This is a genomic window from Bacillus sp. FJAT-49736, from assembly GCF_018343615.1.
Classification (GTDB): Bacteria; Bacillota; Bacilli; order Bacillales; family Bacillaceae_C; genus Margalitia.
Map to the genome: position 1 here is coordinate 346030 of NZ_JAGYPI010000003.1, position 57671 is coordinate 403700.

60 protein-coding genes, 1 riboswitch and 3 other annotated features (2 of these 64 only partly in view) are annotated in these 57671 nt (G+C 37.8%); of the genes, 37 read left to right on the plus strand and 23 right to left on the minus strand.

From position 1 onward, the window contains the following. The 5 genes from KHA87_RS17740 to uvsE form a co-directional block, all read left to right on the plus strand. Positions 1–252 carry the 3' portion of a hypothetical protein gene (locus KHA87_RS17740; RefSeq protein WP_213095507.1) on the plus strand. 450 nt of this gene lie to the left of the window's left edge, so the window shows 252 of its 702 coding nt (coding positions 451–702); the start codon falls outside the window, past its left edge; its stop codon occupies positions 250–252. A gap of 2 nt (positions 253–254) precedes the next feature. Beyond that, on the plus strand, positions 255–998 hold the full coding sequence (locus KHA87_RS17745; protein ID WP_213095508.1) for a hypothetical protein: 744 nt from the start codon (positions 255–257) through the stop codon (positions 996–998). Positions 999–1063: 65 nt separating this feature from the next. Next, positions 1064–1300: a hypothetical protein gene (locus tag KHA87_RS17750; RefSeq protein WP_213095509.1), complete on the plus strand. Its 237-nt coding sequence runs from the start codon at positions 1064–1066 to the stop codon at positions 1298–1300. Between the two features lie 393 nt (positions 1301–1693). After that, positions 1694–2545, plus strand: coding sequence for a DUF6612 family protein (locus tag KHA87_RS17755; RefSeq protein WP_213095510.1), 852 nt, complete (start codon positions 1694–1696; stop codon positions 2543–2545). Positions 2546–2700: 155 nt separating this feature from the next. After that, positions 2701–3654 carry a UV DNA damage repair endonuclease UvsE gene (uvsE, locus tag KHA87_RS17760; protein WP_213095511.1) on the plus strand — a complete coding sequence of 318 codons (954 nt, stop codon included), beginning with the start codon at positions 2701–2703 and terminating at the stop codon, positions 3652–3654. Positions 3655–3714: 60 nt separating this feature from the next. Here uvsE and splB read toward each other — a convergent pair whose 3' ends face one another. Together splB and KHA87_RS17770 are read right to left on the minus strand one after the other, a co-directional pair. Next, the gene (splB, locus tag KHA87_RS17765; protein WP_213095512.1) at positions 3715–4743 is read right to left on the minus strand and encodes a spore photoproduct lyase; all 1029 of its coding nucleotides are present in this window, start codon (positions 4741–4743) and stop codon (positions 3715–3717) included. After that, positions 4736–4987 (minus strand): transcriptional regulator SplA domain-containing protein, encoded by a 252-nt coding sequence (locus KHA87_RS17770; RefSeq protein ID WP_213095513.1) that lies wholly within the window; start codon positions 4985–4987, stop codon positions 4736–4738. The genes splB and KHA87_RS17770 overlap by 8 nt, the downstream gene beginning before the upstream one ends. Before the next feature lie 136 nt (positions 4988–5123). On the opposite strand from KHA87_RS17770, the gene KHA87_RS17775 reads away from it, so the two are divergent. The 9 genes from KHA87_RS17775 to KHA87_RS22465 all read left to right on the plus strand — a co-directional run bounded on the left by KHA87_RS17775 (position 5124) and on the right by KHA87_RS22465 (position 12042). Next, entirely contained in the window at positions 5124–5276 is a 153-nt protein-coding gene (locus tag KHA87_RS17775) for a hypothetical protein (RefSeq protein ID WP_213095514.1), read from the plus strand. 226 nt (positions 5277–5502) lie between these two features. Beyond that, complete coding sequence (locus KHA87_RS17780; protein ID WP_213095515.1) at positions 5503–6234, plus strand: polysaccharide deacetylase family protein; 732 nt, start codon at positions 5503–5505, stop codon at positions 6232–6234. Positions 6235–6343: 109 nt separating this feature from the next. After that, on the plus strand, positions 6344–7705 hold the full coding sequence (locus KHA87_RS17785) for an MATE family efflux transporter (RefSeq protein ID WP_213095516.1): 1362 nt from the start codon (positions 6344–6346) through the stop codon (positions 7703–7705). A gap of 140 nt (positions 7706–7845) precedes the next feature. Next, on the plus strand, positions 7846–8670 hold the full coding sequence (locus tag KHA87_RS17790) for a GNAT family N-acetyltransferase (protein ID WP_213095517.1): 825 nt from the start codon (positions 7846–7848) through the stop codon (positions 8668–8670). Between the two features lie 221 nt (positions 8671–8891). Beyond that, positions 8892–9419 (plus strand): CBO0543 family protein, encoded by a 528-nt coding sequence (locus KHA87_RS17795; RefSeq protein WP_213095518.1) that lies wholly within the window; start codon positions 8892–8894, stop codon positions 9417–9419. Between the two features lie 142 nt (positions 9420–9561). After that, positions 9562–9822, plus strand: a complete 261-nt coding sequence (locus KHA87_RS17800) for a globin domain-containing protein (protein WP_349305598.1) — start codon at positions 9562–9564, stop codon at positions 9820–9822. A gap of 163 nt (positions 9823–9985) precedes the next feature. After that, on the plus strand, positions 9986–10444 hold the full coding sequence (locus tag KHA87_RS17805) for a DUF2269 family protein (RefSeq protein WP_213095519.1): 459 nt from the start codon (positions 9986–9988) through the stop codon (positions 10442–10444). Between the two features lie 789 nt (positions 10445–11233). Beyond that, positions 11234–11872: a methyl-accepting chemotaxis protein gene (locus KHA87_RS22705; RefSeq protein WP_481748380.1), complete on the plus strand. Its 639-nt coding sequence runs from the start codon at positions 11234–11236 to the stop codon at positions 11870–11872. 68 nt (positions 11873–11940) lie between these two features. Continuing rightward, positions 11941–12042 carry an alpha/beta hydrolase gene (locus KHA87_RS22465; RefSeq protein ID WP_213095521.1) on the plus strand — a complete coding sequence of 34 codons (102 nt, stop codon included), beginning with the start codon at positions 11941–11943 and terminating at the stop codon, positions 12040–12042. A 293-nt stretch (positions 12043–12335) separates the two neighbouring features. Here the strand turns inward: KHA87_RS22465 and KHA87_RS17820 are convergent, their stop codons facing one another. The 3 genes from KHA87_RS17820 to KHA87_RS17830 form a co-directional block, all read right to left on the minus strand. After that, positions 12336–12626, minus strand: a complete 291-nt coding sequence (locus tag KHA87_RS17820) for a putative quinol monooxygenase (protein WP_213095522.1) — start codon at positions 12624–12626, stop codon at positions 12336–12338. Positions 12627–12819: 193 nt separating this feature from the next. After that, positions 12820–13371 carry a cysteine hydrolase family protein gene (locus tag KHA87_RS17825; RefSeq protein ID WP_213095523.1) on the minus strand — a complete coding sequence of 184 codons (552 nt, stop codon included), beginning with the start codon at positions 13369–13371 and terminating at the stop codon, positions 12820–12822. Between the two features lie 530 nt (positions 13372–13901). After that, positions 13902–14441 (minus strand): hypothetical protein, encoded by a 540-nt coding sequence (locus KHA87_RS17830; protein ID WP_213095524.1) that lies wholly within the window; start codon positions 14439–14441, stop codon positions 13902–13904. A 329-nt stretch (positions 14442–14770) separates the two neighbouring features. After that, positions 14771–14880, plus strand: a riboswitch (TPP riboswitch). Between the two features lie 90 nt (positions 14881–14970). Here KHA87_RS17830 and thiM point away from each other — a divergent pair. From thiM to KHA87_RS17850, 4 genes are all read left to right on the plus strand, one after another. Continuing rightward, complete coding sequence (gene thiM / locus KHA87_RS17835; RefSeq protein ID WP_213095525.1) at positions 14971–15777, plus strand: hydroxyethylthiazole kinase; 807 nt, start codon at positions 14971–14973, stop codon at positions 15775–15777. A 14-nt stretch (positions 15778–15791) separates the two neighbouring features. Further along, positions 15792–16601 carry a bifunctional hydroxymethylpyrimidine kinase/phosphomethylpyrimidine kinase gene (gene thiD, locus KHA87_RS17840; protein WP_213095526.1) on the plus strand — a complete coding sequence of 270 codons (810 nt, stop codon included), beginning with the start codon at positions 15792–15794 and terminating at the stop codon, positions 16599–16601. A 2-nt stretch (positions 16602–16603) separates the two neighbouring features. Then, positions 16604–17263 carry a thiamine phosphate synthase gene (gene thiE / locus KHA87_RS17845; RefSeq protein ID WP_213095527.1) on the plus strand — a complete coding sequence of 220 codons (660 nt, stop codon included), beginning with the start codon at positions 16604–16606 and terminating at the stop codon, positions 17261–17263. A gap of 67 nt (positions 17264–17330) precedes the next feature. Then, positions 17331–17819: an NUDIX hydrolase gene (locus KHA87_RS17850; RefSeq protein ID WP_213095528.1), complete on the plus strand. Its 489-nt coding sequence runs from the start codon at positions 17331–17333 to the stop codon at positions 17817–17819. An 18-nt stretch (positions 17820–17837) separates the two neighbouring features. On the opposite strand, the gene KHA87_RS17855 is transcribed toward KHA87_RS17850, so the two are convergent. Continuing rightward, on the minus strand, positions 17838–19226 hold the full coding sequence (locus KHA87_RS17855; RefSeq protein WP_213095529.1) for a protoporphyrinogen oxidase: 1389 nt from the start codon (positions 19224–19226) through the stop codon (positions 17838–17840). 396 nt (positions 19227–19622) lie between these two features. Between KHA87_RS17855 and KHA87_RS17860 the strand changes: the two genes are divergently transcribed. Further along, positions 19623–21839, plus strand: a complete 2217-nt coding sequence (locus KHA87_RS17860; RefSeq protein ID WP_213095530.1) for an alpha-galactosidase — start codon at positions 19623–19625, stop codon at positions 21837–21839. Between the two features lie 20 nt (positions 21840–21859). Here the strand turns inward: KHA87_RS17860 and KHA87_RS17865 are convergent, their stop codons facing one another. Genes KHA87_RS17865 through KHA87_RS17875 form a run of 3 tightly spaced genes read right to left on the minus strand, consistent with a single transcriptional unit; the run spans position 21860 to position 24232 of the window. Next, positions 21860–22420 (minus strand): hypothetical protein, encoded by a 561-nt coding sequence (locus KHA87_RS17865; RefSeq protein ID WP_213095531.1) that lies wholly within the window; start codon positions 22418–22420, stop codon positions 21860–21862. Positions 22421–22434: 14 nt separating this feature from the next. Then, positions 22435–23730 (minus strand): TolB family protein, encoded by a 1296-nt coding sequence (locus tag KHA87_RS17870; protein WP_213095532.1) that lies wholly within the window; start codon positions 23728–23730, stop codon positions 22435–22437. A gap of 1 nt (position 23731) precedes the next feature. Further along, on the minus strand, positions 23732–24232 hold the full coding sequence (locus tag KHA87_RS17875; RefSeq protein ID WP_213095533.1) for an RNA polymerase sigma factor: 501 nt from the start codon (positions 24230–24232) through the stop codon (positions 23732–23734). A gap of 389 nt (positions 24233–24621) precedes the next feature. Here KHA87_RS17875 and bcaP point away from each other — a divergent pair, with 389 nt between their 5' ends. Both bcaP and KHA87_RS17885 read left to right on the plus strand, forming a co-directional pair. Next, the gene (gene bcaP, locus KHA87_RS17880) at positions 24622–26025 is read left to right on the plus strand and encodes a branched-chain amino acid transporter BcaP (RefSeq protein ID WP_213095534.1); all 1404 of its coding nucleotides are present in this window, start codon (positions 24622–24624) and stop codon (positions 26023–26025) included. A 155-nt stretch (positions 26026–26180) separates the two neighbouring features. Then, positions 26181–27326, plus strand: coding sequence for an HAD family hydrolase (locus tag KHA87_RS17885; RefSeq protein ID WP_213095535.1), 1146 nt, complete (start codon positions 26181–26183; stop codon positions 27324–27326). Positions 27327–27357: 31 nt separating this feature from the next. Here KHA87_RS17885 and serA read toward each other — a convergent pair whose 3' ends face one another. Further along, positions 27358–28956 (minus strand): phosphoglycerate dehydrogenase, encoded by a 1599-nt coding sequence (gene serA, locus KHA87_RS17890; RefSeq protein ID WP_213095536.1) that lies wholly within the window; start codon positions 28954–28956, stop codon positions 27358–27360. Further along, positions 28949–30106 (minus strand): pyridoxal-phosphate-dependent aminotransferase family protein, encoded by a 1158-nt coding sequence (locus tag KHA87_RS17895; RefSeq protein WP_213095537.1) that lies wholly within the window; start codon positions 30104–30106, stop codon positions 28949–28951. The genes serA and KHA87_RS17895 overlap by 8 nt, the downstream gene beginning before the upstream one ends. A gap of 160 nt (positions 30107–30266) precedes the next feature. Further along, positions 30267–30477: a binding site (T-box leader), on the minus strand. 154 nt (positions 30478–30631) lie between these two features. Between KHA87_RS17895 and KHA87_RS17900 the strand changes: the two genes are divergently transcribed. Beyond that, the gene (locus tag KHA87_RS17900; RefSeq protein WP_213095538.1) at positions 30632–30967 is read left to right on the plus strand and encodes a PadR family transcriptional regulator; all 336 of its coding nucleotides are present in this window, start codon (positions 30632–30634) and stop codon (positions 30965–30967) included. Between the two features lie 4 nt (positions 30968–30971). Beyond that, complete coding sequence (locus tag KHA87_RS17905; protein WP_213095539.1) at positions 30972–31493, plus strand: DUF2812 domain-containing protein; 522 nt, start codon at positions 30972–30974, stop codon at positions 31491–31493. Between the two features lie 36 nt (positions 31494–31529). Here the strand turns inward: KHA87_RS17905 and KHA87_RS17910 are convergent, their stop codons facing one another. Then, positions 31530–32687 (minus strand): MFS transporter, encoded by a 1158-nt coding sequence (locus KHA87_RS17910; RefSeq protein ID WP_213095540.1) that lies wholly within the window; start codon positions 32685–32687, stop codon positions 31530–31532. Positions 32688–32845: 158 nt separating this feature from the next. Here KHA87_RS17910 and KHA87_RS17915 point away from each other — a divergent pair, with 158 nt between their 5' ends. From KHA87_RS17915 to KHA87_RS17925, 3 genes are read left to right on the plus strand one after another with little or no spacing between them, the layout of a single operon-like run. Then, entirely contained in the window at positions 32846–34177 is a 1332-nt protein-coding gene (locus KHA87_RS17915; RefSeq protein WP_213095541.1) for a spore germination protein, read from the plus strand. Between the two features lie 14 nt (positions 34178–34191). Continuing rightward, a complete protein-coding gene (locus KHA87_RS17920) occupies positions 34192–35280 on the plus strand; it encodes a GerAB/ArcD/ProY family transporter (RefSeq protein WP_213095542.1) in 1089 nt (362 codons plus the stop codon). Then, complete coding sequence (locus tag KHA87_RS17925; protein ID WP_213095543.1) at positions 35273–36367, plus strand: Ger(x)C family spore germination protein; 1095 nt, start codon at positions 35273–35275, stop codon at positions 36365–36367. Before KHA87_RS17920 ends, KHA87_RS17925 begins: the two co-directional genes overlap by 8 nt. A gap of 72 nt (positions 36368–36439) precedes the next feature. Here KHA87_RS17925 and KHA87_RS17930 read toward each other — a convergent pair whose 3' ends face one another. Continuing rightward, positions 36440–37102 carry a DNA alkylation repair protein gene (locus KHA87_RS17930; protein ID WP_213095544.1) on the minus strand — a complete coding sequence of 221 codons (663 nt, stop codon included), beginning with the start codon at positions 37100–37102 and terminating at the stop codon, positions 36440–36442. Positions 37103–37673: 571 nt separating this feature from the next. Here KHA87_RS17930 and KHA87_RS17935 point away from each other — a divergent pair. Continuing rightward, positions 37674–38099, plus strand: coding sequence for a hypothetical protein (locus KHA87_RS17935; protein WP_213095545.1), 426 nt, complete (start codon positions 37674–37676; stop codon positions 38097–38099). A 231-nt stretch (positions 38100–38330) separates the two neighbouring features. On the opposite strand, the gene KHA87_RS17940 is transcribed toward KHA87_RS17935, so the two are convergent. Beyond that, the gene (locus KHA87_RS17940) at positions 38331–39926 is read right to left on the minus strand and encodes an acetolactate synthase large subunit (RefSeq protein ID WP_213095546.1); all 1596 of its coding nucleotides are present in this window, start codon (positions 39924–39926) and stop codon (positions 38331–38333) included. Between the two features lie 132 nt (positions 39927–40058). Further along, entirely contained in the window at positions 40059–40979 is a 921-nt protein-coding gene (gene murB, locus KHA87_RS17945; protein ID WP_213095547.1) for a UDP-N-acetylmuramate dehydrogenase, read from the minus strand. A 302-nt stretch (positions 40980–41281) separates the two neighbouring features. After that, positions 41282–41542: a binding site (T-box leader), on the plus strand. A gap of 156 nt (positions 41543–41698) precedes the next feature. Continuing rightward, positions 41699–41953, plus strand: a binding site (T-box leader). 73 nt (positions 41954–42026) lie between these two features. Here murB and trpE point away from each other — a divergent pair. Genes trpE through trpA form a run of 7 tightly spaced genes read left to right on the plus strand, consistent with a single transcriptional unit; the run spans position 42027 to position 48399 of the window. Then, positions 42027–43421: an anthranilate synthase component I gene (gene trpE, locus KHA87_RS17950; protein WP_249310571.1), complete on the plus strand. Its 1395-nt coding sequence runs from the start codon at positions 42027–42029 to the stop codon at positions 43419–43421. Beyond that, complete coding sequence (locus KHA87_RS17955; RefSeq protein ID WP_213095549.1) at positions 43402–43998, plus strand: anthranilate synthase component II; 597 nt, start codon at positions 43402–43404, stop codon at positions 43996–43998. Before trpE ends, KHA87_RS17955 begins: the two co-directional genes overlap by 20 nt. Further along, positions 43982–45007: an anthranilate phosphoribosyltransferase gene (trpD, locus tag KHA87_RS17960; RefSeq protein ID WP_213095550.1), complete on the plus strand. Its 1026-nt coding sequence runs from the start codon at positions 43982–43984 to the stop codon at positions 45005–45007. Before KHA87_RS17955 ends, trpD begins: the two co-directional genes overlap by 17 nt. Position 45008: 1 nt before the next feature. Beyond that, on the plus strand, positions 45009–45782 hold the full coding sequence (gene trpC, locus KHA87_RS17965; protein WP_213095551.1) for an indole-3-glycerol phosphate synthase TrpC: 774 nt from the start codon (positions 45009–45011) through the stop codon (positions 45780–45782). A gap of 13 nt (positions 45783–45795) precedes the next feature. Further along, positions 45796–46404, plus strand: coding sequence for a phosphoribosylanthranilate isomerase (locus KHA87_RS17970; protein WP_213095552.1), 609 nt, complete (start codon positions 45796–45798; stop codon positions 46402–46404). Then, positions 46404–47600 carry a tryptophan synthase subunit beta gene (gene trpB / locus KHA87_RS17975; RefSeq protein ID WP_213095553.1) on the plus strand — a complete coding sequence of 399 codons (1197 nt, stop codon included), beginning with the start codon at positions 46404–46406 and terminating at the stop codon, positions 47598–47600. The genes KHA87_RS17970 and trpB overlap by 1 nt, the downstream gene beginning before the upstream one ends. Before the next feature lies 1 nt (position 47601). Then, positions 47602–48399 (plus strand): tryptophan synthase subunit alpha, encoded by a 798-nt coding sequence (trpA, locus tag KHA87_RS17980; RefSeq protein ID WP_213095554.1) that lies wholly within the window; start codon positions 47602–47604, stop codon positions 48397–48399. Between the two features lie 39 nt (positions 48400–48438). On the opposite strand, the gene KHA87_RS17985 is transcribed toward trpA, so the two are convergent. From KHA87_RS17985 to KHA87_RS18000, 4 genes are all read right to left on the minus strand, one after another. Next, complete coding sequence (locus tag KHA87_RS17985; RefSeq protein ID WP_213095555.1) at positions 48439–48699, minus strand: hypothetical protein; 261 nt, start codon at positions 48697–48699, stop codon at positions 48439–48441. Between the two features lie 11 nt (positions 48700–48710). After that, complete coding sequence (locus KHA87_RS17990; protein WP_213095556.1) at positions 48711–49985, minus strand: helix-turn-helix transcriptional regulator; 1275 nt, start codon at positions 49983–49985, stop codon at positions 48711–48713. A 493-nt stretch (positions 49986–50478) separates the two neighbouring features. Next, on the minus strand, positions 50479–50673 hold the full coding sequence (locus tag KHA87_RS17995; protein WP_213095557.1) for a YfhD family protein: 195 nt from the start codon (positions 50671–50673) through the stop codon (positions 50479–50481). A gap of 90 nt (positions 50674–50763) precedes the next feature. Then, positions 50764–50883, minus strand: coding sequence for a YfhE family protein (locus KHA87_RS18000; RefSeq protein WP_213095558.1), 120 nt, complete (start codon positions 50881–50883; stop codon positions 50764–50766). Positions 50884–51005: 122 nt separating this feature from the next. Between KHA87_RS18000 and recX the strand changes: the two genes are divergently transcribed. Together recX and KHA87_RS18010 are read left to right on the plus strand one after the other, a co-directional pair. Next, on the plus strand, positions 51006–51800 hold the full coding sequence (recX, locus tag KHA87_RS18005; RefSeq protein WP_213095599.1) for a recombination regulator RecX: 795 nt from the start codon (positions 51006–51008) through the stop codon (positions 51798–51800). A 41-nt stretch (positions 51801–51841) separates the two neighbouring features. Then, positions 51842–52165 carry a YfhH family protein gene (locus KHA87_RS18010; protein ID WP_213095559.1) on the plus strand — a complete coding sequence of 108 codons (324 nt, stop codon included), beginning with the start codon at positions 51842–51844 and terminating at the stop codon, positions 52163–52165. A 24-nt stretch (positions 52166–52189) separates the two neighbouring features. On the opposite strand, the gene KHA87_RS18015 is transcribed toward KHA87_RS18010, so the two are convergent. Continuing rightward, positions 52190–52351 carry a small, acid-soluble spore protein K gene (locus KHA87_RS18015; RefSeq protein WP_213095560.1) on the minus strand — a complete coding sequence of 54 codons (162 nt, stop codon included), beginning with the start codon at positions 52349–52351 and terminating at the stop codon, positions 52190–52192. A gap of 110 nt (positions 52352–52461) precedes the next feature. Further along, positions 52462–53445 (minus strand): metal-dependent hydrolase, encoded by a 984-nt coding sequence (locus KHA87_RS18020; protein WP_213095561.1) that lies wholly within the window; start codon positions 53443–53445, stop codon positions 52462–52464. Between the two features lie 246 nt (positions 53446–53691). Between KHA87_RS18020 and mutY the strand changes: the two genes are divergently transcribed. Further along, on the plus strand, positions 53692–54792 hold the full coding sequence (gene mutY / locus KHA87_RS18025; RefSeq protein ID WP_213095562.1) for an A/G-specific adenine glycosylase: 1101 nt from the start codon (positions 53692–53694) through the stop codon (positions 54790–54792). A 23-nt stretch (positions 54793–54815) separates the two neighbouring features. On the opposite strand, the gene KHA87_RS18030 is transcribed toward mutY, so the two are convergent. Together KHA87_RS18030 and gltB are read right to left on the minus strand one after the other, a co-directional pair. Continuing rightward, entirely contained in the window at positions 54816–56243 is a 1428-nt protein-coding gene (locus KHA87_RS18030; RefSeq protein WP_213095563.1) for a glutamate synthase subunit beta, read from the minus strand. A gap of 218 nt (positions 56244–56461) precedes the next feature. Next, positions 56462–57671, minus strand: the 3' portion of a protein-coding gene (gene gltB, locus KHA87_RS18035) for a glutamate synthase large subunit (protein ID WP_213095564.1). Its footprint extends 3332 nt past the window's final position; 1210 of the gene's 4542 nt are visible here — the last part of the coding sequence; its start codon lies off the right edge, out of view; its stop codon occupies positions 56462–56464.

Sequence of the window (57671 nt, forward strand, 5' to 3'; positions counted from 1 at the left end):
TTGCTAAAACAATTACCAACTGCAAACGAACATAGATTTTTTAGTCAAGAATGGTATGACGAGACATATATTCATGAAAGCCGAAAAGAAAGGTTTCCTTATCAATTAATTGGAGTGAAATCGAAATGGGGGAGTGGCATCTCCTCTGACATTTATATTGAAAAGAATGGAAAAGGTATTTTAATAGATACTGCCAAAAGACAATATTATTACCGATTTAATGAATCGATTTTAAAGCAGGGAGGTCAATAAGGATGAGAAAAAGAGGCATCATCACTTTGGGAATTGGATCTGCTATCATTATTTCCTGCTTTATTACATATTGGTTCCATTTTGCTAAACCATCATCCTTTCTGTCCGATACCGAAATATATAAAAGAATAAATCATTCCTTTCCAAATGCTGCAATCGATATGGTTCAAGGATCGGTGGAATTGGATAGTCGTCATGTTTTTGTTCCATTCAAAACACGGGAGAATAAATACGGGTTTAGCTGCTGGACTTGGAGTAAGCATAAATGGGAACTAACTGCTATTAACACAATAGGTGATCCATATTTATGGAAAATGGACAAAGACGATCCTGCCACCTATCGATTTATTTGGAATATTAACACATATGATAAAGTAAAATCGATTCATTTTTATTTTGCAAGAGACAAGAACTACCATGTAAATATGGGAGTGGAATACTATGATCCCAAAATACAAATGCAAAAAGAAGTATTAGTTAAAGATCAGTCATATGGATTTATGAAGCTGCCCAAAGATTGGATTCAGGTTATGGAATCTCAATATAAAGTAGAATCCGAAAAACAGCCAGATTTGCCTTTCTTCAGCTTTATGCCTCTGACATCCATATACTTTGGCTGGATTCCCTATGATGAGATGGGGAAGGAAGTAAATCTCAATAATTTTGTGGATAGAACTGGTTTTGGATCGTTCGGTAATGAATTGGAAGATGTCCGGCTATTATCCAAGAAAGATGTTGATTTTTAGTGGATAAAACTATAATAAAGGATTTTTTTTGACATGTACGTAAGTATAGTCGAGGAGGGATATGGATGAAAAAATATATCTTATTTTTAAGTGTATTTATTGCCGGATTTATTGCATTGCAAATCATTTCTGGCATGGTGCTGACAATAATGTATACTCCTACTTGGACAGAAACGTCCGCATTGTCTTCGAATGTGGTGGAATTCGGTAATACTAGTGCTATTTCATCTCTCATCATTGCATTGTTAGCTTTGGGAATTGCATTTTTTAGTACTAAATTAGTAAAGAAAAAGAATTCGTGAAATAATATTTCATTTCCTATCTAAAAGATTTTAGGACATTTAATCATTTACCTCCATTGGAGGTTTTTTTTATAGGGATATGTTATTTATAAAAAAATGTAGTTTAATAGATACTGGTATTGGTCGATATAATGAATGGTACATTATTGGTATCTGTTTGGGGACTTTAGAGAAAGTAGGATTTGAGATACAGCATAAATGTACGTTGATAGTAAAAAAGCTGGTTAGAGGAAACAGGATTTATATAGGAGAGTTTCATGAATTGGACGCAATCCAATTTCTTTTTTATTCCATAAAATAGGAAGGGCTTTCTTCCTATTTTATAAAATACTGAAACCAATTCTTACTGTAAGCGTACATATAAGAGATAACCAAAAGGGGGATTTACATCTAATGAAAAAATGGCTAGTTAGTTTTGTTTCTATTTTGCTGCTACTAAGCTTGGCGGCTTGTGGCCAGACAGCTGATCCGGTCGATTCCAAAACCAAAAAGAAGGATAGCATAACACTTTCCGAGGTGTTTGCAAAAACAAATGAAGCGTCGAAAAAATTAGAAAGTGTTCATTCTGATATGGAGCTTAATCAAATAGTGAATGTACCTGGGCAAGAAACACCGATGGAACTTCATTCAACTATATCTGCAGATATGGTTTTAAATCCAATGGCTTTGCATCAAAAAATGAAAATGAATGTTAAAGGCGGAGAAGAAGCTATCCAAAATCAAACAATGGATATCGAAGCATATTTAGCAAAAGAAGGCTTTTTTATGTATGAACCGACTTCCAAACAATGGATGCAAATGCCGGAGGAGTTTTCCAATCAGATTTTACAAATGCCTGAACAGCAAGCCAATCCAGTGGAGCAACTCAAACAATTGCAACAATTTGCCAAAGACTTTTCATTCAAGCAGAATGATACTCAATATATTTTGAACCTAAAAGCATCAGGAGAAAAATTCGATCAATTTTTAAAGGAAAATGCAAAAAAATTAATGCCGGATGCTCTAAAAGAAGATATGGAAGCATTGGATAATCTTAAGTTCAAAAATGTGAACTTTGAAATTTTCATCGATAAAAAGACCTTTAACATCACATCCTTAAATACAAATCAAGAAGTAGAAGTGATATCGGATGGCGAAAAGATGAATATGAAACAAGAGATAAAGTCCACATACACTAATTACAATAAATTGAAGGAAATAAAAGTGCCGAAGGAAGTGTTAGATACAGCTCAAGAATTACAATAATGTAGAAGGAAATCCAGCAAACCGATTTGTTTGCTGGATTATTCTATTTATATGTCGGCTGCAAGGAATGAAGGGTTTCATAATAGTCTCCGAACGAGATGGGCATACTGAACTCTGTTTACAAGAATATATAAGGAAAGCAAACGGAGGAATATATGAAAATTCGATTCGGATATGTGGCAAACGCTCTAGGACTATGGAATGCCAGCCCATCCAAAGCATTAACATTTGCACGCTACTCTGCATTACCTAAGACGGAGAGAATGGATAAGTTGAAAGAGGTTACCGCACAGAACTTACATCATACAAAAAGAATCCTTTATTATAATATTGCTCATGAAGTGGAATTGTATCGGTTCTCGAGCTCCCTAGTTCCATTAGCTACCCATCCGGAAGTAATGTGGGATTATATTTCTCCTTTTAAAGCTGAGTGGGAAGAGCTTGGGAAATTAATTTCCCAATTTAATCTTCGTCCCAGCTTTCATCCCAATCAATTTACACTTTTTACGAGCGGTAATATAGCAATAACTGAAAATGCAGTAAAGGATATGAAATATCATTATTCCATGCTGCAGGCAATGAATGCTGTGGAAAGGGGATTAATAAACATCCATATTGGCGGAGCCTATGGAGATAAACCAACAACATTAGAACGTTTTCATCATAATCTGAAGCAACTGCCACTGGAGATAAAACAAATAGTTACTTTAGAAAACGATGATAAGACGTATAATGTAGAGGAAACTCTCCTAACCTGTGAACAGGAAAGGATTCCAATGATTCTAGATTATCATCATTACATGGCAAATAAAGACGGAATAGAATTAGAGGATTATTTATCACGCATATTTAAAACTTGGGAAATGCGTAATATGGTGCCGAAGGTCCATCTGTCGTCACCAAAAGCTGAAAATGAATATCGCTCACATGCAGATTTTGTATCTTTACCATTTGTGCTCCCTTTCTTCAAAATGGCAAAGGAATTAAATCAGGATTTTGACGTGATGATTGAAGCGAAACAAAAGGATTTGGCCATGCAAAAGCTGGTAGAGGAAATAGCAGCTATCCGGGGAGTAAAGCGGATAACCAGTTCTGTTGTTGAATGGTGAATAGAGTTAGTATGGGACCTCCACTTTTTTAATGGGCTGTCCCATTTTTATTTTTTTTTGTTAGGTAAAATATTCGATCTTAGCATCTGGAAAATACTGATGAATATAGCCGCCTAATGTATCCTTTATATCTTCTTGTTCCTCGTTTGTGTAGACATATTTTCCAATACCGTATTTACCCCATTTCCATTTTCTCTTTGATTCATCGAGTTCAAGCTTCGTCATCGGATAATTTTCTTGAATTACCCGCTTTGCCGGTTTGGTAAAGCGATGCTGGATCATCTCAAAGGTTAAATCCTTTCGTGCTCCTGCTGGCAATACAGCTTCAAGCTTCTCAAATAATTCTCGATAACCGGATTTCCAGCCTTCATGCAGATAAATAGGGGCAACGATAAATCCTAAAGGGTAGCCTGCATTCGCTACTTTGACGGCAGCCTCTAAGCGATCATCGAGTCTGGATGTTCCCGGTTCAAAATATTTAATTATATAATCATCATTAACACTAAAGCGAAATCGTGTCTTGCCGTTATGCTTAGCATCTAAAAGGTGGTCGACATGGGCAAATTTTGTAACAAAGCGCAAGCTTCCATACTCGGATTCTCCGAAAAACTCAATCGCTCTTTTTAATGAGTGTGTCAAGTGATCTAATCCGACTATATCGGAGGTACAAGAAGCTTCGAAGCGTGTTATTACAGGAGCTCTTTCCTTCATATACTCTTCAGCAGCGTCAAATATTTCATCAACATTTACATATGTCCGGATATATGGCTTACTTCCCATTGTTGTTTGTAAATAGCAATAATGGCAATGCCCCATGCACCCCGTTGCTAAAGGAATGGCATATTCAGCGGACGGCTTAGAAGTATCAAATTTTAATGTTTTTCTCAGACCGATAACAAGGGTGGATTTCGCAATCCGATATTTTTGAAAGTGATTTTCTCCCGGTAGGTTGCGAATCTGATTATGGGAGGTAGTTTGGCGAATTTCTATTCCCATCGATTCGAATTTAGATACCAATTCTTTTCCGAGAGGATATTCTAGTGCCTGTGGTTCTACATATACAAGCTGGGGTACAAATGGCTTAACCATAGTATTCCTCCGAGTACCCGAATGCATCTTGATAAGCTTGCTCCGCATCCTCCTCAGATGCAAATACGGCAAATTCTTCTGAAAGTGGATAATATGTTTCGTGCAAAAATAAAGCTAATTGACCAGGGGCATCCGGATTTTGTACTACAGCCGCCTGCTGTACATTGGCTACATCCTGGGCATGTGGATTCCGGATTATTACATAAACAATTTCACCGGGTCTGTACGTCTGATTATGATCCATTTCATCACCTATTTTTCAATATAGTTCAATGAAAGTATTCCTTATTCGAGTAAATTTATGTGATAGGTTTTACATCTATATTTGGATATTTTACATTATTATGCACATTATATTGTTGATAAGGTGGTGAATGTTTATGCCAAATAAAAATCAGCAAAATAAACCTAACTTCAATCAAGACGGAGCAGGATCGGAATATCATAAAAATCATGCAGGAACATTACCGGATTACGGTAACAATGATATAGATCCTAATGCAAATGAGGCTAATCAGAAGAGAAAATCTTAGTGGGAAAACGCCGAATGGCGTTTTTTTTAAATAAGGCTGTTTTCGGATAGATTGTTGTTTTTCATATTTTGTAATAAATCCCAATATAGTCATTGCTCGGGGCATCTTTTCTTAAGAAGTTTATTCCTTCACCAAAAACCGGGTGATAACTAAGATTTTCTTTCGAAAAAGCAAAAATCCTTAAATAAAAATAAGGGAACTAACAAAATAGGAAATGGGGTTAAATATGAAATGGACTGCGAGGTTTTTCTTGTGTTTTCTAATATTATTTTTACCAAAGCAAGCTTTTGCAGCAAGCCAAGTGCCAATTTTGGTGTATCATTCTATAGATGAATACACGGGCCATGGTTCTAAGGAGTTGTATGTGACTCCGCAAAATTTTGAAAAACAAATCACTTTTTTACGAGATCATGGCTATACCTTATTAACTTTTGAACGTTGGAAGGATATGCATCGATACAGCAAGCCAATATTCATTACATTGGATGATGGCTACAAGAATAATCTTAATGCCTTTAAGACATTTCAAAAGCTTAAAACAGAACAATTTCGGCCAACTGCAACCTTTTTTGTCATTTCTGATTTTATCGGGAGATCCAATCGCTTGTCCAAATCGGATTTAAAAATGCTAGCAGATACAGGTATTGTTTCCGTGCAGTCTCATACGGCAACTCACCCTGATTTAACGAAAGTTTCCGATTATCATGACGAGCTTGCTGGCTCTAAAGAAAAAATAGAAGGAATCACTGGAAAAGAGGTCATCGCTCTTTCCTATCCATACGGAAGCTATAATGTAAAAGTTATTGAGGAGACGAAAAAGTATTATAAATTTGGAATTACTACGATACCGGAGAAGTATTCGGAGAAAGGCTTGAAGAATGAACTATATTTTTTACCAAGAATTTATATTAAGTATTCCACAACATTAGATGAGTTTGCAGACATTGTGGGAAAATAGTCGAATATTTGCTGAAATAGGATGTTTTCTTAATCATAAAAGAATAATATCATTTTGAAGTAAATAGTATATAATGGTTTTAGTGAAAAATAGTACAGGAGTATCATCTATGAATCAAGCATATACAAATAAGGAAAAAGTAAAGCAAATATTCATCTTATTAATCCCTATCTTAATCACACAGCTCGGTATGTTTTCTATGGTGTTTTTCAATAATATAATGTCTGGGAAGTACAATTCAACTGATTTAGCGGGAGTAGCTATCGGCTCCTCTATTTGGAATCCAGTTTTTACTGGATTAAGCGGAATTTTGCTGGCGGTTTCTCCGATTGCTGCACAACAACTGGGGGAGAAGAAAAATAAAGAAGTGTCCTCCGTTGTTGCAAATGGAATTTATCTTTCCTTTATAATTGGATTATTGGTTATATTACTGGGCTTTTTATTATTAGATCCCATTTTGAATAATATGAACTTAGCACAGAACGTACAAGATACGGCACACCAATATCTAGTTGGACTAGGTTTTGGGGTTATCCCATTATTCATTTTTAATGTTCTAAGGTCGTTTATTTATGCTTTAGGGAAAACACGTGTCGTAATGGTGATTTTATTAGTATCTTTGCCGGTTAACTTCTTTTTTAATTATGTTCTTATTTTTGGAAAGTGGGGATTTCCGGAGCTCGGAGGGGCTGGAGCGGGATATGCGACATCCATCACGTATTGGGTTATTGCCGGGATTACAGCATTCATTATCAAAACACAAACGCCTTTCTCCACATATAAAGTGTTTCCAAAAGTAAAGATGTTCTCTACGAAAATGTGCAAGGAAATTTTAAAAATTGGAGTTCCGATGGGCCTGTCTACTTTTTTTGAGACAAGTATGTTTGCAGTGGTGACGATATTAATTAGTAAGTTCAGCATCACTACTATAGCTGCTTATCAATCAGCACTTAATATAGTATCCTTTCTTTATATGATACCTGTAAGCATTTCCTTGGCGATTACGGTTTTAGTAGGTTATGAGGTAGGGGCGAAAAGATATCGTGATGCCAAGTCTTACAGCTGGCTTGGAGTAGGTTTGTCGATAGTGATGGCGGCAGTTACAGGGATCTTAGTCATTGTTTTCCGTTATCAAGTAGCTGGATTTTACTCAAACGAACCAGCTGTCATTAATTTAACTGCACACTTTTTAATTTTCGCATTGTTTTTCCAAATTTCTGATGCGATCCAAGCTACTGCACAAGCGGCTTTAAGAGGTTATAAGGACGTAAATATATCGTTCATCATGACGCTAATTGCATATTGGTTAATATGCCTGCCAGCCGGATATCTCTTAGCCAATTTTACAAGCCTCGAAGTAAGGGGATTTTGGATAGGGTTAACGTTAGGATTACTTGCCGCAGGCATTTGCTTGTCTGTAAGGCTTCTTTACATTCAAAAAAGAAGATTTGCCGGATCTATAGAGATATAGTGGTTTTAAAAATGGTTGGTCCATTTACTAGTTAGTAGATTGGACCAACCATTTTCTCTATGTTTACCAATAATCTTATGCTACCAGAAGGAATGCAAAATGATTAAGTAGAATTACTTTAGAGTTTGGAGGGATGAATAATGTTAAGCAGTAAACAATTAAGTGATATAAAAAAGCTTCAGCTGGCTTGTGAAAAGGAAGAAAATATTTATCTCAAGCTTAACTGGGAAATGCTCGAGTCTCGTAATGACAAGGAACAAACGGATTTTCTTCATTATGAAAAGGAAGAATTAATTGGCTTTCTAGGTCTTTATGGATTCGGAAACACAATGGAGGTTTGCGGAATGGTTCACCCGCAGCACCGCCGCCAAGGAGTATTTACCAAGCTTTTAGATGAAGCACTGGGAGAGATGAAAAAAGATAAGGTAGAAGAAATATTATTAAATGCTCCTGCCAGCTCCAATTCTGCAAAAGCTTTTCTGAAAAAAGTTCCTTGTCAATTAGCATTTTCTGAATATCAAATGAAATGGTCCGAAATAGAACTTGGGGAGGAGGAGCCAATCCGGATTCGAAAGTCAACGGATGCTGATTTAGAAACGGAGATCCAATTGGATGTAGAATGCTTCGGTATTTCAGAAGAATCGGCTCGCAAAAGACATAATGAACGTGTTAATAAGGAAAATACAGAAGGCTATTATGTAATTGAAACGGAACAAGAAACAGTGGGTAAAATTCGTGTACAACATATGGACGGGGAAGCGTGGATCTATGGCTTTGCTATTTTTCCAAAATATCAGGGGAAAGGACTTGGCAGAAGAGCATTGAAAAGAGTCATTCGTGAGCAGCATGCACTAGGTTATCCTATATTTTTGGAAGTTGATACGAAGAATGGAAATGCTTTAAAGTTATATGAAGCATGCGGATTTAAATCCGTTCTAGCGCAGGATTATTACCGGATGCTTTAAAAAAATTTGTTTGGAATGAAGGGATGATCAAGAACAGTATTTTTTTACTGTTCTTTTTTCTGCAACCCAAAATGATTGTAAATGAAGTTTGGCTATGGAAAAAGAAAGATAGATCATACATTGCACCATAATTTGTAAAAATATTAATGTAGAAATTCAGTTTAGGGTCATACTATTGTTGGGTGTTTATGAATGCATTTTTTACATAATGAGGTGGTGCAATGACTGCCCTATATGGTCTTATCTGGCTGGCGGCAGGGTGGAAATGGGGGGATTGGAGAAATTGGAGGAAGTATTATTCCACGATTCTCTTTTTTATTTTGGGCGACTTTATATATCAATATTTTCTCTCCGATCTATATCCAATGTGGACCTATAATCCCCAGGGGGTGGATGAAAAGGCTGGATTAACACATGTCCATATTTTTTTGACTATCATGATTATTAAATATCCTGCGACAACCCTTATTTATTTATCTAAGTTTCCTGATGGGAAGCGCTTGAAGCAAATACTGTATATTGTATTCTGGGTCATCATCTATGGTATTAATGAACTGATAGATATTCGCAATCATCTTATTCAATATCATAATGGCTGGAGCTTTTGGTGGTCAGTCATGTTTAATGTGGTCATGTTTATCATTTTACGCATGCATTATCGCAGACCACTTACAGCTTGGGCTCTTTCGATGTTATTCATTGTTTTTCTGTGGCAAGTATTCGATGTTCCGTCTACCGTGTTTGGGTAAGGGGTGGGTGCTGGCCCCAAAAATTCTTTCATTTGTGATTTATAGTACAGAAAGCGTCTTTTAATTAGGTATATAATAATATCAGATCCATTAATGGGGGGAATAAATATGGAGCCTCGTTTACAGACGCTTTTATGAGCAAATAGGCAAAGAGACAATGGAGGAGCTAGTAAATGCATTTTATCCTAAAGTATATGCTGATCCAGATTTAAGTCCAATATTTCAAGGGGATATGAGTGAAATTATGCGAAAGCAAAGGATGTTTCTGACTCAGTTTCTTGGCGGACCTGCATTATTTTCCCAAGAATTTGGCCCTCCTGCAATGCGTTACAGACATTTGATGCATGAAATTACACCTAAGCGTGCAGAATGTTGGTTAAGATGTATGTGGGGGGCTTTTTAGGAAGTTGGATTGGATAAACATCCAGCCGGAGAATTTTTCTTCAGCAGATTAAAACAGGTTGCTGCGATTATGGTTAATTCTTCGGATAATGAAAATCTCTAAAAGAGACGGATAAATGCTTTAAAAGATTATTAAAAAGATAGAGTGGAAAGGATGCAACCCTTTGTATACAGTATATAAAATATTAGTTTTTATTCATATTTTATCAGCCATTGTTGGCATGGGACCGGGATTTGTTTTAAGCAGAATTGTAAAATCCGCCAAAAATATGACTGAATTGCGACATGCATATGCCATTAAGCATAATTTTCATATTTTTGTAATGATTGGTGGTACCTCATTGCTTGTAACCGGCTTGATGATGGGGCTGATAAATACAGCTCTCTTTCATAGTGGCTGGTATTGGACAAGTCTTACTCTCTTTTTCATTGCTTTGGCTATGGGCCCAATTGTATTATCACCAAGATCAAAACCTATTAAAAGTCTAATAGAAAATAATAAAGAGAAGGAAGAAATTCCAAAGGAATATTATGGACTGGCAAAAATTCTGTTTCGCCTTGAAGCAGTAATTAATTTCATATTTTTGGTGATCATTGCTTTAATGATACTCAAACCATTTTAAGAACTTTCGACAAGACCGACATTAGGGCGGTCTTTTTTAGTTGGTCTCAATAGACTGAACTGAATAGTTAGAATAGTTGAATTCTTATGAGCGATAGTCTATAGTAATAGTAAAATAGTACCATATTTAATGGAAGCGCTCACAACTAACATCGTATAAGGGGAGAAATAAATGTCACTGGGGAAATATATTATTCGAACATTAATCGTCGTAATACCGGGTGTTTTCTTGATTACTCTTGGAGTATGTATTGGAAATAAATTATCTTTCCGTGCGAGCCTCCTAACTATTGTACTTACTATGCTATGTGGGATATGTATAGGGATACTGTCTGCCTATCTAAATCATAAAAAATTTATTGCTCCAATCAAAGGGATTGTAAACCATATCCATTCTCTCCAAGAAGGTAACCTCCATACAAGAACAGATATTGCAAAATCAGGAATGTTAAAAGGAATCGCTATTTCATTAAATGAAATGTCAGATGCTTGGCAAATTATTATAAACAAGGTAGATGAATCAGCACAACAGGTTGCTGCACTATCGGAGGAGCTTTCAGCGGAGGCAAATCAAGTAGCAGAATCCTCCAATCAAGTAACGAATACAATCCATAAGGTTGCAAGTGAAACGGAAAGGCAGCTGCAAAGCATGGAGGAGAGCTTTGAAATCGTCTCATTGTTATCATCTGGTTCCAATCAAATTGCAGAAAATGCTCAAAGTGTTTCGACATCTTCTTCTAATTCCCTTCATATTGCATCGGAAGGAAACGAAAAGATTCAAAAAGCAGTTATGCAAATGAATTCAATTCAGCAAACAGTTAATAAATCAGCAGCCATTATTACAGAATTGGGAGAACGTTCGAAGGAAATTGGACAAATTGTGAAGGTCATCACGGAAATTGCCGATCAGACCAATCTTCTTGCTTTGAATGCTGCTATCGAAGCTGCACGTGCTGGCGACCATGGCAAGGGATTTGCTGTAGTTGCGGACGAAGTCAGGAAGCTTGCAGAACAATCTGCACTTTCCTCTGAGCAAATTACAAGACTTATCCAAGCTACACAATTGGAGACATCTAATGCTGTACAATCAATGGGGCAAGCAACGAGGGAAGTATCGGAAGGAATCGCTGCTGTTCATTTTGCTGGTGCTGCCTTTGAAAGCATCCAGGAATCAATTGCTCAAGTAACGAAGCAATTACAGGAGGTATCCTCTGCCTCCGACCAAATGTCTTCAGGAGTTTCGCAGATTGTCATCTCTATGCAGGAAATGACAGAGGTGTCAGAAAACAATGTTGCTGGAACACAAACCGTATCAGCGGTAGCGGAGCAACAGTTAATTTCAATAGAGGAGATAACCAAATCGACAGCGCTTTTAGCTACTATGTCTGAGGAGTTGCGACAGCTTACTATGAGGTTCAATAATAAATAATTTATGAAGAGAAAATTATGATTCTAAGAAAAAGTCAAGCAAAGTAAATAGGGGCTAGGTGGAATTACATGATTGTTTCAATGAAGGAAACGGGTCATTTAGTTCATTGGGATAAACCTGAGGAAGTTGCGGATGCAATAAACAAATGGGCTACCAGATTCATTTGTTAAATAATCCAGTTTGGTTTATTACAATTCTAAAAGAAGATAATGAAACGGCTCAGGAGACTGAGCCATATTGTTATGGATAGTGACTATTTTCGTATAGATTTGTGTTTTTCGTATATTGTTATGTATCTAAATTTCGTCTTAGCTCGGGGCATCTTTTCTTAAGAAGGTTATTCTCATTACGAAGAGTTAGGTCCTTACTAGAATTTTCGTCTGAAAAAAGCAACAAAGGTTAAGAAAAGTGCCTTAATAATAGACTATCTATTCATGTACGAATGACTTTACACATGAGATATCTATTTATCCTCCAATGTATGTATATCTATTTCAATAGGCGCAGTCAAAAATTCATGTGAAGCTTTTATATAATGAATAAAATGAGGGTTATTTTTGTGGTTCTCCACCGCCTCAGCATCTCTCCACTTTTCTAAAGTCAGAAATGTATTTGGTTCGTCGACTGCCTCGAATAACCGGTATTCCAGATTACCGTCTTCGGCTTTGGATTCCTCTACAGCACGTCCTGCCGCCTCTAAAAAGGCCGCTCTATATTCTGGTGAAACTTTCAGCACACCGTGAACAATAATCATATGGTACCTCCTCTATGAATGAGAATAAATGTGGCATTTTTCATTACATTTTCCTTCTTGCATTGATTATATACAAGGAACTTATTATTAAAGAGAAGGCTTTCTTAATTAATATCGATGATAAACCGGCAAAAAGAACTTACTATATTGAAATCCTTTTTGCTGGTTTGCTTTTTTTAACTAAAACTACCATTTAGTCTGCAAACATTTCGAATAGACTTAAGGAGTCCATGGCAATTATCCCGTTATTATCCATCTCATTTAAAGATTTTATTTTCTTTTTATCACTTGCACTTCCTACAGCATCTTTAACTACTGATACAGAAAAGTTTTTACGGATCGCACTATTGGCTGTTGCTTTTACACAGCCTTCGGCAAATACTCCAACAATAATAATATGTTTAATATCATTTACGTGTAAATATGAAACAAGTTCTGAATTGCTTAACGCATCCCCTGTTTTTTTGGAAAAGTAAATATTATTCACTATTGTTAATCGTTCATCTAGATTAGCACCTTGACTTCCTTTTAATGCTGAATTATTTCGAAACCAGTTCAAAATAAATTGTTTGGGCTCAAATTCATTACCTATGTATATAATTGGAATTCCTGAATTATTGGCTTTCTCGATTATGGTATTAATGCATTTTAGCATTGGTTCAATCTGATGTTTTGCTATAGGCATGCGGGCTTGGTCACCGATAAAATCTTTCTGAATATCAAGTACAAATAAAGCTGTTTTCATATTCTGCCTCCTTTTCTCTTGTTAATCAAACTTTTTATTTTCCTACATTGTTTTGTTAAAATGTACCTTTATTTGAACAATAGCAGTCATAAAATTTAAACGATCTTTATAAGGAGTTAGTTTCATATATTAGGAATAGATAACTTTGGAGGAACATTTTACTTATAGATGATTATCACTTTGACATTTAACAATATCCAAGAATTGAAACCAACACCTTAATCGTCCAGATATTTTGTTGCCATATTACTAGACTTTTGCAAACAACCATTTAAGCGGTTGTGATAGTTAAGGAATATTGGGAATATGAAGCAAACCATTTACACGTTCTATCTGATTTAAACGATAAAACTTCAAACTATTTTAATTCTAGCAATGTCATTGTAAATCCTTTAATCATAAGTTCCCGTTAATGATATAGAACTTAAGATTGCTTTTCACGAATATCTGAAGAAAAAATCTGAATAAATTGGTAGTGACTTTATAAGTGAGTAATTAAAAATTCCGCACAATTTCTTTGTGCGGAATTTTTAATTAAAATAGTATTCTGGCACTAGACCGCCTTCCGGAAGACCGTCTACGAGATGAACGTCTAGAACTAGTACGCCTTCTGGAGGACCGTCTACGAGATGAACGTCTAGAACTAGACTGCCTTCTGGAGGACCGTCTACGAGAAGTACGTCTGGAACTAGACTGCCTTCTGGAGGACCGTCTACGAGATGAACGTCTAGAACTAGTACGCCTTCTGGAGGACCGTCTACGAGAAGTACGTCTGGAACTAGACTGCCTTCTGGAGGACCGTCTACGAGAAGTACGCCTAGAACTAGTACTTCTTCTGGAGGACCGTCTACGAGAAGTACGTCTAGAACTAGACCGCCTTCTGGTAGACCGTCTGGAGGAAGAACGTCTTTGAGATGAGCTACTGCTACTAGACCGTCTGGAACTAGACCGTCTTCTAGTTGAGCTACTACTGCTGGAGGAACTTCTTCTGCTTGATCGTTTTGAACTAGACCGACGGTTACTGGATCTCCTAGAGCTGTTTCTTTTGCTGCTACTGGATTGGCCAGCACCCATTTCCTTGCTCTCTACAGGAAATTGTGTCATGAACCTTGTTAACTCTGGATCAAGGCCATCATATACATCTTGAATTTCCGCTTGTGATAGCAATTCCATTTCCAATACCCCTTTCCATTATATTCCATCCTTCTTAAAGTACTAAGAAGAAACTTGTATATTTTCAATCAATTAATGTATTCAAATGAACAATATATGTTATGCATATGTTATTCCCTTTGTTTTAGGCAATCGCTGTTTGTCTTGAAAATTCCACTAGTGCCAGGCACCGAATTACTTTACTTATTTCTTATGGGGGGCTATGATAAAGAAAATGAATAGATTTTTAGACTACTAGGGGTGCCCTGTTTTGGGCTGAGAGAAGAACGGAAAGTTTTTTAACCCTTTGGACCTGATCTGGTTAATACCAGCGTAGGAAAGTAGCAGGGTACAGATTATTTCTTATACTTACGTTGTTACTAATAAAGCCAGGTCCATTTTTGGATCTGGCTTTTTTATATTAGGAAATTAAAGGAGGAAAAATAAATGGATAAAACAATAATCAACAAAGTCCTGCAAAAAGTGAGGGCTGAAAATCCACTTGTTCATAATATTACGAATGTCGTCGTTACGAATTTCACGGCAAATGGGTTGCTAGCATTAGGTGCGTCACCTGTAATGGCATATGCACCGGAAGAAGTAGGGGATATGGCGAAAATTGCTGACGCATTAGTCCTCAATATGGGTACTGTAACTTCCGCAACAGTTGAGGCTATGATTATTGCGGGTAAATCAGCTAATGCTCACGATGTCCCTGTAATATTTGACCCGGTCGGTGTTGGAGCAACCCCATATCGCAGTGAAATGGCCAACAGGATCGTTAGCGAAATAAAAATATCTCTTATAAGAGGGAATGTTGCAGAGATTGCTAGTCTTGCCGGAATTCAAGCAGAGGTGAAGGGAGTAGATGCTGTAGGAATTCAGGGAAGTCCAATGGATATTGCTATACAGGCTGCCCAAAAGCTCCAAACATTCATTGTTATAACCGGAAAAGAGGATTTTATTACGGATGGACATACGACCTATGTTATTCAAAACGGAGATGCAATATTAACGAAGGTGACTGGTACCGGTTGTTTGTTAACGTCCGTCATCGGTGCTTTTACTGCTGTGGAGGAGGACTTAATGATGGCTGCAGTGTCAGCGGTCGCTGCATATGGGATTGCTGCCGAATTGGCTGTTGCAAAAATCCTTACGAAGGTTCCAGGAAACTTTCAAATAGAGCTTCTGAATCAGCTTTCGGCGATTTCCGAACAGGACATCATAGAGAAGGCATTAGTGGAAAAAAGATAAAGGAAGGTGCCAATATGAAAAAAGCATTAACTATAGCCGGATCTGACAGTGGCGGAGGTGCTGGTATTCAAGCAGATATAAAAACTTTCCAAGAGCTTGGTGTATATGGAATGTCTGCCATAACAGCCATCACTGCGCAAAACACATTAGGTGTTCAAGCGGTCTATCCTATGACAGAAGAAACAGTTGCAGCACAGATACAAGCAATTGCAGAAGATATAGGTGCAGATGCTGTAAAAACAGGTATGCTGTTTAACGCAACGATTATCCAAGCGGTTTCTGATGAAATTAGAAAAAATCAATGGAAAAATATCGTGGTGGACCCGGTAATGATTGCGAAAGGTGGGGCGTCTCTTTTGCAGAAGCAAGCAATACATGCATTAAAGGAGGAACTGCTTCCACTTTCCCTTATTATCACACCTAATATACCGGAAGCTGAGGTATTGCTCGATATGACAATCAAAACGATAGGGGATAAAGAAACTGCGGCCAAAAAAATGCTGGAATTAGGTGTAAAGAATGTTGTTATCAAGGGTGGTCATGATACGGATCCTCATGAAACAGTGGATCTTTTTTATGATGGAAAAGATTTTGCATTTTTAAAGTCGAAAAGAATCTATACGCAAAATACACATGGAACTGGATGTACATTTTCGGCCGCTATAACAGCGGAACTTGCTAATGGAAAAAGTGTATATGAAGCAGTTGTAATTGCAAAGGACTTTATTCAAGCGGCTATTGAAGACAATATCCCGATTGGCAGAGGGCATGGACCAACGAATCATTGGGCTTATGGAAGAAGAAAAACAGAGAAGGTGAAATGAAAATGACGAGAATGAATGAAAATAAATTAAGAGATTTATTAAAATTGTATTTTATTATGGGAACCGAGAATTGCAGTAAAAGCCCGTCTAGTGTTCTTGAAGAAGCCATCGAAGGCGGGATTACTCTTTTCCAATTTCGTGAAAAAGGCAAAAATGCTCTGATTGGGGAGGAAAAAATTGCATTAGCGAAAGAGCTTCAAATCATCTGCAAGGAGAGAAACATCCCTTTCATTGTGAATGATGACATTGAGCTTGCCATATCGTTAGATGCAGACGGGGTTCATATTGGCCAAGAGGATGAGCCTGTTGAGAAAGTCAGGGATAGAATCGGAGATAAAATTTTTGGGGTTTCCGTTCACACAATCGAGGAGGCAAATGCAGCGATTGCTGCCGGTGCTGATTACTTTGGGGTCGGACCGATTTTTCCAACAAAGACAAAGGAAGATGCTAAGCCAGTCCAAGGTACAGAACATATAAAAAAATTTCGGGAACAGGGCTTCACTATTCCGCTGGTCGGCATTGGCGGGATAAATGCGGAGAATACACGTGCAGTTATTGCTGCAGGTGCAGACGGAGTATCGGTAATAACAGCAATCAGCAACGCTAGTGATATTATCGTTGCAGCGGAAGCGTTGTGGAATCAAGTGAATACAACATACTAGAGTGCAGCAAGCCCTTCGCTATTTGTTATAATTATAAGCAAGGTAGTTTTGGGAAGGGGGAAATGCTGTGGAGTATCAATATACTATTTGCTTTATAAAAAGAGGGGAGCAAATATTATTGCTTAACCGGGAAAAATCACCGTGGATGGGAATATGGAATGGTGTTGGCGGAAAGATTGAAGAGAATGAGTATCCTATGGAAAGTGCTTTGCGTGAAGTAAAAGAAGAAACAGGCATGGAATTGCAAAGCATCGATTATAAAGGGGTAGTCTCTTGGTTTGTGGACGGGAAGTGCGTGGGTGGAATGCATGCCTTTATAGCCGAAATTCCAGACACATATGAATACTATACACCGATCAAAGCGGAAGAGGGAATACTTGACTGGAAGGATCTGTCATGGATTTTGCACCCTGACAACGCAGGGTTGGCGAATTTATCATACTTTTTGCCTAAAATGCTAGAGGACTCCGGCCAATATAATTATCAATTAGAATATCAAGATGATGATGTTGTCGATTTTAAAATAAAAGCAATGGAGGAAATGGCATTCCTATAAAAAATCAGAAGCGGAGACTCACTCCGCTTCTGCAATTTTTCTGGCAGTATTTTTTCCATTTACAATACAATCTGCTATTCCAACACCATAGTAAGAGCACCCTGCAAGAATGATGTTTGGATATTCGACCTCTAATTCATTATTCAAGGCTTCTATTATTTTGCCGTGGTTTAAATGATATTTTGGCATTTTATCCTGCCATTTGGTGACCTCTACACTATTTGGATGACCTGTAATTCCTAAACTTTTTTCCACGTCCTTTAATGCTACCTGCACTAATTCCTCTTCACTCATGCTATTTAACTTATTAAATTGGTCCGCATCTGTGTTTTTATAAAACAGTCTTAATAATAGGTTATGGCTTTTAGATGTATGTTCCCATTTGCGACTTGTCCATGTGCATGCATTACATATTAAATCACTATTATCCGGAGCAATAAAACCAGTCCCGTCAGCAGGCAGGCGCTCGTCAGGAATATCAAATCCAAGATAGATGCTGATAAGAGAAGAATTAACCAGTTCATCAAAAATAGGAGTTAGTTTTTCATCTTTTAAAAGCGATTTTGCCACAGTATTTGGGACGCTTAGAACAACATAATCCGCATCCCTACTTTCATGATTGGTAAATTCAATTGCATATTGGTTTTGTTTTTTCACAATAGCAGTCGCCATAATACCTTTTAAAATTTCAACATCGGTCAATTCTGCTTCCATATGATCAATCAATGTTGATAAACCATTTTCAAAGGATACGAATTTTTTATTACCACCTGATTGGAATTGTTTTTTGTGCTCCGATAATCCACGAATAATGCTGCCGTATTCATTTTTATAATCGAGTAGATAAGGCATCGTTGTCCCTAAAGTTAAATCGTTCAATTTGCTGGAATATACACCGGATAAGACAGGGGCAATTTGGTTTTCCACGATCTCTTTTCCCAGGAAGGTTTCTAGGAATACTCCAACAGAGCTATCCTTAGTAAAGGTTGTATTTTCGGTAGTAAAATCCTTCAGTGCCTCGTTTTTTCCTTCCTCTGAAATAAGCTCACTGCTGAATAATGCTTCTTTGCTCATAGGAATTCCAAAGATGGTATCATCCGGAATAGGTTTTAGTTCATTGTGATGATATATATAGGATTTGCCCGTAGAATTATGCACGATTTCATTATGTAAGTTCAGTTGATCTAATAGTTCGGCAACTCCTTCCTTGCGAGCAACAATCGAATCTGCTCCAGTCTCCATAATAAATTCGCCGCTCTTCACGGAACATATTTTTCCGCCTAAGTAGGGATTTGCTTCAATCAAAGTTAATTTCATATCTAATTGTAAGGATCTTTTTAATTGCTGAAGATAGTACATGGTAGAGAGGCCTGTAATACCTCCGCCAATGACTACGACCTTTTTCAATTTTGCTCACTCCTCTAATCCGTAAAACCTCTATGTTTAAGGCTCATTCTTAAACCTTGCTGCTTTCAGACAAAAATCTTAATAACAATTATAATCCACTTTTTCTCCATTTCCTAAATGTGAATTTGTACACAATGTGAAACATCTAATATTAAAGTGTCTTTTCTTAAACCTTGTTGCTTTTACGAACGAAAATCTTAGTAATCGCCAGGTTTTTGGTAAAGGAAAAAACTACTTAAGAAAGAATGTATCGAGCAAAGACTAGGTTAGAATTTATTACATAATACGAAAAACAACAATTGATACGAAAACATTCATTTTTAAGCATATAAATTATCGAGGGTAAAAAATTTTCGGTTCGAGGTAAGGATAACAAGTAGAGCAAGGAGGGAAATAATGCCCATTTATTTTAATCCAAATACGAAGGAATTTCATCTGCAAGGTGGAGATATAAGTTATATTTTCACTGTTCTAAAGAATAATCAGCTTGGTCACTTATATTTTGGTAAAAAAATTCGGCAGCGTGATTCCTTTCAGCATCTGTTAACAATGGAGAGCAGAGGGATGACGGCATGTGTTTTTGAAGGAGATTCCAGCTTTTCCTTAGATACGATTAAGCAGGAGTATCCCTGCTATGGAACGACGGATTTCCGAGAGCCAGCATATCATATTCTTCAGGAAGACGGCAGCAGAATAACAAATTTCGAATATATCTCCCATAAAATTTTTACAGGCAAGCCAAAACTTGATGGACTGCCGGCGACATATGTAAATAGCCAAGACGAAGCTACTACATTGGAAATTAAGTTATACGATGAGTTGATTCAAGTGGAAATTACATTATTGTACACAGTGTTTGAAAAGATGAATGTGATAACAAGAAGTGCGACTTTTATGAACTATGGAAAGGAAAAAGTCAATCTGCAAAGGGCATTAAGTGCTAGTATGGATTTTTTTGATTCTAATTTTGAAATGATTCAACTGTCAGGTGCATGGGCGAGGGAACGGCATATGAAAACAAGAAGACTTGCACCAGGAATTCAGAGTATTTCTAGTACAAGAGGAACGAGCAGCTCACAGCATAATCCTTTCATTGCCTTAAAAAGGAGTGACACTAACGAATTTCAAGGGGAGGTATATGGATTTAGCTTAGTATATAGCGGAAATTTCCTTGCTCAGGTGGAGGTGGATTCTTTTGATGTGGCAAGGGTGACAATCGGAATTAATCCATTTGATTTTAACTGGCTTTTGAATAGTGGAGAGAGTTTTCAAACCCCGGAGGCTGTGATGGTATATTCCGATCACGGCTTGAATAGTTTGAGTCAGACATACCATCTATTATTTCGGAGGAATCTTGCTAGAGGAATTTGGCGCGATAAAGCAAGACCGGTATTGATTAATAATTGGGAAGCTACTTATTTTAAGTTCAATGAAAATAAAATAATGGAAATTGCGAAACAGGCCAAAGAGCTTGATATAGAATTATTTGTCCTGGATGACGGCTGGTTCGGCAAAAGAAATAATGCCAAAACCTCCCTCGGCGATTGGTTTGTAAATAAAGATAAGCTCCCAAACGGTATAAATGGTTTAGCGAGAAAAATAACAGAGCTTGGAATGGAATTCGGATTATGGTTTGAGCCAGAGATGATATCGAAAGAAAGCGAGCTGTATCATCAGCATCCTGATTGGCTGATTCATGTCCCTAATCGGCGTCTTTCCCATGGAAGAAATCAGTTTATCCTCGACTTTTCCAGAAAGGAAGTAGTGGATCATCTATATAAAGTGATCGCATCGATACTAGAAGAGGCACCGATAACCTATGTAAAATGGGATATGAATCGGAATATGACCGAAATTGGATCGGCGGTTTTACCAGTTGAAAGGGCAAGTGAAGTGGCGCATCGATATATTCTAGGAGTATATGAATTATATGAAAGACTAACCAGTGCATTTCCGAAGGTTCTGTTTGAATCGTGTGCAAGCGGAGGAGCAAGGTTTGACCCTGGTATGCTCTATTATGCACCGCAAACGTGGACAAGTGATAATACAGACGCTATAGAACGACTGAAAATTCAATATGGAACATCAATGGTGTATCCGTTAAGCAGTATAGGTGCGCATGTATCGGCCGTACCTAATCATCAGGTTCATCGAACCACTAATATAGAAACGCGAGCAAATGTTGCTTTTTTTGGAGTATTTGGCTATGAATTAGATATCACTAAGCTAACATCAGCTGAAAAAAAGGATGTAAAGAAACAAGTGGCCTTTTACAAAAAGAATCGGGAGCTTATCTTGAACGGTACATTTTACCGTTTGTTAAGTCCTTTCGAAGGGGAGGGGAATGCGATCAGCTGGATGGTAGTTTCGAAAGACCAGAGGGAGGCAATTGCCGCATATTATCAGATTCTGAATAAGCCCAATGCATGCCTGCAAAGAATATATTTCCGCGGGTTAAAGAAGGATATTCGTTACAAAATAGAAGGGCAATCAGCAACCTTTTATGGAGATGAACTAATGTATGCGGGGCTCTATATAGAAAAGCAGAAGGCAAGGAAGGGAGAAACATTGGATTTCCAATCTCGGCTCTTTATTCTAAAGGCCGTACAGTAATTTACTGTACGGCCTTTACCTTACTTCAAAGCTGTCTTGGCTATTTTTAGGGCAGTGTCTTCTTTTACTCTAGAAAGGTCAAAATGCAAATCATACGCGATTTTTTGCTCGGGCAGTAAATAAAGTATATGAATTTCCTCTGCCTTTTGCCCATTCATTGCATCGCGTTGCAGAATAATGGAATACATTTTAAAAGGGGATTGTGCTATCTCCTTTTTATCTAGAATCTTGCTTTGATTTGGCAACAGGCTTTCAATGGAACTGCTGTAGCCAAGCCCATCCAATCCGCCAATTGGTTTATCATTCAGTTGAAAGGATGCGGAATCCAATCCTTTTGTTATTGTCCAATTACTTGGTACGGATAAATGAATGTGATCCAATTCTAATTTTTGCAGCTTTACTTTCGAAATTTTAGCACTATTAGTAGGATGCTCTCCCTTAACAGATGTAACGGCAGGCTTTGTAATTTCGGTTGTCACCGCTTGTTTAGTAGTCGGCTGATTTGCTTTTTCCTTTGATTCGGAACAGCCTGCAAGAATGAATACACCTGTTAGCATGATGAAAATTATTTTTACTCTCATAATTAATTTCCTTTTTAATTGTATTTTACATTAATTTTATAAAGGCTAAAATGGTTGCCAGTTTCCTGTTGTTTATCGCGTGAAAAGAGAATGCTCTTCCCATCACTTGCCCAACTTGGCTGCCAGTCACTGTATAGACCGCTCGATACATATTGAATAGGCATTGTTGGTGGTTTTTCTTTTGCCTCTTGTCTCCATTGGGCTTGTTGCTTTTCATCTACCTTTCCTTTCGTTAGCTGGGAAAGCTTATGCGTTTTTACATGAATGGCCCAAATTTCTCGTAATGAAGTTTGAATGGCTGCCAGTTTGCTAATTTCTTCTGTAGTTTTGCGATATTTACTGTATACAATAAACTGTCCATTAGGAGACCAGCTGGATTCCATGCCGTTCGTAAGTTTTTTCGCTTGAGTTCCATTTGCTTGGATGGTCCAAATTTCATTCGATTGCTTTTTCGAAACTTTTGTAAAGGATAGCATTTTTCCATCTGGAGACCAGCTTGGTTCTTTCCCGTTCACTAGTTTTTTTCCATGAGAGCCATCCGAATGTATAATCCATATTTCTTGTTTGGTGATGGTAAATCCATGTGTCGGCATTGCTTCTGTTACTGTTTTTGTAAAGGCAAGCTGTTTCCCATCCGGAGACCAAACTGGTGTATCATGATTCTCATCTATGCTTGAGGGAGCACTCACTTTTTTTATATTAGAGCCGTCTATATTCATCGTCCAAATTCCCGCTGAACCGTTTTTATATCCCGAAAAGGCCACCTTGGAATGGTCAGGAGACCAGGCAGGATTTCTCATATATAGAAAGTCTCCTAACGGAAGGGATTCCATTTTATCCGTTTGTGGATTCCATATCCAAATTTTTTCGTTATTTCCGAAGCTAATAAGCGAGTTCTCCCCGAGATAGCTTGGATTTTCAATTTCATTTGGGCCAAGAGGGATTAATTCCTTTTCCTGTACAACCGTTATTTCATCCGCACTGACAAAAATATTAGCGAATTGCTGCCATGATAATCCGGCTATCAATAATATCGACGCGGCCAAAGGGAACCATCTGGTGAATCCCCATCTACTACCCACCTTTTTCCGTAATGATTTAGGCTGTTCTATAGATCTGATTTTTAAAGCAACACTTTCCACATATTCATTGGAAGGCATTTCGACTTCATGCAGCAATTTGATATGATCCACCGTTTCTATTAAATCCAGTAATTCTTCCTTCTCGAGATCTTGTGAAACCTTTAGATTAGGATCGTTTAATGCATCGATATATTCAGAAAGAATATCCATTTTGCTCGTATAGGTCATGTTATAGTGCCCTCCTATTTTCCTTTTTTATATGATTGCGGATAAACTCTATAGCTCGAAATTGATTGACCTTAATGAAGGATTCCGTCTTTCCGAGAATTTCGGCTGTTTTCTTTATGGAGTACCCTTGTAATATTCGATGCGTAATGATTTGCTGCTGATCTTCATTTAATAATGATAATGCGTATCGAATCTCCTCTTTTTCCGTTAGCAGCTCCTCAGGGCTTTTCTCCACACTTTCAACAATATTTTGTTGCTCTATTGTTGTAGTAACGGGTCTTTTTTGAGTATTGCGCCAACGGTCAATGATTAAATTTCGAGCTATTGTTTTTAATAGGGCAATAACCGTGACATCCTGATCCTTGTAACGCCCCTCAGACTTTATGGCTTTCATAAATGTTTCTTGAGTTAAATCCTCTGCCTCTTCCTTATTATGGGTGCGATTATAAATATAAAGATAGATTTCTTTCCAATGATCTCTCCAAATTGTTTCCCAGTTCAAAGCATACAAGCCCCTTTTTCTATAAAAATTTCTATCCCCTTTTTTGTCTCATAGAAATAAACGATGGAGAAAATGAAAAAGTTACATGCAAATGTTTTTTTGCACAAAAAATGGAACCGGGAGTGAAGCTGAAAAACAATCCGGTGCCTGTTTTTTAACGAAGGTTCAATTTACCATTCAAAAATATTAGTCTTTTTAATTAGACTTTCGTTACAGGAAAGAATAAATTTTTTAAAGTAAGGATTTTTTTACCATCATATGTACAAATTATTGGAAAGATTGAAGGATATTTCCTTCACAAAATTGCTACAAAATAATTAGACTTTTATGATAATATAGAACAATCCAGTGAAATTGTTTTCAGATTATTAAATTAATTGAGGTGCAACATGGCGAGACATCATCTATTTAGACGAAAGTCCATTTCAGATTTAATTGCAAATTCAGAAAAGCCGGGATCGTCCTTGAAAAAATCCCTTGGTGCATTCGATTTGACGATGCTTGGAGTAGGAGCAGTAGTAGGAGCCGGAATATTTGTATTGCCGGGGAAGGTTGCCTCAGAAATAACAGGGCCATCTATAATCATATCCTTTATTATTGCAGGGATTGCATGTGCATTAGCAGCTCTTTGTTATTCGGAATTTGCCTCTTCAGTTCCTGTAGCAGGAAGTGCGTATACGTATAGCTATGCTGTATTTGGTGAACTGATTGCGTGGATATTAGGATGGGCCCTTTTATTGGAATATGGCTTAGCATCGGCATCGGTTGCAAGCGGGTGGTCGTCCTATCTTCAAGGTCTTCTGGCAGGATTTAATATTCACGTTCCGCATGCATTGTCTGGTGCCTTTAATCCGGAACAGGGGACTTATATCGATTTGCCGGCTGTATTAATAGTACTCATTATTGCCTTTCTATTGACATGGGGAATTCGTGAGTCTGCGAAATTTAATGCTGTAATGGTGCTTATTAAAGTGGCGGTAGTTATTTTATTTATCGTGGTTGGGGTTTGGTATGTGAAGCCGATAAATTGGACCCCGTTTGCTCCATTTGGTTTTCACGGAATTGTAACGGGAGCGGCGACTGTCTTTTTTGCTTATATTGGGTTTGACGCGGTATCTACTGCAGCCGAAGAGGTGAAGAACCCGCAGCGAAATATGCCGATTGGAATTATTGCATCCTTAATCATTTGTACATTGCTTTATATTATTTTATCAAGTGTTCTTACTGGCATTGTACCATTTACAAAACTAGTTGGTGTTGGTAATCCGGTTGCATTTGGATTGCAATTTATTCATCAAGATTGGGTCGCAGGCTTCTTATCATTGGGAGCCATCGTTGGGATGACAACGGTTATTCTCGTTATGACCTATGGTGGAACTCGATTAGTCTATGCAATGAGCAGGGATGGTTTATTGCCAAAAGGATTGTCAAAGGTTAATAAAAAGACAAAGACTCCAGTAGTGAATACATGGGTATTCTGCTTGGTTATTGCTTTTTTCGGGGGATTTATATCCTTGGACAAGCTGGCTGAAATGGTGAATATCGGAACATTATTTGCCTTCACCATGGTATCTCTCGGAATCTTTTTCTTGAGAAATATGCGGGATACTCAGAAATCAATTTTTAAAGTTCCTTTCTATCCAGTGTTGCCGGCAGTATCCTTCTTATTATGCCTGTATTTAATATTTAATTTACAGTGGATTACCTGGTTGTCCTTTGGTATTTGGCTTGTGCTTGGTTTAATCATTTACAGCATATATGGTTCTAAAAATAGCACATTAAGAAATCAATAAAAAAGGCGGTTTGTATTTATAGAAAATACAAACCGCCTTTTTTATATTAGGGATAACTTTACAAGTTACTATTGATTTTGGGGAAAGTAGCAATTTCAACTGCTCCACTATGATAAACTAGTGTAATAAAGTGCAGTTTTTAAGGGGGAAACATTGTGATCCGGACTGTTTTATTTGATGTTGATGGTGTTTTATTAAGTGAAGAACGCTATTTCGATGCATCTGCTTTAACTGTATGGGAGCTTCTATATAGTGAGAATTATTTGGGATTAGCTCCTGAAAAATTCAAAACAGATTTTTCCGATGATGAAATTACCAGTATTAGAAATCAAGTCTTTAAACAGGATCAGATATTAAAATTTTTTAAATCAAGAGGCCTTAATGCCAATTGGGATATGATTTATATAACCTTTTCCCATCATTTAATCCACCTATTATCGCAAATGAAGGAGAAGGAATATGATAAAATAGCAAATTGGTTGAATCAGGAAATAAATAGAAATACCCTTTTGGAAATAAAAGAAGTATTACGGGAATACCAGGTGGAGGTAGATTTTAATACCTTTCTAACGGATTTCGAAAATTTTTCTCAATCCAAGCAGGAATTATTAAACGTTCTTGATTTGCTTGCAGAAGAAAAGCTAGGAGTGGAACGATCTATATTGGGGAATAAGGGAGCCCTCTGGTCTGTGTGTGAGCATTGCTCTCAAGAATGGTATGTCGGAGATCGAAATGTTTATTCTTCTACCGGTAGACCGTCTGTTCAAACCGGCAAGAAGGGTTTTTTAGAGGATGAAAAGGTATTGGCGTCACCGGCAGAGATTTCGGAAATGTTTCAATTCCTTAAAGAGGCAGGGATTGCAATAGGGATTGGTACGGGGAGGCCCGAACTCGAAACGGTTAAACCATTCGCTGCGCTAGGATGGCTGGAGGAATTCGATGAAAATCATATTGTCACAGCGGATGATGTATTAAAGGCGGAAAAAACACTTTATAATAGGATGTCATTGGCAAAGCCACATCCATATACGTACTTGTTAGGTTTGGCGGGAAAACACACGGAAGCAGAAAAGGTATTAGGGCAACCATTGCCAATAAAGAATGGAGAGGAAGTCCTAATTGTAGGGGATTCACTTGCAGACTTATTGGCTGCTGAAAAAATGGGGAGCCGATTTGCAGCCGTCTTAACGGGTCTCTCTGGAAAGGATGCTCGTGCAGACTTCGAAGCATACAAGGCGGAATTCATTTTAGACTCTGTCTTAGAAATAAAAAATGTAATGGAAAGCTATAATCAGAAATGACAAGGTGGTGCCTGGCACCACCTTGTCATTTTTAATTATAGCCTGCTGGTAGCTCGAGAATTTGCACATTTTCAATTCCAGTTAACGATTGGAGCTGGGAAGCCACTGGAGCATCAATTTTTTTATCCAGAGTAAGAATCATGATTGCTTCTCCTCCCACAGCAGATCTGCCTACTTGCATCGTTCCGATATTGACAAGGTGATCACCAAGAATGGAGCCAACACGGCCAATCATCCCAGGCATATCAAGGTGTTTAATATATAGCAGATGCTTTTCCGGTTTAACATCTATACGGTAATCATTGATGCTTACGATTCTTGCACCTAATCCATTTAGGATGGTGGTACCGATGGTTAACTTTTCCTTTCCCTTATATAATGATAATTCCATAAAGTTGGAGAATCCTTTATTAGAGGCTTCTTTTTGAATTTTATATATGACTCCCTGTTCCTTTAATAAGTGGAGGGCATTAATGAGATTAACAGAGTCGCTTAAATGATGAGATAAGACGCCTTTTATAATGGAACGAGTAAGCAAATTCGTATCTTCCTCAAGGAGTTCCCCAAAATAAGCAATTTGAATTTTATCTGGTGCTTTATCAAATAATTGAATTGCGATATGTGCCATTTGTTCCCCAATTTGTAAAAATGGCTGCATTCTTCGCTGTAATTCACCGGTAATTTGCGGCATATTCACTGCAGAACGAATGGAATGAGATTCACAAATATTGATAATTTCCGCGCTAACCTCCAGTGCTACCTTTTCCTGTGCCTCCTCTGTTGAGGCACCTAAATGAGGTGTAACAATGACATTAGGATGATTTAATAATTCGAAATTTGCTGGGGGTTCCTGCTCAAATACATCCAGTGCAGCTCCGGCAATAATGCCTGATTGCAATCCCTCAAATAAGGCAGCCTCATCAATAATACCGCCGCGAGCACAGTTAATGACGCGGACGCCTTTTTTCATTTTTTGAATATAGGAGCCATTGACAAGTCCTTTTGTATCTTTGATCAGTGGGGTATGAATGGTAATGAAATCTGAAATCTGTGCAATCTCATCCAAATCCGCCTTTGTAATCCCAAGCTTTTTCGCACGGTCTTCGGTAAGATAGGGATCATACCCTAAAATATTCATTTGAAAACTTTGAGCTCGTTTTGCCACCTCCGTACCGATTTTCCCCATCCCGATGATTCCAAGTGTTTTTTCATATAGCTCAATACCCTGATATTTCTTTCGTTCCCAATTTCCTTTAATAGTAGATTGATGTGCGTGTGGGATTTTCCTGGCTAAGGAGAGGAGCATAGCCAATGTATGTTCTGTTGCAGCAATCGTATTTCCACCAGGGGCATTAATAACTATTACTCCATTTAAGGTCGCAGCCTCTACATCGATGTTATCTACACCTACACCAGCTCGGGCAATAATTCTTAAATGAGGGGCTTTGGAAATCAACTCTTTTGTCACATTTGTTTGACTTCTGACTATGAGAACATCATAGTGTTCGATAATAGCAAAGAGCTTTTCTGGTGGGAGCTGATCATAACGGTCCACATGAAATTTCGGATGTTCATATAATGGCAGTAATCCACTTTCGCTAATGGCGTCTGTTACAAGTACTTTAAACATAATTTCTCCATACCTCCTCGGCTTTTGCGGTTGCTTTCCCAAATAGATTCTCATTCCATTGTTCCGATTGAATGATCTCCAAACCAGTCAGCACTTTTAAAATATCGAATGGTGTGCAATAGCCCATATGACCGATACGAAGAATTTTTCCCTTCAAATGCTTTTGTCCTCCGGCAATGATAATGCCAAACCTATCCTGAAGGGTTTGTTTCATTAATTTAACCGCTTCCTCTGCCGGTTTAATGGATGTCACAGTAGGAGAGGCGATCTCATCGCTGACAAACAACGGAATTTTTATTTCTTTTAGCCCGAGTCGCAGCATGTTTTTCAACAGCTCATGTCTCGAAACGACATTTTCCATTCCTTCTTCCTCTATCAAACTGCATACTTCCTGTGCTCCGGAAATCAAGGAGACCGCTGGTGTAAAAGGGGTTGAGCTTTCTTTATGGTAAGAAGCTAAGTACCTATTCAAATCCAAGTAAAATCTTTTCGTCTGGCAGTTTTTTATCGTCTCTTTAGCTTTTTCGTTTAATGCGATAAACGCTAATCCAGGCGGCAGCATAAGAGCCTTTTGAGAACCCGATACCAATACATCAATCTGCCAAGCTTCCATATCTACCCGAACGGCTCCTATACAGCTGACTCCATCTACTACAAAGAGTGCATTCGATGAATCTTTTGTTATTTGCCCAAGCTCTTTAATTGGATTGATTACCCCTGTTGAAGTTTCACAATAGGTGGCGAATACTGCTTTTACAGGGCATTTGATAGATTTTAAAAAGTCCTGTAATTGATCCGGTCCACACGCTTTCCCCCATTCGATATGTAATCGGTGAACAATGGCACCAAAAGCTTGGCAGATTGAAGCAAATCTTTCTCCAAATGCTCCGGTAATAATAACGACTACATGGTCACCATCCTCCATAATATTGCATGCAGCAGCTTCCAACGCAGATGTGCCGGAACCTGCAACCAATAAAACAGGATCCCTAGAACCAAAGATTGGTTTCAGTCTGTTGGAAACATCCTCTAGCAAATTGGAAAACTCTTTGCTTCGATGTGCAAGCATTGGTCGGTTCATAGCATGCGTCACTCTGTCCGAAATGGGAGTTGGACCGGGAGTGAACAAATATTGCTGTTTAAAAAGCATTCCCATCATCCTTTCCATATGACTTTTACTTAAACTAGTTTGGGCTTGTGGATAAAAAACTTTAAATAAGGATTCATAACAATATACGAGAAGCACCAATGAATATGAGAACAGCCATCAAATAAAATAAAAGCCCCTCCCAATAGACCCTGAGCCTATTAGGAGGGGCGTGGAAAACGCGGTACCACCCTCGTTTTGTTACTTTGCATTCGTAACCTTAAAAATTAACGACATGTAGCCGAACCAGCCTACTTAAATTTTCAGCCAGTCAGTTCAGAAGTGCTCAGCATTAGAAGAAATAGCATCGGTTCACAGCTACCACCGACTCTCTTCAGACAATTTCCTCCTGCAATCTTCATCATAACCATTTTATTTTTTTTAGAATATTCTATCTAAACACTTTAGTTTTGTAAAGAGATAAAATATAAAAAATATTGACATGAAAGTCGAAATGAAATAATATATCGTTAAACGATATATCGCGTAACGAAATAACAACTTCCGATATAGTTGGAGGCTTTCATAATGTTAAATGAAAAGATATTGAAGAAGTACCTTCCGCTTACCCATACTACGTACTATATACTAATTTCCTTAACCTCACCGCTCCACGGTTACGGAATTATGCAAAAGGTGGAGGAGCTAAGTGAAGGAGAGGTTAATTTAGGTCCTGGTACCCTATATGGAGCCTTAAGTAAATTGGAAAAGGATGGTTTAATTAAGAAAATTGCCGAGGAAGAAAAGGAAAGAAGGAAAAGCTACATTTTAACGGAATTAGGAATGGAAATAATCAAGCATGAGTTTGAAAGATTAAAAACATTAGTGAAACGAACACAGCATATTTTTACGAGTGAGGGGTAATACCATGAAGAAACGGGTCTTTAAGCTATTATGGGCATGGCAGGATGATGAGGAGAATAACTGGCTAGAAAGTATGGCTGAGCAAGGCTGGATGCTGGAGAAGTATAATTTATGTGTGTATACCTTTGTAAAAACCGAGCCAAAGAAGGTTATTTATAAAACAGATTATAAATCAACGAATAACAAAGATTTACCGGAATATATTACATTATTTGAGGATGCTGGCTGGGAGCATGTGACACAGTATATCGGATGGCACTATTTTAGAGCCGAGACGGATACGGCCAAGACAACAGAAATTTATTCAGACTCAAGCTCTAAAATTGAAATGTATAAAAAGCTTTTCATGACCATATTTTTTCCGCTTTTAGGAATTATTTTAATTGCGCTTTCCATCATCTTTAATCCAAGCTATGCCCATATAAAATTAATGATTGTTCTCAAGATAGTGTATGTCATCTTAATTTGTTTATTAACCTTTGCTGTTATCAATATATTATTAAAAATGAAAAGGTTGAGAGAATAATAAGTAAAAGGGAGATCATCCAATATGATCTCCCTTTTACATTGCTTGTGCGATTTTCTTTTGGTGTACATGCATATAAGCTGCAATGAAAATACATGGTAAAGCGAATAGGGACATTCCTCCAAATGCTAATCCTGGAGAGTGGCTATACAGGAAACCGCCGAGGTATGTAAAGATACCAACGATTAACCCCATGCCAATAGAAGTATATACAGCTTGTGCAGCCGGAATATCCTGCTGCCGCAATTCTTCGTTTATTAATCGAATAAGCGTATAATGCGTCAGACCAAAGGTAAGAGAATGCAATAGCTGCATAGCAATAAAAACGATTGCAGATGGAAAAATGAATATCACTAACCAGCGTACTACTGATCCGATTCCAGCAATAATGAACATGATAGGAATAGATGTTTTTTGAAAAAATCGATCAGCAACAGAAAAAAATATTATTTCCGCTATAACAGCAATATTTAGAATAAATCCAATATAAAAGTTATCCACATGGAGATCTTGTAAATAAAGAAAGCCATAATTGTTATAAGAAGCATGTGCTCCTTGTAACAGAATTGCGATAACTAATCCTAACAGAAATCTTTTTGATTGGAACAGTCCTTTATAGGAGGAACCTTTTTCCCCGCCAATCTTATTATTAATCGATGGCGGCGATTTCAAATTGGTCGTTACCATCATTAGTAACATACCAAAAGCCATGATATAAAAAATAGCCTGATTTTTATAAATGGATGTAATGATTCCAACCACAATAAGTGCTACTGTGTAGCCGATGGATCCCCAGCGCCTGCTCTTTCCATAATGTATCCCGTCGGCTTTTACCATCATCGTTCCCGTGCTTTCCATTAACGGAAGAATGAGTGGATATAAAATAGTGAAAAAAACCATAATTGCCGTAAGAATATTTACGGAAGTAAAAGGTAAGAACAAAAATAGAAGTATGGCTGAAATAATCGGAAATATTTTTAACAGAAAAGCAATGGATTTATGTCGGCAAAAAGCCGGAAAAACAAGTAGTGTAGAAATGGATCTAGAAATAAAACCAGCTCCAATGACTGCACTCGCAGCTTGAACCGTTAATCCCTTGCTATCTACCAGCCACCCGGTCCAATACGGCATAAATACTCCCCATGTAAAGAAAAAGGCAAAATAGTTGAGCGATAACCATGTTTGATTTTTCATACTAACTCCCCTCAAGCTAAGCGTGCTGTCTTAATATCAACATAATAACACACATATTTTTTTTACAATATGAATAGTTGATCATTCTAGCGTATAATTTCCTCTTCATAGATAAAGATACATAGATAGTATGTCTTTAACTAAAGGTGACCGATCCAATGACAAAATCTACTTTTGAGTATTTAAAATTACAGCTTAATGGAAGTGCTGATGCAAAAATCCAGCCGTTAAAGAAGAGTAATGAGCAGATTTATTTAATATATATGAAGAGCTTATGTGACGGGGATAAAATCCAACAATTACTCGTGAAGCCCTTTTTTGAAATGCATGCAACAGAAGAATATTCTTATTACCTGCAGTCATTGGCCGATTTTAAGGAATTTAAGGATAATGATGGGGCATTACAGGATATTTTTCATGGTGCTGTTGCTGTATTTTTGCCGGAACAAGTCATTATATTAGATTTAAAATTACAAACAAATAAAGAGGTTCTAGATGCAAGTGTTGAAACGACCATTCATGGACCGCAGAAGGCTTTGAGTGAAAATCTGGAGGTGAATCTTAACTTAATCCGCCAAAGGTATCATTCTAGTACATTAATTACAGAGTTTATGGGAGAAATAGGATATAAAAGTAAAGTACAGCTCGCCCTTTTATATGATGAATCATTAATAAAAAAGGAAGTCCTGGATGAAATACGGAAAAAAATAAAGGAATTGGATAAAGCAGTAATCCAAACTGCTGGACAACTTTTGAGAAATTTCACCAAAAGAAAAACCCTCTTCCCCACTTATCTAATTACAGAACGCCCAGACCGGATAGCTTATAATCTCGCACTAGGGAAATTTGTTATCGTTTTGCAAGGTACTCCTTTCGTGTTAATTGGACCGGCTGTTTTTTATGATTTTCTAAGCTCAATGGAAGATCTTTATATGCCTTTTTGGATTGCAAAGTTTCTAGTAATGATTCGCTATATCGGATTATTTATCAGCACCTTACTTCCGGCAGTCTATGTCGGAGTAACATCCTATAATCCTGAATTATTTCGGATACAGCTCGCGTTAACGATAGCTGGAAGCCGGGCAACGGTACCTTTTCCATCCTATCTAGAAGTATTATTTATGCTATTGATGATGGAGTTATTAGTGGAGGCAAGTATTAGGCTGCCAAAAGCAATTGGACCGACTGCTACAACCGTTGGTGGTTTAATATTGGGGACAGCAGCAACGGAAGCGGGATTAGTTTCAAGCATTATGATTATTATTGTTTCTGCAGTTGCTATTTCCAACTTTGTTATTCCAATAAATGAAATGGGCTTTGCGATGAGAAACGTGAAGTATGTGCTTCTTTTTTTGGCGTCGATTAGCGGCCTCATCGGTGTGGTTGTAGGCTTAATCGGACTCGTTTTCTTCCTTGTAAATATCAACAGTCTTGGTGAACCATATTTGAAATTATTTTATAGTGAACAAACGAGAAAAAGGCAAGTATAAAGGAAGGCATGTCCATGAATCGATTTTTTTATTATTTGATTATCGTAAATATGATTACGAATGTATTAACATTCATTCCTCGGATTTTGTTGAATGAGCGTTTAACGGGAGGACTGCTTGCCATTCCAATAGGAACGATCGTTGGTATGGGACTAATGTATTTTTTTATTAAGCAAATTTCAAAATTCCCCGGAATGGGCTTGCCGGAAATTTTGGAGAAATACCTTCCAAAATGGTTTAAAAATATCTATATTTTTTTTAATGGATTTATGTGGTTTTATGCTGGCATATTTACATTGCTTTCATTAATTACCATAACAAAGGTGTTTATTAGTCCTGATATGTCTGGTTTTCTTATTACCGGAATGTTTTTGCTATTATTATGTTTTTATATATTAATGCCTTCTAAGAAAGTTTTATATGCAACGGAACTGATTATTATATTAAATACACCATTTATATTACTAATATTAATAAAAGCTATTTTTAATGAATATTTTAGCTGGGACGCTGTACGCATTTTTTTAACTCATTATCGTGAATTACCTTCTTGGTCGGCTATCTCAGCTGCTACCTTTATTTACTTTGGATTTGCAAATCTAATTATTTTCAATCGTGAGTTTCAAAAAATCAACTTAAAATGGCTATGGTTAATAATACTATTTGGATTACAGGTTCTACTCGTTACTACGTTTGGTCCGATAGGATTTCATGGTGCCGTTAGGGGAGTGGAAGCGTATGTGTTTCCGTGGGTCAGTACTGCTGATTCCATGAGGATGGAGCTTGGATTTGTAGAGAGAGTTCTGTTTATTTTTTTGCTACTGCATTTAAATATTTCGCTTGTCAGCATTTTAATTCATTGGCATGTTAGTTTACAGCTATTTAAAAGTATTTTTCCAAAATTCAAAGTGAAAGGGAAAAATATTATAAGCTATGTAATTTCCGCTTTCTTTGCAATTATGACATTTATCATTGATGCTTTAACATCGGAAAATAATCATTTCGATATTATGAAAACATGGATAAATGGCTTAATCCCTGCTGCACTTTTCATGAATATTGTTCTGCTATGGACCATTCGGAGGAAGAAAAAATATGAATAGAAAATGGTTGCTATTGCTGGTAATAGTTTTCGTGATTTTTATTGGTGGCTGTGGCTTTAAAGATATTGATAAAAGATTTTTTGTAGTATCGATTGGAGTCGATAAGGGGGCAACGAAAAGATATAAAGTATCGGTTGAACTGGTGCTGCCGAGTGGAGATCCGAAAGCACCCGGAGACAGTACTATTTTTTCCGAGGAGGGTGATTCTGTCGCTGAAGCTATTGGTATTATTAAAGCTAATGCAGACAAAGAGCTTGATTTTGGTCATATGAAGGTCATTATTATTGGTAATGAAGTAGCCAAGCAGAATCTGTTTACAACACTTGATTGGTTTTCACGGAGGCGAGATATCCAAGAAATTGCCTGGGTAAGTTTATCGGATTCTACTGCGAGGGAAATTTTGGAATATCACCCAAAAGGGGAGTATATACCGAGCAACAATCTATTATTGCTATTTGGAAATGAAGGCACTGAAACTCCATATATTATTTCAGAGTATCTTTTCAGCTTTTGGAGAGATTTAGTGGAACCGGGAATAGATCCAGTTCTGCCTATTATAAAATATATAAAAGAGGAAAATACATTAGAAATACAGAGAAGCGGTGTAATTCGGAATAAACGATTATCCCTTATTTTAGATAACGATGATACTATGCTATTGAATTTATTTGTGAAGCAAAAGGTAAAATCCGAAATAAATGTAAAATCGAAGAAGTATGATTTCACTATTGCTTCCAGTAAAGCGAAGGTGAAGTATAAAATAAGAACGAACCATCAGGATTCACCAATTATCGATATAATGGTGTCACTTAAAGGGAATCTAGAGGAAAAGCATAGAGAACATCAGAAGGTAAATTTAAATGAATATGAAAAAATAACGAATCAGCATTATAAGAAAAAATTCGAAAGTCTTCTAAAAAAATTGCAAAAGGCAAAAGTAGACCCAATTGGCTTTGGTCAGCGATATGAAGCGACTCATATCGGGGCTGAGGATGTGAAAATTAAAAAATGGCAGAAATTATATCCGAAAGCAAAATTCCGTGTAAAAGTAACGACGAAAATTGATGGGACAGGCATTATTAAATAAGGCTGGCTGCATTCGTACATATTTGTTGCTGCTGGCATTTCGTGGCCACTTTTCTGTGCCTGTCCAATTTATCTATATATATTTACTGCCTTCTCTGACAGTGAGCTTTGGTAATGAATGAGAGTGAATAAAGTCTCTTACAGATTCAGGATTTGTTTTTGAATACTCCCTTAAAGCCCATCCCATAGCCTTTTGTATGAAAAATTCTTTACTATCTGCATTCAATAGGCAATAACGATAGAGAAGGTCTGGGTTTGTATTTGCTTTATATTTTAATTGAAATAATATCGCCGTTCTTCGCAGCCAAATATTGTCGGAAGTCACCCATTTATCCATAAATTCCTCGATAACGCTGGTGTCCCGGCGGGCAATCTCTCCAATTAGATGGGGAGCAATCGTATCCACGGTGTCCCACCATGAGTTCGTTGTAATAAGTTCTTCAAAAAAGGGAACCATACCAAGCTGAAAGGTTTTCGCATATTTTTGACAGTAGGACAAAGCGGCATAGTGGTATTCACGTTCCTCCTGTCTCCAAAGATCTTCAACAAAATCCTTTGAAAAGGGCTTTTTCGCAATATCTGTCTCTTTGAAAAAATCTTTGAGAATTTCCTTTCGTTTAGGTGTTTTAATTCCGAGAAATGCAAAATGGTTTTTCATATATTTTTCCATTGAAATGGCTTGTTCCGGGTTTGCGTGCTGTTGAAACTTTTCTAATAGGATTTTAGTTTCTCGCATAATAGAACTCCTTTAAATGGATTAGATAGTCAAATTCCAAGAGGACTTTAGTAGATTTTATCATATTAAATATACAAATGATGATAATACTGCACTACCAGACTTGTAATTGAATTAAAAAAATGGGTCGGTGCAGTCACGAAAGAGGAGGTAATGTGCCCGAGAAGGGAGAAAAAGGTACGGATCGGTAACCAAAGAGGGGTATTGGTGACCGTGAAGGTAGAAAAAGGTACGGATCGGTAACCAAAGAGGGAGTTTGGTGACCCTGAAGGGAGAAAAAGGTACGGATCGGTAACCAAAGAGATAGTTTGGTGGCCGTGAAGGTAGAAAAAGGTGCCGATCGGTCACCAAAGAGGGGTATTGGTGCCCGTGAAGGGAGAAAAAGGTACGGATCGGTAACCAAAGAGGGGTATTGGTGCCCGAGAAGGTAGAAAAAGGTACGGATCGGTAACCAAAGAGGGAGTTTGGTGACCCTGAAGGGAGAAAAAGGTACGGATCGGTAACCAAAGAGATAGTTTGGTGCCCGTGAAGGTAGAAAAAGGTGCGGATCGGTAACCAAAGGGGAGGATTGATGCCCGAGAAGGGAGAAAAAGGTACAAATCGGTCACGAAAGAGGGAGTTTGGTGCCCGAGAAGGTAGAAAAAGGTGCGGATCGGTAACCAAAGAGGGAGTTTGGTGCCCGAGAAGGGAGAAAAAGGTACAGAGCGGTCACGAAAGAGGGAGTTTGGTGCCCGAGAAGGGAGAAAAAGGTACAGAGCGGTCACGAAAGAGGGAGTTTGGTGCCCGAGAAGGGAGAAAAAGGTACAAATCGGTCACGAAAGAGGGAGTTTGGTGCCCGAGAAGGGAGAAAAAGGTGCGGATCGGTAACCAAAGAGGGGCATTGGTGCCCGAGAAGAGAGAAAAAGGTGCGGAGCGATCACCAAAGCGGGGTATTGGTGCCCGTGAAGAGAGAAAAAGGTGCGTATCGGTAACCAAAGAGGGGTATTGGTGCCCGTGAAGAGAGAAAAAGGTGCGGAGCGGTAACCAAAGAGACGGAATGGAGACCGTAAAGTAAAATAGAGTCAGAGCGGTACCAAAATAGAGGATTAGAAACCAAAAAATACTGTTGAAGCCGCTTAATAGAAAGGCTCTCATGAATAACTCATGAATAAAAACTCCAAAAAGTGTCCATAAGAAGATCTCTCAAACCGACATCACATGCAAGGGAACCGTATAAAGCACCTTTACTCTAGCTGGATAACGGTACTTCTATTAGTGTAATTCCGTCAGCAGACTGTAAAGCTGTTGAAAGTGCCTTAAAGAACTCATCTAGCTTTCTTACACGAAGTCCATTAATTCCAAAGCTATTCGCAAATTCAACAAAATCAGGATTTTGAAACCGTACACCATAACTATCCCCGAATTTTTTATCCATCGTATCTTCTTCTATTTTGAAAACCGCATCGTTCAAGACAATAACAATAAAGGAAAGTCCAAGCCGCTTAGCGGTTTCTAATTCCGCTGCATTCGTTATAAATCCGCCATCTCCTGTTAAGCAAATTACTGGATGATTCGGACATGCTAATTTCGCACCAATTGCACCTGGAAGAGATATTCCGATGGATGCTAAACCATTAGAGATAATCAGTCTATTCGGTTTTTTCGGTTGAAGGGTGCGTGCAACCGAAATTTTATGGGCACCAACATCTGATATAATAATCGTTTCATCTGTAGCTGCCATTTGTATTACATGCAGTATATTTTCGATGGTAGGAGATAAGGAAGCATGGATAGTATGATTCCAAGTTATATTATAAGCTTGTTCTATATGCATTTTAAGATTTCCAGACGGTTGCCACTCTTTTAATGGTAAATCGTAGGCTTGAAAGCATTTCAATGTTTCTTTAATATTTCCAACCAATTCTAGTTGAGTAGGATAAAATTCATCTATCTCGGCTGGTTGGCTATCAATATGAAGTATGGGAGTCTTTTTTCTGTTCCATGCTTTTGGCAGTCTTTCATTGGAATCAAGCCCAATAACAATGAGAAGATCCGCTTCCTGGATTCCTGGTAAAACTTCATCCTTTTCCATAAAACCAAAAGTAAACAAATTTTGAGAGTGTTCTTTTGGTAAGATTCCTTTTGCCGTAAAACTATGTGCTACAGGTGCTTGTAATGCTTCGATAAAGGTTTGAAATTCAAGTAATGCATGACTTCGAATCACACCATTTCCAACTAGGATAAAAGGCTTCGTTGATTGTTGAATAATGGTGATGGCAGAAAGGATGGTTTCATTATTTGGAATGCTGATTGGCTCAGCAGTAACAGGAAGTTTTACTGGTGGTATTGTTGAAATGGCTAGGTCTTCAGGTAATTCAATGGCAACTGCACCCGGCTTTTCCAGTTTGGAGATTCGAAAGGCTTTTCGAATAATTTCAGGAATGGTGGAAGCCTCCTTAACTTGAATTGCCCATTTCGTTATTGGTTCCATTAGCTTTATTACTTCGATGTATTGATGTGAATGCTTATGCTGTCTTGATAATTCTGCTTGACCGGTAATGGCAACCACGGGAGAATGGTCAAGAGTGGCGCTTGCTATACCAGTTAATAAATTTGTGGCTCCTGGCCCAAGTGTTGCTAAGCAGACGCCTGTCTTTCCTGAAAGTCTTCCATACACATCTGCCATAAATGCCGCGCCTTGCTCATGTCGGACGGTAATATACTGTATTTGCTCCGAACGAGACAATGAATCTGCCAAATCTAATGTTTCATTACCAACTATTCCAAATATAAAATCTACACCTTCATTTTCTAAGCATTGCACCAAAACATCTGTAGCTTTCATATGGCTGCCCCCAAATTATTTTGATATCGCTTAGTTTTTGACTTTTTTTGAAAAATTATTAGGAGGTTATTATCAATAAAAAAGAGGACTTTCCAAAAAAATAGAAAACCCTCTTTTAAAAAAACTACAGTATTATTCTAGATCTTCCCCAATAATCCTCACTTCACGCTCTAATTCCACACCGAATTTCTCTTTTACGGTTTTTTGTACAAATTGAATAAGGGAGATATATTCGGTGGCAGTAGCATTATCTATGTTTACGATGAAACCTGCATGCTTAGTAGAAACCTCAGCGCCGCCAATGCGTTTGCCTTGAAGATCACTATCCTGAATAAGTTTGCCCGCAAAATAGCCAGGCGGTCTCTTGAAGACACTCCCACAAGACGGATATTCCAATGGCTGTTTAGATTCGCGTTTAAAGGTTAAATCATCCATAATTGCTTTTATTTCCTCGTAGTTTCCCGGTTCTAGATGAAAGGTTGCCTCCATTACAATATCGCCGTTTGTAGAAATATTACTTGTACGATATCCAAGTTCTAAATCAGCAGCAGTTCTTTTTTGAATATCCCCATTTCGGTCAATAACAATCGCATGGTCCAATACATCTTTTATTTCCCCGCCATATGCGCCTGCATTCATAAAGAGGGCTCCACCGACTGTCCCAGGAATCCCGCATGCAAACTCAAGACCAGTCAATCTGGAATCTAAAGCTTTTCGGGAAGCAGCGATAATAGCGGCACCACTTTCTGCAATTAACTTATTTCCGTCCACTTTAATAGAATGAAAATGATTCAATAGAATGACGATACCGCGAATACCGCCGTCCTTAACAATTAAATTGGAGCCGTTGCCAAGTAAAGTGAAAGGAATCTTTTCTTGGTTGGACAATTTAATAATATTTTGCAATTCTTCGTACGTAGAAGGTGTCACAAGGAAATCTGCTTTTCCTCCGAGCCTCGTATAAGTATGATTCTTTAAGTATTCATCCACTAATATGTTTTCTTTATCCATTATCGTTAACAGTTTATTATATATTTGCTGTGAATCCATCATGTTCATCATTCCTTTGGCGTAATTTTCTAACGTTCTCTCTATATATAAATGAAGATATTTTTTAACCCCTTAAACAAGGATTATAACAGTTTTTCCTCTTAATTTTTAGTCTTTAGCCCAGAAATTCAACATACCTTAATATTATATCAGCTAACCCAACATATTGTGCCACTTAATGCGGTGACTCACAATGGGAGCCATGTGCCCAATTTTATAAAAAAAATGGAGGCGCGATATTTTCCTCTTGACATTCGATTGGAGCCGTATTAGTATAGTTAAAAGTTAATTAAAAAAACTGAAAACTTCTAGCGTTGAGGAAGAAGAGTAATCTATATAGACACTAAAGAGAGCTGGTGGTTGGTGGGAACCAGTGTGAAAGTATAGATGAATGGGCTTCTGAGCTTCCAAACCGAAACTTTACTTTGAAGCAGTAGGCTTTGGCGAAAGTCTCGTCGTTATAAGAGACGGATATTAAGACCTGATAGACAGATCTTGATATTGTCAAAGTGAGCTGTTTTATTTCAGCTAATAAAGGTGGTACCACGGGTCCTCTCGTCCTTTTTGGATGGGAGGACCCTTTTGTTATTTCCAAATTGTTTTCGGCATATGGTTCTAGGTCTCGATATTGACTAGGTTTCGAGGCATCTTTTCCTACAGATGATAATGAATATTTAACCAAAGTAAGGATTGCTTAAAGATTTCAAAGAAAAATAAATATAGCCAACTCTATGATTAAGAGGAGTATGTTTTTCCAAAATCGTTGCAGAGAGCCGGTGATGGTGTGAATCCGGTACGAGGGGAGAAACAGAATGGACTTAAGAGAGGTTTCCTGAAAGAAAGTAGGGAAACACGGAATTCCACCGTTAAAAGGATAGGGTATCGGAAAGGATAAGCTTTTTTCCCGTACTCGAAAAGCGGAAGGAGCATGTTCTTCTTCAATACGAGGTGGCACCGCGGTATTCATCGTCCTCTATAAACTCGACAAGGGTAGTAATCCATGTCAGGTTTATGGAGGACTTTTTTTATTTAAAAAAGGAGGGAACAGATTTGAATCAAATCTTTAAAATTTCAACATTTAACGGTGATACCCTAACTCCAATCGTTATTTTCAATCGTCTGAAAGGAAAAAAGAAATTCTTGCTGGAAAGCTCTCTCCATCATGATGAAAAAGGAAGGTACTCCTTTATTGGAATGAATCCTTATTTTGAATTTCAAGCATTAAATAATCAAATAACGCTTCATACAAAAGAACAAATAATACAAGAACAAGGAATACCTTTGGAAATCTTAAAAGACTATCTACCTCATTTAGATGTAAACCTGCCATTTCCCTTTTATGGTGGTGGAATTGGTTTTATTGGCTATGATGCTATCCGGCAATACGAAAATATAGGCGAGATTCTACATGACAAACTCCAAATGCCAGATATCCATCTAATGTTTTTTCAGGATGTGATTATATTCGATCACGTATCACAAAACATATCGATTGTTTTATTAAATTTAAATCAACAAAGAACGGAAGCGGAGCTGGAAAATACAACAAAGCAATGGAAGGAAGCCATATTTTCAGCTGAGAAGGAGCTTCCAACCGTGCGGGCAGCAGATATAATATTTACCCCAATAAAGACAAAAGAAGATTTCTTGAAAATCGTGCAAGAGGCGAAGCAGTATATCCAAGAAGGAGATATTTTTCAGGTCGTATTATCCCAGCAATTAGAAGGGGAAGTAAGTGTTGATCCATTTCATTTCTATCGAAAGCTGCGGAACGCTAATCCCTCGCCCTATATGTTTTACATCGATTTTGAGGATTATATTATTTTAGGAGCCTCACCGGAAAGCTTGGTGCAAACAAAAGGAAAAGAGCTGACGACGAATCCCATTGCTGGCACAAAACCTCGAGGGAAGAACAAAGAAGAAGATCTTCAGCGGGAACAGGAGCTATTAACGGATGAAAAGGAACTAGCAGAACATAAAATGCTCCTTGATTTAAGCAGGAACGATGCAGGAAAAGTGTGTGAAGCGGGAAGTATCACGCTTTCGAGATGGATGGAAATCGAACGGTACCAGCATATTATGCACATCGTTTCAGAAGTAAAAGGACGGTTGAAATCAAATCTCACAGGGATAGACGCTCTGATTGCATGCCTTCCAGCGGGGACCGTTTCAGGGGCTCCAAAGATTCGAGCGATGCAAATTATTAATGATTTGGAGAAAAGAAAACGCGGCGTATATGGCGGAGCGGTCGGTTATATCAATGTGAACGGTGATATTGATTTCGCATTAGCCATTCGATCTCTCGTGATAAAAGAAGCAAAGGCCTACTTACAAACTGGCGCAGGAATTGTCTATGATTCTGTGCCGGAAATAGAGTATGAGGAAACGATGAATAAGGCAAAGGCACTTAGGGAGGTAAATAACAATGATCTTGTTAATCGATAATTATGATTCCTTTACCTATAACCTTTATCAATACATTTTGGAACTGGGAGAAGAAATTCAAGTAGTGAGGAATGATCGAATAACCCTTCCGGAAATCAAAATACTGGAGCCAGATGCCCTTATTTTATCTCCAGGTCCAGGAAAGCCGGATACAGCAGGTATCTCTATCGATTTGATAAAAGCGTATTATAAAAAGTTGCCAATCCTAGGGATATGTCTTGGTCATCAGGCAATTGGCTCCGCTTTCGGAGCAGAAATCGTGCAGGCATCGAAGATAATGCATGGAAAGACATCCATGATTTTGCACTCCGGCAAAGGCATATTTGAATATTTGTCTCAACCACTTGAGGTCATGCGCTATCACTCTCTTGTGATTAAGGAGGATAGCCTGCCTTTAGAGCTTGAGGTAGTGGCAAAGTCCATGGATGATAACGAGGTAATGGGATTAAAGCATATTCAATATCCGCTTTTTGGACTACAATTTCATCCTGAATCTATTGGAACGAAAATTGGGAAAGAAATAATCAAGAAATTTATCCATATAGTTAGGGGGCAACGAAATGAAATTGTATCTTGAAAAGATAATGGAGCACGAAAATCTAACATTTGAAGAGATGACAATGGCTGCGAACCAACTGTTTTCCCCGGAAATTTCTGATTCGGAAATGGGTGCTTTTCTGGCAGCATTGAAACTTAAAGGGGAAACAGCGGAGGAAATTGCAGGCTTAGTGGAGGTGATAAGGGGAAAGTCTCTGCAAATGGACTTGCCATTTTCGTCCATTATGGATAATTGCGGCACTGGTGGTGACGGCTCTGGAAGCTTTAATATTAGCACGACATCTGCATTTGTGATTGCCGGTGCAGGAATGAAAATTGCAAAGCACGGGAATCGCAGTGTATCCAGTAAAACAGGTAGTGCGGATGTTCTAGAGCATCTAGGAGTTTCTTTAAATCTTGATCGCCATCAAATTGCCGACATTCTTGATAAAAACGGCATCGCATTTCTTTTTGCCCCTAACGTTCACCCACATATTAAAAGAATTATGAAGGTGCGTAGGGATTTGAAAATTCCAACTATCTTCAATTTAATCGGACCGTTGACGAATCCTGCACCACTGGACACCCAACTTCTCGGAATATATCGCAGAGATATGCTGCAAATGATGGCAGATGTATTAAAGCAGCTAGGACGAAAAAGAGCCCTGGTGATCAATGGTGCAGGGTATATGGACGAAGCTTCTCTCTCTGGTGAAAACCATCTCGTACTTTTAAATGAAGGAAGCATAACAAGATTTGTCTTAACACCGGATGATGTCGGAATGCCACACTATGAAAAGGAAGCAATTCGCGGCGGTGATTCAAGGGAAAATGCAGATATTCTTGTGCGGGTTTTAAAAGGGGAGGAAGGTGCTTATCGCGATACGGTGCTATTAAACGCAGGATTAGGGATATTTGCAAGTGGAGTAGCCGGAACAATAAAAGAAGGAATTGCATTAGCCAAACAGAGCATCGATTCAGGAGCTGCAATGGAGAAACTAAATTACTTAGTGGAATATAGTAAGCATTCTACCAAAGAGGTGATATAATATGTCCTTTTTAACCAATATTTTAATGGAAAAAGAAAAAGAGGTTGCTTTACTGAAGAAAAACTATCAACTAAGGAAAATGGATCATTTTCACAGTATCTCCATGTATAACACATTCATAAAATCCTCCACTATGAATATCATCGCAGAGATAAAAAGGGCATCTCCTTCGAAAGGAGCTATTAATACAAAAATTAATCCTCAAGAACAAGCTATGGCATATGAAAAATACGGAGCAGGAGTCATTTCAGTGCTTACAGATTCCACCTTTTTTAAAGGTTCTATGAGTGATTTAGCTGCTGTAAGGCAAGTAGTGGAGCTGCCGATACTATGCAAGGACTTCATTATAGATGAATCACAAATAGATCGTGCCAAGGATTACGGGGCAAATGTTGTTCTTCTAATTGCAGCCGCCCTGCCGAAACAAAGGTTTTTTGAGTTGTATGAATATGCTTGCTTACTGAATTTGGAGGTGTTAGCAGAGGTCCATAATGAAAAGGAAATGATAAATGTTTTAGAGCTTGGGGCAAAAATGATAGGGATAAATAATCGCGACTTAAAAACATTTACGGTTGATCTACAGGTGACAGAGAAATTAGCGAAATTAGTGGATAGAGAAGAAATTCTTCTTATCAGTGAAAGCGGTATTCGGGGCAGGATGGATGTTCAAAGAATGAAGGATGCGGGTGTAAGAGGAATATTAGTAGGCGAAACATTCATGCGTTCTCAAGACTTAAAGGAATCGTTTAACAGCCTCAAAATTCCAATTGAATAGGGGGATGGTTGCTTTGGCAGTTAAAATTTGCGGAATAAAAACATTTGCTGCAGCAAAGGCAGCCGCGGATTCAGGTGCGGATTTTATCGGATTTGTGTTTGCTGACAGTAAAAGAAGAATTTCACCAGAACATGCAAAAGAAATTGTAAACAAGATGCCTGGTCATATAAAAATCGCTGGGGTATTTGTTAACGAAGAAAAATCCGTGATCCAGGATATTGCTGATTATGTTGGACTTCACTATATCCAGCTTCATGGGAAGGAATCGCCGGAGTTTACAAGAAACCTGGTATATCCAACCATAAAAGGCTTCTCTATTCATAGTTTTGAAAAAATAAAAGAATACGATTGTGATTATTACTTAGTTGATAGCCCAAATGCAGGGAGTGGAAGGAAGTTTGATTGGAACACTCTTGAAAACGTTGATTTTCCAAAGGAAAGGCTTATCTTGGCGGGAGGTTTATCGGCAGAGAATGTTCGGAAGGCAATCTTTACCGTTAAGCCTGCGGTTGTAGATGTTTCCAGTGGTGTAGAAACCTTGGATGAAAAAGACCCGAAGAAAATAAAAGAGTTTATCCAAAATGCACAATATGGATTTCGCGAAATAAAGGAGAGAGGATAATGACGACCAAAATGTATCCAAATGAAAAAGGACGCTATGGTGAATTTGGCGGGAGATTTGTACCGGAAACACTAATGACAGCAATACTTGCTTTAGAACAGTCATATCAGGAAGCTAAGCAAGATCAAACTTTTTTGCAAGAGTTAGAATACTATCTTTCCCAATATGTCGGAAGGGAAACGCCTCTTTATTATGCAGAGAATTTCTCGAAGAAATTAGGAGGACCTAAAATCTATTTAAAAAGAGAGGACCTTAATCATACAGGTGCCCATAAGATTAATAATGCTATCGGTCAAGCGCTGCTAACGAAAAGAATGGGGAAGAGAAAGGTCGTAGCAGAAACAGGAGCCGGGCAGCATGGTGTGGCAACGGCTACAGCATGTGCTTTGCTCGGACTAGAATGTATTGTCTTTATGGGTGCGGAGGATATTCGTAGGCAAAAGCTAAATGTATTTCGAATGGAATTGTTGGGAGCGAAAGTTGTCAGTGTGAATCAAGGCAGCAGCACGTTGAAGGATGCGGTTAATGAAGCGTTCCGGTACTGGGTAAGTAATGTGGAGGATACTCATTATATTATTGGATCTGTAGTTGGTCCACACCCATTTCCGCAAATAGTACGTGATTTTCAAAGTGTGATTGGATTGGAAACAAAGAAACAAATAATAGAGCAAACAGGGAAGCTTCCGAATGCAATAGTAGCCTGTGTTGGCGGAGGCAGCAATTCAATGGGGATGTTTTACCCATTTGTCAAAGATGCAGATGTGAAACTATTTGGTGTAGAGGCTGGTGGGGAAGGGATTGATACAGGAAAGCATGCAGCTGCTTTAACAAATGGAACGCGAGGAATTTTACATGGGACGATGACGTACTTACTCCAGGATGGGAACGGACAAGTAAAGGAGGCACATTCTATTTCAGCCGGATTAGATTATCCAGGAGTTGGTCCGGAGCATAGCTATTTAAAGGAGATAGGCCGTGTAACATACACCTCTATTACAGATAGCGAGGCAATAGAGGCATTTCAACTTTTAACAGTAACGGAAGGAATTATTCCAGCATTGGAGAGCTCCCATGCGATTGCATATGGGATGAAGCTGGCACAATCAATGTCTAGGGAAGAAACTTTGGTTATTTGTCTGTCAGGAAGAGGAGACAAAGACGTGGAAACCATTAAAGGTTTATTGGGGGTAGAGTAAAGTGGGAAAAAAGAAATTAGCCCATGCTTTTGCGAGGAAACTTTCACTTGGAGAGAGGATATTTATCCCTTACATCATGGCGGGTGATGGGGGTATAGAAAGATTAGCGGATAGAATTAAACTATTGGAAAGGATGGGAGCGACGGCCATTGAGCTTGGTATTCCATTTTCAGATCCGGTTGCAGATGGACCGACTATTCAGGAGGCTGGAATCCGTGCATTGAAGCATGGAGTATCGTTAGAATCTGTTCTAGTAGAATTAAAAAGATTAAAAGATACCTTTCATATTCCGATTATTATCATGACATATTTAAATCCTGTTTTTGCCTATGGAGTAAAACCGTTTGCGGAGGATTGCAGAGAGGCAGGAGTGTTCGGTGTGATTATACCTGATTTGCCGTTGGAAGAGGAGGAGCTTATTTCAGAGGCATTAAGCAAGGTGGAAATCGCATTCATTAGACTTGTATCCATAACCAGTACGGAAGAGAGGAAAATGGAAATTGCCAAAAGGACAGAAGGTTTTCTTTACGCTGTCACTGTGACAGGTATTACAGGTGCAAGGGATTCCTATCAAAATGATATCGGAAAGTACCTAACATCTCTTAAAGAGATATCGAAAGTACCAGTTTTGGCCGGATTTGGCGTATCTACTTGTGAGCATGTAAAAGAATTTAGTCAATATTGTGATGGTGTAGTAGTAGGAAGCAAGATTATTAATCTAATAGAAGAAAATAATGAGGAAGCTATTCTAGAGCTAATCAATGCTTCCAAAAGCAGTCTCATATATAGAGGGAAATAAAAAAAGAACACATTGGCTTGTCCAATGTGTTCTTTCCTTTTACCCTAACACTTTCATATGGAAATATGGTCCTGCGTTAATAGGTGGGAAGTGTTCTCCCTCAGCAACAACCTTGGAATTATAATAAGGTCCAGCATTGATAGGCGGGAAATGTTCGCCTTCAGCAACTTTTGTGTCGAAAAAGGTTTTACCGGCATTGATAGGCGGAAAATGTTCCCCTACAGCTAACAGATTTCCTTTTGCTCCTAATGATAAAGAAATTGCTAAAATACAACCAACTAATGCCTTTTTCAAATTCATACAAATTCCTCCTAAAAATTAATAATTTTTTCATATGCTGAATTTGCAATAGCAAAAGATGTAGCGGCTGATTTGTACTCATTTCTTTGTTGATAGTAATCACCAAGCGTTTTTGCCAATAAGACAACTCTTTGATATCTATTGTTTGATTCAAAATACGGAATTGCCTCTTCTAAAATAAAGGATTCGAATCCTGAAGGATAATCATTCACAATATATTGATAAAACTTCAATTCAATCATCTGTTCTCTATACGCATCCACAAATTGTTCATTGGAACGCAGTAAATCTAAGCCCTCATTCAACCATTTTTCTACCTGTTCCTTAAAACCAATCTTATAATATTCTTTAATAATATTGATGATAGTATTTATTTTATCTTCAATTATAAGTAATTCACTATGATCGAAGCTCTTTAAATAATGGCTGATCGCCTCATCGGATTTTCCTTGTTCTGCATATAAATAACCTAAATTATTTTCGACTTTGACGATAATATCTTTATAGTTTAATGAAACGGCAAGCTGCTTTGCATAGTTATAATGCTTCTCGGCTTCCTTGTAATCTTGCATTCTACGATACACTACACCTAGCAATAAATGACAATCTGTACAACGTCTCATATGATAGCTTTGTTGGAAAAGTGCCAGCGCTTCTTCCATGTGAAAGATACAAAGTGTATTTTTATTAAGTCTTCCTAATGTAAGACCGTACATATAAAAAAGGTCAGCCTTTTCAAGGTTATAATGTTCTTTTACAGAAATTAAATAGTTTTTTGCATCTTTAAAGAAAGGCTCTGCTTCTATAAATCGACCTTTGAGGTAGAAATAATTACCACGGTATTTCTGATAAGAAAACTTTAATGTATCTGGCATATCGTTTTGTAGTGGAATTAAAAATTCCATCATTTCTAGGGCTTTTTCTAGTTCATTAAATAGAAGGTAATAGCGAATTAAATAAATATTGTAAGTCAAAACAACGAAGATATCTGTGCTATCAGTAATTCTTTCTTCAATTTTTTGAAAGGACAGCTCGGAATTCTCTTTGTCATTCATTAATAAATGCTGATTCCATTCATCAAATAGTTGTTCGAGATCTTTATTCTGATAGGTCATAAATGGAATCTCTAGTTTTTCGCAAATTTGACTTAATAATTCAATGGGCGGAGTGTGGTCATTGTTTTCAATGGATGTAAGGTAAGGTACAGTAGTTATATCCTGTGCTAGTTTTTCTATTGAGATTTTTTTCTTCATACGATAATAGCGAATACGAGTTCCAATGCTCATAATATTGACTCCTAAACTTTACTATATTTACATTATAACCCTAATATTATAAAAAATGGAATAATTCTTTTGTCCTAAAATATAGAAATTTGAAAATTTTTAGGTTAGCATAATTCTGAGGAAGACAGTATTTTACAAATTTTTGCAAAAAGGTTGAAATTCCATTTGGAATTTTCAGTATCGTTTTGTTTTATTATGAAAGATTATGTCTTATTCTTCAACTAGTTTTTTGCTATTTGTACCATATTTCCCAAATTTACCTCTGCTATTTTTTGTCCACATTTTTATCCACATAAAGTGGTAAATAAAATAAGAACTATTTCATGTTATCTACAAAAAATACAAGTTATCAACAGGATATTATCCACAGATTATTCACATGCAAAGATTAGAATTTATAATAAATTAAATAGGTTATTCACAATTTATGCGAGAGATGTGAATAACTTTTTGTTTATAAAAATAGAGCAGAGAGGAATCTCTCTGCTCCGATTTATTTTTTACTGGCTTTCATCTTTACTCGCTGATTGGCAGCATTAGCACGAGCTTGAGCTTCCAAATCAGCTTGATCTGCTAATTCTTGTGAGAACTCTACATCTCTGCCATCCGTTTTCATATTTTTTGGTACTTGAGGAAGCGTGCTTTTATTTTTATCACGTGTTTTGTGACTGTTATGCATTCTACCCATCATAATATCCCCTTTCACTATATGGGAGTTACGGATTAACCCGCTCAAGGATAGAATGTGCATTGCCACTATATTTCAAACAGGAATTTTTTACTTCTGCTTTTCCTCAAATCCTCCGGCACGGTCTGCTTTTTTAAACTCTCTTTGATATGTAATTGCCTGCATACTGGAAAGATTACTTCTCGTTTTTATTTTCTTATCTTTCGGCATTTTTTACCATCCTTTCAAGAATTAGATTCTTTATTATTATTTCCTTAATTTAGGTAAAAATACTGTGAGGAAAGTAGGAAAGTGATAAAATAAGGGAAAGAAAAATGAAAGTTGCGATGAAGATGCCAATTATTACGAAAATAACCGTACAAAAAAATCTTTCCGACCGATATAATATATACCTCGATGAAAAATATGCTTTTAGCGTTGATGAGGAAGTCTTAACGAGGTTTCAATTAAAGAAGGGGAAAGAACTATCTGAATTAGATTTAACGGAAATCGGGTACGAAGATGAAATCAGAAAAGGGGTAAACAGTGCCATCCAATACCTTTCTTACCGAATGAGATCGGAAAAAGAAGTGGTGGACCATTTGAGGAAAAAGGAGTTTACGGAAGAAATCATTAAAGAGGCCATTCATAAATTGTACAAGTTACAATACTTAAATGATTTGGAATTTGCGATTGCGTATGTACGTACTCAAATGAACACAACAAACAAAGGACCAGAGGTTATCAAATTAGAATTAAAAAATAAAGGGATTCATAAAGAAATGATAGAAACGGCCCTTTTAGAATTAAAGGAAGATCACGTATTGAGTTCTGCAATAGCACTTGTGGAGAAAACTATCAAACAAAACAAGAGCTTGCCTGAAAAGATAATACTTCAAAAAATGGAACAAGCTTTATTAAGAAAAGGCTTTTCAAGAGAAATTATTCATCAGGCTATGGATGGAATCAAAATCGAGCAGGATGAAGAAGTGGAACGTGAAATCTTGTATAATCATTGGCTTAAGGCACATAAGAAATATCAGCATCTAAATGGTTATGAATATGAGCAGAAAATAAAGCAATTTTTATATCGTAAAGGATTTTCACTCGATCAGATTGAAGGATTTTTAAGGGAAATCGAGTTATAATGTACTTAGCGTGAGAAAGCTTAAGGTGGTATGAAGGAAACATGGAAACGGAAAAAAGATACAGCACGTTGACAGAATACGAATTAAAACAAGAAATTGCCCAATTAACAGAAAAGGCAAGGAAAGCAGAGCAGCTTGGAATAGTGAATGAATATGCAGTTTTAGAACGGAAAATTACGATGGCAAAAGCATATTTGCTTAATCCAAAGGATTTTTCATCTGGTGAAGTGTATCAAATAGAAGGGGATCCAGGTGTCTATTTTAAAATTGATTATATAAATGGTGTATTTGCCTGGGGATATCGGATGAGCGGCGGCAAGGAGCAGGAAGCACTGCCTATTTCACTCCTCAAGCCATTAAAATAAAGAGCCAACTGGCTCTTTATTTTTTTAGGAATCTGATTTGCGATCACCGGATGCATGCATACGCTCTTGGGGATGAGTATTTATCGAACCATCGGCACGTGTTGATGCGAATTCAGCTTTTGCTCTTGGTTCACCCTCGAATTTATTATCATGACCATATGGAAAACCTTTCGCCTTATTACGCATAAAGTTCCTCCTATATGTTAGTCCAATACGTGAATCAATTTGTCCACGTATTTATAGTATAACTATCTTGATGGAACATATGAGAAAGAACCATATGAAATAGATGGAAGCTAGCGCGGAGCCACATCTAATTTTTTTCTTAATTTTTCCTTATTATATATCCAGCCTGTATAGGATCCCATAATGTTTAAATCTTCATCTAATTGAACGATTGCAACAAAGGGATAATGACCCTTGCTGCGATACCGAAGGTCAATAAAGCGTACCTCAAATGAATGGTCATTTTTTTCTTTCACTTCCCACCTGAAAATCGGTGAAAAGGATAAAAAGGCAGATAAATTCTTATCCTTTTTAGCTGCTTCTATCTCAGGTGTTTTAGGCACAGGAATTTTTTTATAAGTATCCAGAATTCTTATTTGTCGTTTATCTGCGATACCTACATAGAAATTAGTATTCGTCTCTACAACTACTCTCCATCTGAAAAAACGAATAGTGGAAGCAATAATAATTTTCTCAGCATCTGGTATTTTCTTTTTTACTGCTTTGCGTACTGACCATTGTTCCTGAAAACGAAGCAAATAATAAAAAACGATAATGATATACATGATTAAAAATGTATAACCAGGATGAGCGCCAAACCCCCATAAAATTAATCCGCCCACGTGTATGCAAAAAATATATGGATCAAAAGTATTAATCATACCCAAGGCAACCCATTTCATGGAAAGCGGGCGAATAGCCTGAGTACCATAGGCATTGAAAATATCAACAAATACGTGGAGAAATACGGCAATAAATGACCAAAGCCATAGATGAAACATATTAGCGCTTGGAAATAGGAAATGAACTAGTAGGGAAACTAAAAGCGGCCATAGAATAACGGCTGGAATGGAATGTGTAATTCCGCGATGGTTACGTATATAAACTGCATTGCTTCTAAATTTTAATGCGGTGTCGATGTCAGGTATTTGAGAACCAATTACTGTTGCAACAAGCACGCTGTGTGTATTTACTGAATCCTGAGCGATAACGGGGTCCAAGGTTGCTAAACCTCCTAAGGCAAACCCCATAACAAGATGTGTTCCTGTATCCAATCTATTTTCCTCCTTAAGAAGGCGTCAAAGAAGCTGCAAATAATTGCTTTTCGCTTTTCTTAAAACATGATATGGTAGTAAAGGTGTAAAAGCAATAAAAAAACTAGGAATTGATAAAAACGACTAGTTTAAGCTTTATTAGACTCTTTACGGCTTCTATGGGAGCTGCATTTAAAGAGCCTTTCTTATCTTAAAATGGACAACCTCCTATTATTATATTCCCAAATTAGAAAGTGGTTTAACCAAATGAATGCAGATTTGAAAAATATAGATAAAATGAATATAAAAGCCTTCCAGGATGATTTAATCCATTGGTTTGAAAAGGAGCAACGGGATCTTCCTTGGAGGAAGAATCAGGATCCTTATAAAATATGGGTATCGGAGATAATGCTGCAACAAACAAAAGTAGATACCGTTATCCCGTACTTTCTTAATTTTATTGATCAATTTCCTTCTATTGAAGCTCTTGCGGAAGCGGATGAGGAAAAGGTATTAAAGGCATGGGAAGGATTAGGGTATTATTCACGTGTCCGTAATCTTCATACAGCAGTCAAAGAGGTAAGAGCCAAATATAATAGCAAGGTACCCGATGACCCAAAGGAAATAGCTGCCCTTAAAGGGATTGGTCCTTATACCGCAGGCGCCATTTTAAGCATTGCTTATGGGAAGCCTGAGCCTGCTGTGGACGGCAATGTGATGCGTGTATTTTCAAGAATATTATCAATTTGGGAGGATATTGCAAAGCCTTCTGCCAGAAAAATATTTGAAGAGGCCGTGCGCAGGCTAATTTCCGAGGAGAATCCTTCCTATTTTAACCAAGCATTGATGGAGCTAGGTGCACTCATTTGTACGCCAACATCGCCATCTTGCTTGCTTTGTCCCGTCCGTGAGCACTGTGCTGCCTTTGAAGAAGGAACACAATCACAGCTTCCTGTAAAAACAAGGAAAAAGACTATGAAGCATGTAGCACTTATTGCGGGGCTTTTAACCGACAAAGATGGAAAAATACTCATTCATAAACGGCCGAGTAAGGGACTCTTAGCTGATTTATGGGAGTTCCCGAATACAGAAAAAAGCCAAGTATATCGTCCACGAAAAATATTAGAGCAATATTTTGAGGACGAATATAAAATAAACAGTGAATTCAAGACTAGCTCCTTTGTTACGATAGATCATGTCTTTTCCCATTTAACATGGGAGATACAAGTATATAAAGGCACTATTATTGGAGAAGTACAGGAAAGTGCTACGTTAAAACTAGTAACTGTGGAAGAGCTGACAGAATATGCATTTCCTGTTTCCCATCAGAAAATATGGAAAGAGTATTTACTCTTATTAGAAAAATAACAGGCTTCCGAAATGGTTGCCTGTTATTTTTTATTGCCCAAGTAATTATTAATTTCTTGAGCCGCTTTTTTTCCTTCTTGCATGGCCCATACAATTAAACTTTGTCCACGCCTTGCATCCCCCGCTGCAAAGATTCCATCTTGATTTGTTTTAAAATTACTGTCATTTGCCGAAATCTTATTTTTATTTTTTACAATCGTTGGGAATAAGGTGTTGTTTACACCTTCAAAACCAATTGCAATAAAGATGATATCTGCATCCCAATAACGTAACTCATTCTTGTTTTCCTCTAAAAAAGAAGTAGTTTCGAGGCTATTTACATTTCCATCCGCATCTCCAAGAAAAGCATTTGTTTGAATATAATATTGTCTTGGATCCTCACCAAATATACTTTCTGCTTCTTCATAAGCATATTCCAAAGTGAAAATTTGAGGGTTTTCTGGCCAAGGATTATTTTCAGAACGAACATTTGGCAGTTTTCCATGCTTGCCAAATTGAACGACACTTTTACACCCTTGACGGATTGCCGTTGCGACACAATCTGCGCCAGTATCGCCACCACCGATAACAATTACCTTTTTGTTTTTTGCAGTAATAGCAGGGGAATATTGATTATCAAGATAATGCTTCGTGCTTTCCTTCAAATATTCCATTGCTGGATAAATTCCTTTTAAGTTACGGCCCGGGATAGGAAGCTCTCTTGGCTTATCCGCCCCTGTACAAATTAAGACAGCATTATATACTTTCTGTATTTCCTCTAATGTTATATCCACACCGACATTCGTATTTGCTTGGAATTGGATCCCTTCGTTTTGAAGGATATCTATTCTGCGATCCACATATTTTTTATCTATTTTCATATTTGGAATGCCATACATAAGCAATCCGCCGAAACGATCGTCTTTTTCAAAGATGGTAACCTGATGTCCTAATTGATTTAAATCATCAGCCGCCGTTAGCCCGGCAGGACCAGAGCCAATGACGGCAACTTTTTTTCCGGTTCTTATAGCTGGAATTCTAGCTTTTACCCATCCTTCTTCAAAGGCCTTGTCGATAATGGCTTTTTCAATGCTTTTAATGGCAACGGGTTGAGTAGGAACGCCAGCAGTGCAGGAACCCTCACATGGTGCTGGGCATGCTCTTGAAGTAAACTCCGGGAAATTATTTGTTTTTGCTAAGCGCTGATAGGCTTCCAGCCACTTTCCTTGGTAGACGAGTTCATTCCATTCCGGTATTAGATTATAAAGGGGGCATCCGCTTGTTTGATTGCGAATGACTGCCCCCATTTGGCAAAATGGGATGCCGCAATCCATACATCGGGAGGCTTGCAATTTAATTGCTTCTTCTGATGGAGTTTTTTGATATTCCTGCCAGTGTTGAATTCTTTCTAATGGATGCTGCTCTGCGGTTTTTTCTCTTTGAATATCTATAAATCCTGTTAAGTGACCCATGTTATTCAATCCCTTCTAACTAAGCAAAAATTGTTTTACCTCTAGGTAGAGCGGCTAGGTCTCAACCATTTTCTTGTAGGAAATTAGTCTCAATTCACGAGATTAGGCAGTAAATTCGCGAGAATAGACAATGAATTCGCGAGAATAGACAATGAATTCGCGAGAATAATGTTCATTTTTGCGAGAATAGCTAGTCAATCCGCGATGTATATTTCCAATCAGATAGTTTGGCTATCTTGTAAAGATGATGGAAAGGATTCTATCTCATACAAGGCTTCCATTAATTTTCCTTCCTTTTTGATAGTAAAGGCAGAAAGTGTTGCCTCTTCATATGAAATGCCGCGTGTTTGCAGATCTTCTATCATCCTAATCATATTTTTATATTCATAAGGAATGATTTTCAAAAAATGCTTTTTAAGCTGCTTCCAATGCTTCAAAATGGCCTTTGCCTTTGGACTTCCTGTGTACAGATGATGTTTGGAGATTAATTGATGAAGCTCGAGAAGTTCATTTTCACTTGCTGTCTGTTCGATATCTACAAGCTCGCGATTTATATATGGCAATATTTCTTCTTGATTGGAGAAACCAGTGAAAATATAAGCGATTCCTCCTGACATACCTGCCGCGAAGTTTTTGCCAATGGAACCTAGAATGACAACCTTGCCACCGGTCATATATTCACACCCATGATCACCGACACCTTCCACTACCGCTTTGGCACCACTATTTCGGACAGCGAAACGCTGACCAGCTATCCCTCGAATATATGCTTCACCAGAGGTAGCTCCAAATAATGAGGTGTTTCCAACAATAGCATCTGTTTGTGGAATGCTCCAATTGTTATCTGGCTTAATAATCAGCTTCCCACCAGATAAACCTTTTCCTGCATAATCGTTTGCATCTCCCTCTAAGCTTATAGTTAAGCCGTTCGGAATAAAGGCACCAAGACTTTGACCAGCTGAACCTCTTAATTTAATGTGAATATGGTCCTCGGATAAACCACCGGCTCCGTATTTAGCTGTTATAAGATTACCTATACCTGTTCCGGCAGAACGGTCCGTATTTTGAATATCGAATTGGAGAACCACTTTTTGTTGTTGATCAAGAGCATTGTTTAACCTTGGTATTACAAGGCGTTGGTCAAAGCGATTTTCTAATTCGTGATCCTGTCCCTGATGGAGTGAGAGTTCGTTTGGAGTGGTTACTTTATATAAAAGGGAACTTAAATTAAGGTACTTTGCTTTCCAATGAGATGCAACGTCTTCTTTTATTTTTAAAAGATTCGTATCGCCGACTATTTCATCTAGACTGCGATAGCCGCAGCTGGCTAAAATTTCGCGAACCTCTTCTGCAATAAAATACATATAGTTCACGATATGGTCCGGACTTCCTGCAAATTTTTCACGCAAAAGGGGATTCTGGGTAGCA

Bases quoted from the DNA above. Each gene is read 5' to 3' on its own strand.
- KHA87_RS17775 (WP_213095514.1), top strand. From the start codon at position 5,124: ATGCCAAATAAAAATCAGCAAAATAAACCTAACTTCAATCAAGACGGA.
- splB (WP_213095512.1), bottom strand. From the start codon at position 4,743: ATGGTTAAGCCATTTGTACCCCAGCTTGTATATGTAGAACCACAGGCA.
- KHA87_RS17820 (WP_213095522.1), bottom strand. From the start codon at position 12,626: ATGATTATTGTTCACGGTGTGCTGAAAGTTTCACCAGAATATAGAGCG.
- KHA87_RS17930 (WP_213095544.1), bottom strand. From the start codon at position 37,102: ATGCGAGAAACTAAAATCCTATTAGAAAAGTTTCAACAGCACGCAAAC.
- mutY (WP_213095562.1), top strand. From the start codon at position 53,692: ATGAATGCAGATTTGAAAAATATAGATAAAATGAATATAAAAGCCTTC.
- KHA87_RS17745 (WP_213095508.1), top strand. From the start codon at position 255: ATGAGAAAAAGAGGCATCATCACTTTGGGAATTGGATCTGCTATCATT.
- KHA87_RS17910 (WP_213095540.1), bottom strand. From the start codon at position 32,687: ATGAAAAATCAAACATGGTTATCGCTCAACTATTTTGCCTTTTTCTTT.
- KHA87_RS17770 (WP_213095513.1), bottom strand. From the start codon at position 4,987: ATGGATCATAATCAGACGTACAGACCCGGTGAAATTGTTTATGTAATA.
- KHA87_RS17750 (WP_213095509.1), top strand. From the start codon at position 1,064: ATGAAAAAATATATCTTATTTTTAAGTGTATTTATTGCCGGATTTATT.
- trpD (WP_213095550.1), top strand. From the start codon at position 43,982: ATGAAATTGTATCTTGAAAAGATAATGGAGCACGAAAATCTAACATTT.
- KHA87_RS17860 (WP_213095530.1), top strand. From the start codon at position 19,623: ATGCCCATTTATTTTAATCCAAATACGAAGGAATTTCATCTGCAAGGT.
- trpB (WP_213095553.1), top strand. From the start codon at position 46,404: ATGACGACCAAAATGTATCCAAATGAAAAAGGACGCTATGGTGAATTT.
- KHA87_RS17780 (WP_213095515.1), top strand. From the start codon at position 5,503: ATGAAATGGACTGCGAGGTTTTTCTTGTGTTTTCTAATATTATTTTTA.
- KHA87_RS18010 (WP_213095559.1), top strand. From the start codon at position 51,842: ATGGAAACGGAAAAAAGATACAGCACGTTGACAGAATACGAATTAAAA.
- KHA87_RS18030 (WP_213095563.1), bottom strand. From the start codon at position 56,243: ATGGGTCACTTAACAGGATTTATAGATATTCAAAGAGAAAAAACCGCA.
- KHA87_RS17790 (WP_213095517.1), top strand. From the start codon at position 7,846: ATGTTAAGCAGTAAACAATTAAGTGATATAAAAAAGCTTCAGCTGGCT.
- KHA87_RS22465 (WP_213095521.1), top strand. From the start codon at position 11,941: ATGATTGTTTCAATGAAGGAAACGGGTCATTTAGTTCATTGGGATAAA.
- KHA87_RS17915 (WP_213095541.1), top strand. From the start codon at position 32,846: ATGACAAAATCTACTTTTGAGTATTTAAAATTACAGCTTAATGGAAGT.
- KHA87_RS18015 (WP_213095560.1), bottom strand. From the start codon at position 52,351: ATGCGTAATAAGGCGAAAGGTTTTCCATATGGTCATGATAATAAATTC.
- murB (WP_213095547.1), bottom strand. From the start codon at position 40,979: ATGATGGATTCACAGCAAATATATAATAAACTGTTAACGATAATGGAT.
- KHA87_RS17985 (WP_213095555.1), bottom strand. From the start codon at position 48,699: ATGAATTTGAAAAAGGCATTAGTTGGTTGTATTTTAGCAATTTCTTTA.
- bcaP (WP_213095534.1), top strand. From the start codon at position 24,622: ATGGCGAGACATCATCTATTTAGACGAAAGTCCATTTCAGATTTAATT.
- KHA87_RS17940 (WP_213095546.1), bottom strand. From the start codon at position 39,926: ATGAAAGCTACAGATGTTTTGGTGCAATGCTTAGAAAATGAAGGTGTA.
- KHA87_RS17900 (WP_213095538.1), top strand. From the start codon at position 30,632: ATGTTAAATGAAAAGATATTGAAGAAGTACCTTCCGCTTACCCATACT.
- KHA87_RS17755 (WP_213095510.1), top strand. From the start codon at position 1,694: ATGAAAAAATGGCTAGTTAGTTTTGTTTCTATTTTGCTGCTACTAAGC.
- KHA87_RS17865 (WP_213095531.1), bottom strand. From the start codon at position 22,420: ATGAGAGTAAAAATAATTTTCATCATGCTAACAGGTGTATTCATTCTT.
- KHA87_RS17920 (WP_213095542.1), top strand. From the start codon at position 34,192: ATGAATCGATTTTTTTATTATTTGATTATCGTAAATATGATTACGAAT.
- thiD (WP_213095526.1), top strand. From the start codon at position 15,792: ATGAAAAAAGCATTAACTATAGCCGGATCTGACAGTGGCGGAGGTGCT.
- KHA87_RS17955 (WP_213095549.1), top strand. From the start codon at position 43,402: ATGATCTTGTTAATCGATAATTATGATTCCTTTACCTATAACCTTTAT.
- recX (WP_213095599.1), top strand. From the start codon at position 51,006: ATGCCAATTATTACGAAAATAACCGTACAAAAAAATCTTTCCGACCGA.
- KHA87_RS17925 (WP_213095543.1), top strand. From the start codon at position 35,273: ATGAATAGAAAATGGTTGCTATTGCTGGTAATAGTTTTCGTGATTTTT.
- KHA87_RS17935 (WP_213095545.1), top strand. From the start codon at position 37,674: ATGCCCGAGAAGGGAGAAAAAGGTACAAATCGGTCACGAAAGAGGGAG.
- KHA87_RS17825 (WP_213095523.1), bottom strand. From the start codon at position 13,371: ATGAAAACAGCTTTATTTGTACTTGATATTCAGAAAGATTTTATCGGT.
- KHA87_RS17995 (WP_213095557.1), bottom strand. From the start codon at position 50,673: ATGGGTAGAATGCATAACAGTCACAAAACACGTGATAAAAATAAAAGC.
- serA (WP_213095536.1), bottom strand. From the start codon at position 28,956: ATGTTTAAAGTACTTGTAACAGACGCCATTAGCGAAAGTGGATTACTG.
- trpC (WP_213095551.1), top strand. From the start codon at position 45,009: ATGTCCTTTTTAACCAATATTTTAATGGAAAAAGAAAAAGAGGTTGCT.
- KHA87_RS17905 (WP_213095539.1), top strand. From the start codon at position 30,972: ATGAAGAAACGGGTCTTTAAGCTATTATGGGCATGGCAGGATGATGAG.
- thiE (WP_213095527.1), top strand. From the start codon at position 16,604: ATGACGAGAATGAATGAAAATAAATTAAGAGATTTATTAAAATTGTAT.
- uvsE (WP_213095511.1), top strand. From the start codon at position 2,701: ATGAAAATTCGATTCGGATATGTGGCAAACGCTCTAGGACTATGGAAT.
- KHA87_RS22705 (WP_481748380.1), top strand. From the start codon at position 11,234: ATGCAAATGAATTCAATTCAGCAAACAGTTAATAAATCAGCAGCCATT.
- thiM (WP_213095525.1), top strand. From the start codon at position 14,971: ATGGATAAAACAATAATCAACAAAGTCCTGCAAAAAGTGAGGGCTGAA.
- KHA87_RS17895 (WP_213095537.1), bottom strand. From the start codon at position 30,106: ATGCTTTTTAAACAGCAATATTTGTTCACTCCCGGTCCAACTCCCATT.
- KHA87_RS17785 (WP_213095516.1), top strand. From the start codon at position 6,344: ATGAATCAAGCATATACAAATAAGGAAAAAGTAAAGCAAATATTCATC.
- KHA87_RS17990 (WP_213095556.1), bottom strand. From the start codon at position 49,985: ATGAGCATTGGAACTCGTATTCGCTATTATCGTATGAAGAAAAAAATC.
- KHA87_RS17870 (WP_213095532.1), bottom strand. From the start codon at position 23,730: ATGACCTATACGAGCAAAATGGATATTCTTTCTGAATATATCGATGCA.
- KHA87_RS18000 (WP_213095558.1), bottom strand. From the start codon at position 50,883: ATGCCGAAAGATAAGAAAATAAAAACGAGAAGTAATCTTTCCAGTATG.
- KHA87_RS17795 (WP_213095518.1), top strand. From the start codon at position 8,892: ATGACTGCCCTATATGGTCTTATCTGGCTGGCGGCAGGGTGGAAATGG.